Genomic DNA, 57,081 nt, shown 5'->3' with positions numbered 1-57,081 from the left:
CCGATCGGGGATGTCCAGGACGGTGGCGGTGACGAACGTTTCCCCGAAGCTGCCCGCCTCGCCCGGCTCCATCAGGTCCCAGCAGACGCTGCGGTCGAGGTAGGCCACCAGTTCGCTCAGGTCCGCCTCGCGGTGGGCGGCGACCCGGAACGCCCCCAGCAGCAGGGCGGCGTCATTGACCGCGGTCATCCCCTTGCCCCGCACGTCGCCGACGATCAGCCGGGTACCGGAGGTGGTGCGCGCCGCCGCGTACAGGTCCCCGCCGATCTGGGCCTCCGCCTCCGCGGCGAGGTAGAGGGAGGCGGTCCGCAGCGGGCCGATCCGTTCGGGCAGAGGCGGCAGGACCACGCGCTGGGCGGTCTCGGAAACGTACCGGACCTGCGACAGCTCCTTCGCGCGGCGTTCCCGCAGGACGCAGAAGACGACCAGGCTCAGGCCGACCAGCACCAGGGCGATGATCTGCGCCTCGTGGTTGGCCGAGAGCAGCTCGTCCGGGTCGCGGACGACGCCGATCACCGTCTGCGCGACGACCGCCAGCGCGGCGACCAGCCCCACCGTTCCGGGGCCGCCGAGCAGCGGGGTGAACGCGGGGGCGGCGACGAGCAGGGGGCCGAGGTGGATGTGGGGCGGCGCGAGGATGTCGATCACGGTCACCGCGACGATCCAGGCGACCGGGATGGCGACCAGTGCCCACCGGGGGCGAGGCCGTGCGCGGCGCTGGAGCATGGTTCCTCTCTACACCGCTCCCGCCCGCTTCGCACCGGCACGCGCGGCCCGGCCGGGAGGACGGTGCCGCCGGGGCGTGTAGTGCCGGGCTGCCGTGCCGACGCGCCGACTTGCTGTCGGGGCGCGGTGCCGTGTCGTGGTGTCGCCGTGCCGCCGGGGGCTCGGAGTCGTGTCCGCGGTGTCGCGGTGCCGCCGGGGGCTCGGAGTCGTGTCGCCGTCACGGGAGTGCAGGGCCTGGGCGCAGCGCCGTGCCGCCCTCCGGCCGTGCTGCCCGGTCACGCCCCGCCGGTGCGGTCCGTCACCCGGCCGTGCCGCTCGTCGCCGGAGTCCGGGCGCGCCGGACCCTCCGCAGGCCCTTCTGGAGCAGCAGTGTGAGCGTGCCCGCGAGGACGATCCCGGCGAGGTTGGCGAGGAGCTGCCGCCCGGAGCCGGCCGTCTGCTGGTAGTCGGCGTAGCTGAAGGCGACGGCCGCGTTGGCGGCGGCCGGGACCGTCGTCACGGAGATCGCCACGCCGATCAGGGCTCCCGACTTGGCCGAGGTCAGGGAGAGCGTCCCGGCGACGCCCGCCAGGAACGCCACGACGAACGACATCCGGTCCGGGTGCCAGATGAATCCGGTGTTCGGCCGAGGTCTGTCGATCATGTCGTGGGCGAACAGCCCGAACCCGTCCATCAGCCAGGCGAACCCCGCGGTGAGGGCCATCGCCACCGCGAAGCCGCCGATCAGCGCCCACAGTGAGCGGGCGACCAGGCGCGGGGCGCGCTGCACGATGGCCGTGGAGATCCCGGCCAGCGGCCCGAACTCCGGGCCGACCGCCATCGCGCCCACGATCAGCACCGCGTTGTCGAGCATCACGCCGCAGGCGGCGAGCATGGTGGCCAGGGTGAGGAAGGTGACGTAGGTGACGGAGAACGTCGACTCCTCGTGCGTCGCCTCCGTCAGTTCCTCCCACAGCACCGCGTCGGCGCTGTCGCCCGGGGCCGCGCGCTCGGCCCGCTCCGCACGCGAGGAGAGGGTCAGGTCGAGCTTTTCGAGGCTGATCGCCCCGGTCCTGTCGATGCCGAGACGGCGCAGCGCGTCGATCAGCTCGTCGCCGGCCTCCCGCGCCACGTCGCACATCACCACGTCACCGGCGGGGGAGCGGGCGGCGCCCGGCAGGACCACGAGGTGGGCGGTGCCCGCCGTGGACCCCAGCAGGCCGACGACAGCGTCCGTGGTGTCGGCGGGCACGATCAGACGCAGGTGCAGCACGCGGCACGCCCTTCCGGGCCGAGGGTCAGAGCTTGCGCAGGGACAGCTTCTGGACCTTGTGGTCCGGGCCCTTGCGGAGCACCAGAGTGGCACGGCCGCGCGTCGGAGCGACGTTCTCCAGGAGGTTCGGCTTGTTGATGGTCCGCCACATGGTGCGCGCGTAGTCCAGCGCCTCCTCCTCGGAGACCTGGGTGTACTTGCGGAAGTACGAGGACGGGTCCTGGAACGCCGTGGCGCGCAGTTTGCGGAAGCGGTTCAGGTACCAGGTCTCGATGTCCTCGGCGCGCGCGTCCACGTACACGCTGAAGTCGAAGTAGTCGGCGAGCCCGACCCGCGTGCGGCCGTCGCTGCCGGGCAGGGCGGGCTGGAGGACGTTCAGGCCCTCGACGATGAGGATGTCGGGGCGGCGCACGGTCAGCCGCTCGTCGGGGACGATGTCGTAGATCAGGTGCGAGTAGACGGGGGCGGTCACCTCGTCCTTGCCCGCCTTGATGTCCGCGACGAACCGGGTCAGCGCCCGCCGGTCGTACGACTCCGGGAACCCCTTGCGCGAGGTCAGCCCGCGCGCCCGCAGCTCCTTCATCGGCAGCAGGAACCCGTCCGTGGTCACCAGCTCGACGCTCGGGTGCTCGGGCCAGCGGGCCAGGAGCGCCTGGAGGATGCGGGCGCTGGTGGACTTGCCGACGGCGACACTGCCCGCGACCCCTATGACGAACGGGGTCCCCCGCTGCTCCCCGTGGCCGTTCCCGGCGTCCCCCAGGAAGGTGTTCAGCGCGCCGCGCAGCCCGGAGGTGGCCTGGACGTACAGGTTGAGCAGCCGGGACAGCGGCAGGTAGACGTCCCGCACCTCGTCCAGGTCGATGACGTCCCCGAGCCCCCGCAGCCGCTCCACCTCGTCGGCACTCAGCGGCAGCGGCGTCTTGTCCCGCAGGGCGCTCCACTCGTCGCGCGAGAGGTCGACGTACGGGGTCGGCGCGTGCTCGGTGCGGCGCTGGGGGCTCCGTGCGGGCGAAGTGATCACCCTTCATTGTTGCGGCAGTTTCGACGGAGTGGAGGGTGGGGTCGGTCACGTGGGTGGCGGGGCCGCAAGGGCCGTGGGCCCGTCACGGTCGGGGGATCATCTCGATCGCGCCTCCGGCGATCAGCGCCCACGCTCCGACGCCGATCAGCCACCACAGGTCCCCGGCTGCCCCGGCCGCGATGAGAATCACCGCAGCGACAAGCACGGTGTACTCGGTGTGCCGCAGTCGCTGGGTGAAATCGGTTCCCCTCACCCGGTCGGCCTGAGGGTCGACGTGGACCTGCGAGCGGTGCGGACACGAAAACTGCTTGAGGAGCCCATGGCAGAAGCCTGGGCAGGGCGGAGGGCGAGGAGCAGGGCCTGGGAGCGAGAGCGGCGTCAAGGTTGTTTATCGTTTTTCCGTGCGAACAGAAGGAGTGCCTGCCCACAGGGCGGAGGGCCTGAGGTGGTGACGCCGCGGTGGCCGCGTCTTCGCCATCCGGCGCAGGTGGTCGTGGCCGGCTTCGTCGTGGCCGTCGTGGCCGGGACCGGTCTGCTCATGCTGCCGGTGGCCAGGACCGGCCCGGGTGGCGCCGGTGTGCTGGAGTCGTTGTTCACCTCGACTTCCGCTGTGTGTGTGACCGGTCTGGTCGTGGTGGACACACCTGAGTACTGGACCGGGTTCGGGCAGGCGGTGATCCTGGGACTCATCCAGGTGGGCGGCTTCGGCATCATGACCTTCGCCTCCCTGCTGGTTCTGCTGGTGTCCCACCGCTTCGGCCTCAAGGCACGCATGACGGCCGCCGCGGAGACCAAGACCCTGGGACTGGGGGATGTCCGCTCGGTCGTGACCGGTGTGGTCAAGGTCAGCCTGCTGCTGGAGGCGATCACCGCGCTGGTCCTGGCCCTGCGGTTCGCCACCACGTACGACGAGCCGTGGCCCCGGGCACTCTGGCTGGGCGTCTTCCACGCCGTCTCGGCGTTCAACAACGCCGGATTCGCCCTGTACTCCGACAGTCTGATGGGCTTCGTCACCGACCCCTGGATCTGCCTGCCCATCGCCCTGGCCGTCATCGCCGGCGGGCTCGGCTTTCCCGTCCTGTTCGAGCTGCGCCGCCGGTTTCGCAAGCCGCGAGGCTGGTCCCTGCACACCAAGATCGTTCTGTGGGCCACCGGCATCTTCCTGATCGGCGGCAGCGCCTTCATCACCGCACTCGAATGGTCCAACCCCGCCACCCTGGGCCCCCTGGACACCCCCGGCAAACTACTGGCCGGGTTCTTCCAGGGCGTCATGCCACGCACTGCCGGGTTCAACAGCCTCGACACCTCGCAGATGAACCCCGCGAGCTGGCTGGGCACCGACGTGTTGATGTTCATCGGCGGAGCCAGCGCAGGAACCGCCGGAGGTATCAAGGTCACCACCTTCGCGGTGCTGTTCTTCGTCATATACGCCGAGATCCGCGGCGAGGGCGCGGTCAACATCTTCCACCGCCGCCTGCACGGGGACCTCCAGCGCCAGGCCCTGACCGTGGTCCTGCTGTCCGTGGCGGCCGTCGCCGCCACCACCGTGACCTTCATGGTCTTCTCCGATCACAGCCTGGACGAGTCACTCTTCGAGGTCACCTCCGCGTTCGCCACGGTCGGCCTGTCCACCGGTATCACCGCCGATCTCCCCGTCGGGTTGCAGCTGCTGCTGATCGCGTTGATGTTCATCGGCCGGCTCGGCCCCATCACCGTCGCCTCCGCACTCGCCCTGCGCACCCGCGTCCGCCTGTACGACCTTCCCGAGGAGCGACCCGTCATTGGCTAGGAAGACCACCCCCAAGAAGCGCCGCACGGGGGGACCTCAGGGCTCCGTCGTCGTCATCGGACTGGGCCGCTTCGGCCGCGCCCTGGCCCTGGAACTCGTCGACGAGGACACCGAGGTCCTCGGCATCGACGAGAACGCGGAAGTGGTGCAGGCCATATCCGGTTCGCTCACCCACGCCGTGCGGGCCGACTCCACCAAGGAGGACGCCCTGCGTCAGCTGGGCGTCCACGAGTTCGACCGCGCCGTCGTCGCCATCGGCACCGACCTCGAAGCCAGCATCCTCACCGCCTCGCTGCTGATCTCCTTCGGCATCGAGAACGTCTGGGCCAAGGCGGTCAGCAAGGCCCACGGCCGCATCCTCACCCAGCTCGGCGTCCATCACGTCGTCTACCCCGAACACGACATGGGCCAGCGCGTCGCCCACCTCGTACGGGGCCGCATGCTCGACTACATCGAGTTCGAGGACGACTTCGCCATGGTCAAGACCAACCCGCCCGCCGACATCATCGGTCTGCCCCTGGCCAACAGCGCCGTCCGCACCCGCCACGGCATCACCGTCGTCGCCATCAAGCGCCCTGGCGAGGGTTTCACCTACGCCACTCCTGACACCGTCGTGGAGGCGGACGACACGATCATCGTCGCCGGACGCACCCGAGCGACGGAACGCTTCAGCGAACTCCGGTAGACGAAGGCGGCCGGGCCCACAGTGGACTGCGGGCCCGGCTTCGTCTCAACCGTCCTGGGGGTACCAGCGCAGCTCGACCGTGTTGCCGTCCGGGTCGATGACGTAGACGGAGGTGGCCGAACCCCGGGCCCCGAACCGGGAGACCGGGCCCTCCTTCACCGTGAAGACCTCGGAGTCGATGAACTCCTGCCAGTCGAGCTGATCGACGACCAGGCAGATGTGGTCCACATTCGACTCGCCGCGTGGACGGTCCAGCAGGTCGATGATCGTCGTCGGGCTGACCCGGACCGACGGGAACGGGACCTTGCCCGCCCGCCACTCCTCCACCCGGACCGGTTCCAGGCCGAGTGGTCCGCAGTAGAACGCGAGGGCCTTCTCGACATCGCCGACGTTGAGGACGAGGTGGTCGAAGTCCTTGACGCGGACGATCGGCGGTACGGACATGGCTCAGGCCTCCGACGCGTTGGTGACGACGTCCGCCCAGGCGGCCGGGGTGAAGCCGAGGTGGGGGCCGCCGGTGGGGAGTTGCTTGGCGTGGCGTACGTGGACGGTGGTGGCGACCTCGACGCAGTCGGGGCCGTCGTTGGTCCTGTAGCTGCTCCTGAACCACGTCAGCTCGGGGGTGCTCATGTCTCTCCCAGCAGTTTCTCGATGAATTCCCACGACAGCCGGGACGTGAGGGCCTGCGACCGGATGCGGTTGTCGCGCATGTCCAGGATCTGCACCTGCCTCGGATGGCTGATCAGCCCGCTGATGAGCTGAACCTCGTTGTGCCCGACGGTCTTTCCGTCCACGAGCTTAAGGACGCGGTGCGAGCCGCCCGGACCCGCGTGCTCCTCCGCGTTCTTCCGCATCGCCGAGACCTTGCCGTTCCCGCGCAGGACGGCCTGGGCCGAGGTGGCGATCACCGGATCGTGACGGGCGCGATCCGGTGGGCGGGGGAGGCGCCGGGAGTGCGGGTCACCGGGTCGTGGTCCACCGCGACGTGGTGACCCGTGACGTGGTGCCCCACGACGTAAAAGCCTTTCCGTACCTGTCTTTGATCACTGGAGAAATAACCCAACCCACCCCCCCGTGTGGACCTCTGCGGGCCCCGGTCGGCTCGGGGGTCAGCTCGGGCGAGACGCGATCACTCGCATGGGTGAAGTGTGCCAACCGGGCTGCATTTATGACCTGTTGGCGGGCATATGCTCACGCTGACCACCACATCAGACATGAGACGGCCCCCGGCCGGGACTGGCATCCCGACCGAAGGCCTCACCACCAAGGAAGAAGAAGCTTCCCGATGGATACCCAGCAGGTTAGCGCGCCCTCCCGCGCCTCGTCCGCCGGTGTCGTGCACATCAACATCCGGCTCACCGACGGCTACACGGTCATCTCCAACCGGCTCTCCCAGCACCGAGGTCTCTCCCTGCTGGCGATCGGCCTCGGCACCTACATCCAGTCGCTGCCCGACGGGTGGCGCATCGGCGTCAAGGCGCTCGCCGCGCGTTTCCCGGAGAGCGAGGTCCGCATCGCCGCCGCGCTGCGGGAGTTGGAGCAGCACGGATTCCTGCGCCGCACCCGGGAGCGGGTCGGCGGCGGGCGGCTGGCCACGCGCACGGAGTCGTACAACCACCCGGAGGCGGCGGTCCGGGGACGGGGGCGCGGGCGGCCGGCTGCGCCCGTGGTTCCCGCTGCGGCAACGGCTGTTCCCGTGGCTGCCGCTGGGCCTGCAGGCGGACCCGCGCCGGAGCCCGTACGCGTACCGGAGCCGGAGCCTGCTCGCGTACCGGAACCGGAGTCGGAGCCTGCTCGCGTACCGGAGCCGGAGTCTGCTCGCGTACCGGAGTCCGTGCGCGTAGCCGTGCTGGAGTGCGAGCCCGTACGCGCCCCCTTGCCGGAGCCGGAGCCGGAGCCGGAGCCGGAGCCGGAGCCGGAGCCGGAGCCGGAGCCGGAGCCCGTCCCCGTGCCGGTGCCCGCGCCCGCCCTCGTGCCCGCCCCCGCCCCCGGTCCACGTCTCGTGCCGACGCCCACCGCTCCCCGTAAGCCGCGCGTGCCGCTGCCCGCCCCGCAGCGGCCCACCGAGGGCCTGTACGCTGCGGCGGCCGGTCTGCTCGCCGGGCTCCACCGGACCGCGCCCCTGTTCCTCCTCTCCGAGGAGGACGTGCGCGGGCTCGTTCCCGGGGTGGCCGCCTGGCTGGAGCGCGGGGCGCGGCCGGATGCCGTACAGGCGGCGATCACCGATGATCCGCCGGTCCCCCTCCGGCATCCCGCCAAACTGCTGCGGCACCGGCTCGCCACGCTGATCCCGCCGCCTCCGCCCGCCGCTGTGCCCGTCGTCCCGCTCCAGAACTGCGACGACTGCGACCGGGCCTTCCGCTCGTCCGTGCCGGGGCGCTGCCGGGGGTGCCGCGACGCGCGTGCGTGTGCCGACGCGCCCTGTCCCACCGGCTCCTGATCAGCCGGACCGGCGCCTTTCTCCGTGTGTGGGGCGGCTCGGGCGGATTCCGTCGCCCGCCCCCGCGCGGGCACATGACTCCCGGGCTCGCCGGGTACCGGGCGCCGCCCCCGGCACCGTTCAACCCTGCTCGCCGCGATGGTGGTCCACGAGGCGGGTGAGCAGGTCGGTCAGGGTCTGCCGGTCGGCTGCGCCCAGCGGGGCGAGAAAGTCGTCCTGCGCGGCGGCGAGCAGTTCGTCGAGACGGGTGAGCTCCCGGCGGCCCGCCGCGGTGATGCGGATGATGTTGCGGCGGCGGTCCCCCGGGTCGGGTGCCCGGTCGAGGAGTCGCCGCTCGGCCAGGTCGTTGACGGTGGCCACCATGTCGCTGCGGTCGATGCCGGTACGGCGGCCCAGGGCTGCCTGGCTGGACGGGCCGTACTCCTCCGACGCGGCGAGCAGCGCGTAGTGGTAGCGCCGGACTCCGGCCCCGGCGAGCGCGCGGTCCACGATCCGGTTGGCGGCCAGGGCCGCCTGGTTGGTCAGCCTGCTGGGCAGTGCGCGCAGCCGCCGCGGCGGCGTCCCTTCGTCGATGTCCACGGAACGCAATCTAGCAAGTCGTTGGCCCGACCCACGATCCGACGTATGGTGGGTCGTGCCAACGTTGGCGCAACCAACGACATGGAAGGCCCTGACCATGATCAAGCCGTTCCGCATCGACATCCCCCAGGCCGACCTCGACGACCTGAACGACCGGCTCTCGCGCACACGCTGGCCCGACGAGATCGCCGGCGCCGGATGGGACTACGGATTCCCGCTCGCGCGGCTGAGGGGGCTGGCCGAGCACTGGCGCACCGGATACGACTGGCGCGAGCACGAGGCCGAGCTCAACGAACTGGCCCACTTCACCACCGAGATCGACGGCCAGAACGTGCACTTCGTCCATGTGCGCTCTCCGCAGCCGGACGCGCTCGCGCTGATCCTCACCCACGGCTGGCCCGGGTCCTTCCTGGAGTTCCTCGACGTGATCGAGCCGCTGGCGCGCGACTTCCATCTGGTGATCCCGTCCATCCCGGGCTACGGCTTCTCCGGGCCGACCCACGAGCGCGGCTGGGACACCGTCCGGGTCGCGCGGGCCTGGGCGGAGCTGATGCGGCGTCTCGGGTACGAGCGGTACGGCGCGCAGGGCGGTGACTTCGGCTCGGGCATATCGACGGCGCTCGGCGCGGTGGCGCCCGAGCGGGTCGTCGGAGTGCACGTCAACTACCTCCCGACCCGGCCGGATCCGGACGCCGCTGTGGACCTCTCCGCGGATGACGAGGCCCGGCTGGACAAGATCCGGCGGCTGATGGCGGACCGGCCGCCCTACCAGGCGTTGCAGGCCACCACTCCGCAGACCATCGGCTACGCGCTCACCGACTCGCCCGTCGGCCAGCTGGCCTGGATCGCCGAGCGCTTCGACCGGTGGACGGACCCCCGTACGGCGGTCGACGACGAACGCGTGCTCACCGACGTATCGCTGTACTGGCTCACCGCCACCGCGGCCTCCTCGGCGCGGCTGCACCGTGAGTCGGCGCGGCGCGGCGAGCCGTGCCCGGTACCGCTCGGCGTGGCGGTGTTCGCCCACGACATCACGCAGTCGGTCCGGCCGCTGGCCGAGCGGCGGTACGACGTCCGGCACTGGTCGGAGTTCGACCGGGGCGGCCACTTCGCGGCGATGGAGGTGCCGGAGCTGCTCGCCGAGGACGTCCGGGCCTTCTTCCTCGGCCTGACCGGCCGCGTCGCGCGGGGATGACCCGGCGGGCGGGAGCCGGCGGGGCGGCGGAGCCCTTCGCGAAAGAGAACCGGGCGGCGTGTCGATCGGGCCGGGTCCCGTTCGTCGTCATGGTGTAAGCAGCCCGGACGAGGGCTGGGACCACGAGGGACCGGTACCACGCGTCCCGACAGGCGACAGGAGCCGATCATGAAGTACATGCTGCTGATCCACAGCGGGGCCGTCGACGAGCAGGGCGGCGCGCCGCAGTGCACCGTCGAGGACTGGATGGCGTACGACAAGGCCGTCCGCGACGCCGGAATCCACGTCTCCGGGGAGTCCCTGGCCGACCTGGTCACCGCGACCACCGTCCGGGTCTCGCCCACGGGGGAGCGGACCGTCACGGACGGGCCCTTCGCCGAGACCAAGGAGCTGCTGGGCGGGTTCCTCGTGATCGACGTACCCGACCTCGACGCCGCCCTGGACTGGGCCGCGCGCTGTCCCGGCTCGCGCGACGGGGGCGCGGTCGTGGTCCGGCCGGTCGCCGACTTCGGGGCCTGAGAGCCGTGGCGGACGAGGACGCCCCGGCGGGGGACAGCCCCTCGGCGGCCGGTGCGGGCGCCCCGGCGGGGGAGGGCACACCCGCGGGGGACGGCATCCCGGCGGCCGGAGAGGGTGCGTCGGTGGGGGACAGCCCCTCGGCGGCCGGTGCGGGTGCGTCTGTGGGGGACGGCATCCCGGCGGCCGGTGCGGGCGCCTCGGCCGGGGAGGCGGGGAGCGCCGTCGAGGCGGTGTTCCGGGAGGAGCGCGGGCTGCTGCTCGCCTCCCTCGTCCGCCGGTTCGGGGACCTCGACCTGGCCGAGGAGGTGACGTCCGAGGCGATCGAAGCGGCCCTGCGGCACTGGCCCGCCGAGGGCGTCCCCGACCGCCCCGGGGCCTGGCTGCTGACGACCGCACGGCGCAAGGCCGTGGACCGGCTGCGGCGCGACCAGGCGTACGCGGCCCGGCTCGCGGTGCTCCGGGCCGACGCCGAACGGGCCGAGGCCGTCGCGCCCCCGGCGGACGCCGCCGGGGGCGGCGCACTGCCCGACGACCGGCTTCAGCTGTTCTTCACCTGCACCCACCCCGCCCTCGCCGCCGAGGACCGCGCCGCCCTCACCCTGCGCTGTCTCGCCGGGCTCACCACACCGGAGGTGGCCCGCGCCTTCCTCGTGCCGACGGCCACCATGGCCCAGCGCATCGTGCGGGCGAAGAGGAAGATCCGCGAGGCCCGGATCCCCTTCCGGGTGCCCGGGGCCGACGAACTGCCCGAGCGGCTGCCCGGAGTGCTCCAGGTCGTCTACTCGGTGTTCACGGAGGGGTACGCGGCCAGCTCCGGCCCGTGTCTCCAGCGGCCGGCCCTGGCGGAGGAGGCGGTCCGCCTCGCCCGGATACTGCACCGCCTGCTGCCCGCCGAACGGGAGAGCGCCGGGCTCCTCGCGCTGCTGCTCCTCGTCCACGCCCGGCGCGACGCGCGGACGGGCCCCGAGGGCGAGCCGGTGCTCCTGGAGGAGCAGGACCGGGGGCGCTGGGACCGGGCGATGATCGAGGAGGGCCGTGCGCTGGTGGTCCGGGCGCTGACCGGCGGACCGGCCGGGCCCTACGGGGTGCAGGCGGCCATCGCCGCCCTGCACGACGAGGCGGCGGACGTGGAGTCCACGGACTGGGCGCAGATCACGGCCCTGTACGACGTGCTGCTCACCCTCACGCCGTCCCCCGTGGTGGCGGTCAACCGCGCCGTGGCGGTGGCGATGCGGGACGGACCGGGGGCCGGGCTCGCGCTGCTGGACGCGCTGGCGGGGGAGCCGAGGCTGCGGGCGTACGCGCCGTACGCGGTGGCGCGGGGTGATCTGCTGCGCCGGCTGGGGCGGGACGGCGAGGCCGCCGAGGCGTACCGGGAGGCCCTGGAACACGCGGGCACCGGGCCGGAGCGGGCCGCCCTGCGACGGAAGCTGGGCGCGTAGCGGCGGGTGGTGCCCGGCCCTACAGCAGGACGAACGCCACCGTCACCGCGAACGCCACCGTGAGCACCCCGTACAGGCCGGTCTTCCACTTCGGGGCCTCGTACGTCTCACCGGCCCGGGCCGCCGCCTTCATCCTCGGCAGCTCCGGCTTGAGCGCCAGCACCAGCAGCGCCACGGCGAGCATCGAGGCGGAGAACATGACCAGCGCCTCCACCTCCCCGTGGCCGCGCAGGCCGGAGGCGCCCAGGACGGCGACCGCACCGGCGGCGGGCGCGATCAGGGAGAGGAGCGTGGCCTTGCCGTTCCTGAAGGTGAAGTGGACCGCCGCGAGCAGCAACGCGGAGGTCGCCAGTGCCACCAGCCACCACTGCGCCGTCGTCAAGCTCTCTGCCTGCACGCTTCTTCTCCCGTTCGTTCCGTCGTGCGAAGTGCCGCGCGGGTGGGCGGCGCCGGGTCCGGCACCGCCCACCCGCGTCGGCCGGCCCCGGTCAGCTCCAGTTGAGCAGACCGATGGCCGCCGTCGTCGTGTCCTCCAGGAAGCCGGACACCTTCATGCCGACCTCGTCCGCGATGCCCGACAGACTGCTGCCGACCTTCTTGGACACGTGGGCCACGGCTCGGCCCTTCCCGAAGAACAGGGCGCTCACGGCGAACGTGCCCAGATTCTTCTTGAAATCGTCCGTCCCCCAGCTCGCGATGACGTTCACGCCGCCCGCCAGCAGGGAGACTCCTCCCGCGATCAGGGAGACGCCGCCGAGGAACGCGGCCGCGCCCTGGCCGACGACCGGGATCCAGCCGACCGCCAGCGCCGCTCCGCCCGCGACGGCCGAGACCGTACCGGCGATGGTGCTGACCCGGCCGGAGTACTTGATCCACTCGTCCTGGGTCAGGCCGAGGAACTCACCGTCCTCCTCCGCCTTGCTCGTGTCGTTGGCGGCGCTGTCGGCCGGGTTCCTGCCGCTCTCCGCGTCCTCCTTCGCCTTGCGTTCCGCTTCGGCCGCGGCGGCGGCGATCTCCTGCTGCCGCTTCTCGCGGGCGATGCGGTGCGCGTCGGAGGCGACCGCGGCCGCCTCCGAGGCGTCCTTGCCCGCCTGCTCGGCGGAGGCGCGGGCGCTCGCCGCGGACTGCGCGGCGGACGCGGCCGATGCCTGGGCCCGCCCGGCGGAGGCGTAGGCCTGGTTCATGGAGTAGTTCGCGGCCCGTGCGGCGGACCGGGCCACCACGGCGGCGCTCTCGGCGCGCTGGGCGGAGGCGGCGGCGCGCGCCGCGGACGCGTCGGCGGCCTCGGCGTTGGTGCGCGCCTTGGTGGCCGCGTCCTCCGCGGCCTTGGCGTAGCCCTTGGCCTTGTCCGCCCAGTCCGCCGCCTCCTCGGCCGCCTGCCGGGCTTCCGCCGCCGCCTTCGAGGCGCGCGCGGCGTCCTCCAGGGCCCGCTGGGCGATCTGCGCGGCGTGCGCGATGGCGGCCCGGATCGCGGCGACGTGCGTCTCGGCGTCGTGGTCGAGGCGGGCGACGTTGAACTGGTCGTGCGCCACGAAGGACCGCCGCATGAGGGCGGACCCCTCCAGGACGACCTTGGCCGCCGAACGGAGATAGGCCCCGCCCTCGTTGAGGATCTTGAAGACCTCGACGGTGTCGTCTTCCTTGACCGCCTCGACGTACTCCGTGCTCAGGAAGCGGAACAGCGCCTCAGGACTGCCGTCGGCGAGGGCCGCCTCCGCCTTGTCCTTGACCGCGCGGCCGGGGTCCTGGCCGAGGATCGTGAAGATCTTGACGCGGTTCTCGGTGGCGGCCGAATCGGTCATGCCCGCTTCGAGGAACGCGCTCGCCGCGTCGGGCTCCTCGCTCTTCAGCGCCACATGCGCGCCGGCCGCGACATCCGGCGCCGCCATCTCGGCCAGGGCGAGGACCGTCTCGCGGTCGTCCTGCCGCTGGGCCGCCGGGCGGTCGACGTCGATCCAGTTGAGGATCTCGTAGTCGCCCGCCGCGAGCGCGAACTCCGCCGCCTGGCGCGTCCACGTCCCGTGGCTGTCGAGCAGTCTGACCGCGGCCTGGCGGCCCGTGGCCACCGCGCGCGGCTGGTCCCCGGCGGTGAGCGCCTCCTGCGCCTGCGCGACGAGATCGCGGATCTCCTGCGCCATCTGGTCGCTCTGGGTGCGCTGGTGGGCGATCCGGTCCAGGGCCTCCTGCTCCTGGGCGGCCTTGAGGCGGGCCGCGACGATGCCGACCTCGGTGTCCTGCTCGATGCGCTGCGCCTCGGCCTCGCGGGCCGCCGCCTCGACCTCCGTCGCCTCCGTGACGGCGTCGGCCGCGGTGTTGGCGGCCTTCACGGCCTCCTCGGCGAAGATGCGGGAGCGCTTGGCGTACTCGACCGCCTCTCCGGCGTGCGCGGCCGCTTCCTCGGCTGCGTCGGCGGCCTTCTCGGCGTGCGCGGCGGCGGAGTTGGCCGCTTTGTGCGCGGCGGAGGCCGCTGCCGCGGCCTTGCCCGCCAGCTGCCGGGAGAGAGCGGCCGCCCGGGTGGCGCGGGCCGCCTGTGCGTTGGCGTCGGCGGCGGCCTCACGGGCCTTGCGGGCCTCGGCGGTGGCGGCGCCGGCGGCGTTGGCCGCGTCGGCGGAGGCGTTGGCGGCGGCCGCGGCGTTGCCGGCCGCGGAGGCGGCGGCGGCACCGGCAGCCGAGGCCTGCGTGGAGGCGATGGAAGCCTGGTCGGCGGCCTTCGCGGCGGTGCGCGCCTTTGCGGCGGCGTCCCGGGCGCCCTTGGCCGCCGAGAGCGCGGCGGATGCCTTGCTCGCGTCACCGGAGGCGGCGATGGCGGCGTTGTAGGCGCGTGAGGCCGCGCGGCCGGCCACGGCGGCGGCCGCGGCGGCCGCCTGTGCGGCGCTCGCCGCCCGCTGCGATGCGGACTGCGCGGCCCGCGAGGCGCTGATCGCGGTCTGCGCCGCGCGAGCGGCCCCGCGTGCCGCGTCGGACGCCTTGTTGGCGGCCGCCGCCGACTTGCGTACGTCGTTCTGCGCGGCCTGGGCCTCGGCCGCCGCGACGAGCGCGGCCTCCTTGGCCTTGATCGCCGCTTCCTTCGCCTGCTCGGACGCGGCGACGGCCTTGTCCGTCTTGAGCCGCGCCTGCTTGCCCTCGCGTTCGACGATCGACACGAGCTGGTCGATCGTGGCCGCTTCCTCGTCGCGCGCACGGGCGATGTGCTGACCGGTGTTCAGGAACCACTGGATCGCCTTCGCGGACCCGTCCTGCAGCGCGCGCTGCGCGTACTCCTTCACCTGGGGCGAGGCGGTGGCGAGGATCTTGAAGACCTCGACCCGTTCGTCCTCCTCCCGGCCGTCGAAGCGGGTTTCGAGGAGGAACTTCTCCAGTGACTCCTGGGTGTCCGCGTCCAGAGCGGTGTTCGCGCGGCTCTTGACGCCCGTGCCGCCGCTCTCCATGACCCGGAGGACCTCGGCCCGGAGGTCGGTCTTGAGCGGCGCCAGATACCCGTCCTTGAGGTACGCGGCGATCGCCTCGTCGCCGCCGGACAGCGCCCGGCCCGCCGCCGCCTGGACGGACCGGCCCGCCCAGGCGAGGCCCTGGAACACGGCCACCCGGTTGTCCTCGGCCCGTGCCGGGGCGAGTTCGCCCGACAGGAACGCCGCGATCCGGGCGTCGTTGCCGAGCAGCGCGGCGGCGGCGGCCTCCCGTACGGCACGGCCACCGGTCAGGTACGCCCACAGCACCTGGCCGCGGTCGGTGTCCGGGAGGTTGTCGGGCAGATCGGAGACGGTGTCCGCGGCGTACGCCGGGGCCCCGGACAGGACGAGCGAGCCGGGAACGGCGGCGACGGCGGTCATCGCGGAGAGCGTGGTGAGGATGCGGCGTCTGCTCCACATGGTGGGTGGCACGACGGAATTCCTTTCGGTGCGGGAACGCTGGACGCGCCCTCACCGGGGTGAGGGCGCCGGTCGCGCTACGCACGGCGGCATGGCGGCACAGCCCCGGGGCTGTCCGGCGGGACAGCCCCGCGGCCGCCCTGCCGCCGGCGCTCCTTCGAGGTGTGTACCGGTCGTCAGCCCGAGGTGACGATCTCCACGAGCACGTGCTCGCGGCCTTCCGGGTCGGCCGTCTCGCCCACCGGGGCCCAGGAGTTGGCCGCCACGTCGTACTGGTGGTCCTCGCCGTCGACCGTGGTGGACAGCTCGGTCGCGTACTCCGTGGTCCGGACGCCGTAGACGGCGGGCAGCTCCAGGCTCAGATAGCCGGAGGGGCCCGTGGTCCGGAAGCAGAACTTGTCGGTGTTCTCGTGACGTACGTAGATCTCCAGCAGATCCGGAGAGCTGCCGCACTGCGCCAGCACGATGTGTCCGTCGCCCCGCTTCAGCAGGATCCCCTGCTCGGCGAGGATCTTGTCGGCCTGGGGATAGGCGAAGTCCTCCACGGCGTAGCCCGGACCCTCGTCCGCCACCGAACTGAGCCTCAACTTCTCCTCGGACGAATCCGGTTGTCCTGCCACGAGTGCTGTCGCGACCACCCCGGACAGGGCGCCCGCAGCCAGGACGGACGTCAGTACGCGCCTTCTCAAAACCCCTCCTCGCATCACCGGAAGGTGTCCCGAGCCCTCTGCTCGTACCCCGCTGTCACCTTCCAGGTGAGCTCAGCCCAACAGCTGCCGCACCCGAAGGCAAGCAAGTCGCGTACGGCATAAGCGACATGGGAGAAAGGGCGCTGTGATCTTCGACACGCCGACGGAAAGGTTGTATGAAGATCGGCGTCGATCGCGTCACGAAGTTTTCCCGAGGTCCGAAAACTGCGCCCCGGCCCCGGAATGCCGTTGCCTCCGCAATCGCGGGGTATGTCGGCGCGCCGCCCGCCCGCCCGGCCGGGCGGGCGGGATGGCCGGAATGCCTATCTTGACCCGCTCATGACATGCCTCCATTCTGTGCCCGTCGCACAGCTCCACCCCCCACCCCGACGGACTCAGGAGACTGCCGCATGCGACCCGACACCGAACGGACGTCCCGGCCGGGAAACCGGCCGGCCAGGACCCGGCGCAACGCCGTACTCGCCGTCCTCCTCGCCCTCGGCCTCGCGGCCCCCGCGACCGCCGTGGCCACCGCCGAGCCCTCGGCCCCGAACGCGGCCGTCGCCGCCGACGGGCGGGTGCTCCAGTACGAGATCACCGGGCGCACCACCCCCGCCGCCCGCACCGACATCGCCCGCGCGGGCGTCTCGATCGACGAGGTGCACGACCACGGCATCGTCATCACCGCGGACGCCGCCCAGGCCAGGAAGCTCCGGCTTCGCGGCCATGTCCTGGAGGCCCTGCCCGCGCCCGACGCCCCCGCGCACGCGGCGGACGGCGTCGGCGCCCAGGACTTCCCGCCCGCCGACTCCCGGTACCACAACTACGCCGAGATGACGGCCGAGATCGACGCGCGCATCGCCGCGAACCCCTCGATCATGAGCAAGCGCGTGATCGGCAAGACCTACCAGGGCCGCGACATCGTCGCCGTCAAGGTCAGCGACAACGTGGCCACCGACGAGGCCGAACCCGAGGTCCTGTTCACCGCGCACCAGCACGCCCGCGAGCACCTGACCGTCGAGATGTCGCTCTACCTGCTCCGCGAGCTCGCCGCCGGCTACGGCACCGACTCCCGGATCACCCAGGCGGTCAACGGCCGTGAGCTGTGGATCGTGCCGGACATGAACCCGGACGGCGGCGAGTACGACATCGCCTCCGGCTCGTACCGCAGCTGGCGCAAGAACCGGCAGCCCAACTCCGGTTCCAGCGCGGTCGGCACCGACCTGAACCGCAACTGGGCCTACAAGTGGGGCTGCTGCGGCGGCTCGTCCTCCAGCCCGTCCTCGGCGACGTACCGCGGTACGGGCCCCGAGTCCGCGCCCGAGACCAAGGTCGTCGCGGACTTCGTCCGCAGCCGGGTGGTCGGCGGCAAGCAGCAGATCACGGCGGCCATCGACTTCCACACGTACAGCGAACTGGTGCTGTGGCCCTTCGGCTACACGTACAGCGACACGGCCCCCGGCATGACCGCCGACGACCGCAACGCGTTCGCGGCCGTCGGCCGCAAGATGGCGGCGAGCAACGGCTACACCGCCGAGCAGTCCAGTGACCTCTACATCACCGACGGGTCGATCGACGACTGGCTGTGGGGCTCGCAGCGCATCTTCGGCTACACCTTCGAGATGTACCCGAGCTCCTCCTGGGGCGGCGGCTTCTACCCGCCCGACGAGGTCATCGAACGCGAGACCGCCCGCAACCGGGACGCGGTGCTCCAACTGATCGAGAACGCGGACTGCATGTACCGGTCGATCGGCAAGGAGGCGCAGTACTGCTAGGGGTCGTCTTCAAAGGTCAGATCCAGAGCATGATGGAGGCGATGGTGACGGCCGCCTGGTAGGACTCGCGGGTTTTGTCATAGCGGGTGGCCAGTCCGCGCCACTGCTTGAGGCGGTTGAAGCAGCGCTCGACGACGTTGCGGCGGCGGTATATGCACCGGTCGAAACCGGGCGGCCGTCCGCCGCGTGTGCTGCGGTTCAGCCGGCCCAGGATCTGGTCGGCGCGTTCGGGGATCGTGTGGGGGATGCCGCGTCGTCGCAGGTAGGCGCGGATCTTTCGAGAGCTGTAGCCCTTGTCGGCGACCACGTGGTCGGGCCGGGAGCGTGGACGCCCGGACCCGACTCTGGGCACGCTGATCGAGTCCATCACCTTCTCGAGGCGGGTGCAGTCGTTGGCGTTGCCGCCCGACAGGACGAAGCCGAGAGGACGGCCGCGCCCGTCGCAGGCCAGGTGGACCTTCGTGCTCAGTCCACCACGGGATCGGCCGAGGGCGTGATCACCCGCTTCGTCCCTGTCGACCGCCCCCTTTTGCCGCCGGCGGCATGCTGGTGGGCCCGAACTATGGTGGAGTCGACCGACACCAGCCAGTCGATGTCCCCGGCCGCGTCCTTCTCCGCCTGGACGGCCCGCAGCATGCGCGAGAACGTCCCGTCCAGCGCCCACCTGCGAAAACGTGTGTACAAGGTCTGCCAGGAACCATAACGTTCCGGCACATCACGCCAGGCTGATCCGGTCCGCAGCTTCCACACGATGCCGTTCAGTACCAGCCGGTCGTCCGAACGAGGCCGCCCCGCAGTCCCCGAACTCGGCAGCAACCGCGACAGCACAGCCCACTCGGCATCCGAAAGCTCATGACGACGCACCATGACAAGCATGATCCCTCATCACCTGATCACCTTTGAAGACGATCTCTAGGGGACGGGGCTCAGCAGCCCGCAGCCGCGGGCTGCTGAGCCCGGCGCCGCCACGGCCGCAGGCGGTACGCAGGCCTGCGGGCCGCCGGGCGGGCGGCGACTCCGGTCGCTGTCACCGCTCACCCGGCGTTACCGGTGGCCCGGCGTGCCCGTGAGGCGTGCACCTGCGGCCTGATCCCCGGGACGGGACGGCTCACAGTGCGAGCAACAGACGATCGCCCGACGCTGTGCGGCCGCCTCCGCCGGGGACCTGGGCAGGTGGGACGGGGCTCGGTACAGTCGTGCCGGCCTGGTGGGGACCCGGGCCGGCTGCGAGGGGGCGTTCGTGGATGTCTTGGGCATGCCTCTGGTCGCCGCGACGAGGGCGCTGCGACAGGCTGTGGCCAGAAAGAAGCTGGTCAATCTGACGGGTCCGCCGGGCGTGGGGAAGAGCCGCCTGGCAGCGGACCTTCCCCACGCCACCTGGGTGGACCTGGACGCCCCGGACCCGTTCACACTCCTGGCACGGACCCTGTCCGACTCCGCCGTGCGCCTGCTGGTCGTGGACGGCGCGGACGGCCGGGGCCGCAGGGAGACGCTCCACAGGGCGCTCCGCGCGGCAGGCGGTCCGGTGGGGCGCCCTGCCGTCGTCGTGATCAGCCGCATCCCTCTCGTGGCAGACCCGTCGTGGGGGGAACTCGACCCGGAGACCATCGCTCTGGGGCCGGCCTGCGACACCAGGATCGGCCTGAGAGCCACCGCACTGGATCCCGGCGCGCGCGCTCTCGTGATCCGCCTGGCGGGCGGCATCCCGCTCCTGGCCGACGTGGCCTGCCGGGCACTGGAGTCCGGCGCGTGCGACAGCGACCCGGGCGCGGTGGCCGACCACGTGGCGGCCGAGGTCGGTGACCGGCTGACGCGAGAACTGCCCGGCCGGCGATGGCAGCACTCCCTGCGGCAACTGGCCACGGTGGGATCGGGTGACGAGCACCTGTTGCGCGGCGGACCTGACGCGTTCGCGGCGCTGGCGGCGCTGAGCATCGTCCGGCGCACCCGGCTGGGACTGCGGCTCTCCGAGCCCTACCGCGCACTGTTCGAGCTCTCCTTCCAGTGGCGCAAGCCCCAGACCCATCGCGGCACCCGCACCAGGGCACGCGCCTACCGGCTGGCGGGGATGGCTGCCACCGACGATCCCGGCCCCCGCTCCCACCTCGCCGAGCAGGGCTTGTTCCTCAGTGGTGATCCGCTGCTGCGCCGGGAGTTGTTCCCGGCCCGGGACAGCCCCGTCCGCATCCGCGGCGCCGAGGGCGGCGACGCCGCCGCCATCGGGGCGCTGATGCGGCAGTGGGCCGTGCACAGCGGCTTCGACGAACGCCGGTGCGACCGGCTGACCGAGCGCTGGGCCGGAGACGACATCGGCGCATTCCGGGTCGCGACCGACCCCCTCGGCAAGGTCATCGGACTCGCCTGCATGCTGCCCGTCGAGCAGCGGACGGAGGGCAGCCTGGAGCCGCTGCTCCAGCAGCACAGCACGGCGGCGTTACAGGGGGGCGGACTCTTCCTGGGGGCGGCTCACTGCCCGGTCCCGTCCGCCCGTGCCCATGTGCTGCGCTCCATCCTGCGCGACGGCGTGAGAAGCGGGCGCCTCATCGTCTCCACGGCCAACCCCGACTACCAGGCGCTGGTCCGTGGCCTCGGCTTCACCGTCCACGGCGGCATCAGGGACGATTTCTACCGCTGCGGCCGCCCCCCGGAGGTCTCCACCCACGTCTTCGACGCGGACCGCCTGACCGGCTGGCTCGGCCTGCTCGCCCAGGAGCCCTCGCAGCGGCGCTCCGGGCCGCCGCGGCCGGGTCCTCCGCTCGCGCCGAAGGAGAAGCAGGTCCTGCTGGCGTACGCCTCCGGACTGACCCTCAAGGCGACCGCACGGCGAGCGGGCATCACCCAGAACACCGCGAAGGACTATCTCGGCCGGGTCAAGGCCAAGTACCGGGCGGCAGGGCGGCCTGCGTCCACCAAGGTCGAACTGGCCCAGCGGGTGCGTGAGGACGGCCTCGACCGCGGCTGAGCACCGAGCCCCCGGGAAGGCCTGCCGCCCGCCGGGCGGCTTCTCCGCATCCCCCGCCGGGGCGGCCCGGGGCGACGCCGGCGGGGGATGCGGACGAGGGGGCTCCTGTCAGCGGCGGTGTAGCCGCCTCGTGGCCCCTGGTGGGGCTCCGCCGCTTCTAGAAGAAGTTCGTGTAGTCGAAGTAGCGGTCGAACCGGGGCGTCCACAGGTCCGGCCAGGGCTCACCGGTGCTGCCGCACGCGCCCAGCACGACCTGGCTGCGCCGGCCCGTGTCACGCAGGCACTGGCCGGTGAAGGTCTCGACCATCTCCCAGTGGTTGCCGCCCCGGTCCTTCCACCGCAGCGTCAGGCAGTCGCCGCCGGTGGCCTGGACGACCCCGGCGCCGGTGGCCTTGCTCGCGTTCACGGTGCCCAGGCAGGTGGCGCCGCCGTACGTCGCGATCACGAAGTTCTCCCCGCCGACCGGGTAGAAGGAGAAGCGCTGATGGTGCCGGCCCTTGCAGTCGAACGTCTGGATCACGGCCCCGACGTTGGTGGACCCGCCGCGGATGTCCAGGCACTTCCAGCTGTAGGACGCCCTGATCTCGTGAATGGCCGCGTTGTACGGGGTCGAGGTGTAGCGGACGTTCGGGTTGCTGTCGGCGTGTGCCACGGCCGGGACGAGCAGCACGAGAAGCGCGACCAGCGAGGTCACGAACCCCTGTCTGCGCAGTCGGCGGTAGATGCTGCTTCGGGTGTTTCGTTCCACGCTTCCTCCTGTGCCGGGATGCTGTTGACCCGCCCGAAACTAACGAGGCCGGACAGGCACCCCCAGCCGCCCGTTCGGGCGGCTTGCGGACGGGCCGGGGAACGCCCGGACGGTCCGTGCGCGCGCCCGGCCGCGCGCACGGAGGAGGCAAGGCTCCCGAGCCGGAGCCGCGCTGCTCCGCATGGCCGATCCGGCGCACACGCGAGTCCGGCTCCCGCTGCCCGCCGGCGAGCGCTTCACGGGATCGGTGTCGTCGGTATTCCTCCCCGCGAGCCGCTTCCGGCCTTATGGTGCCGCTATGTGCGGAATCGTGGGTTATGTCGGTATGCAGTCGGCGCAGGACGTCGTCGTCGCGGGACTCAAGCGCCTCGAATACCGGGGCTACGACTCGGCGGGCGTCGCCGTGCTCGCGGACGGCGGACTCGCCGCCGCGAAGAAGGCGGGCAAGCTCGTCAATCTGGAGAAGGAGCTGGGGGACCGGCCGCTGCCCGCCGGGCGGACCGGGATCGGGCACACCCGCTGGGCGACGCACGGCGCGCCCACCGACGTCAACGCCCACCCGCACCTCGACAACGCGGGCCGGGTCGCCGTCGTGCACAACGGGATCATCGAGAACTTCGCGGCCCTGCGCCGCGAGCTGACGGGGCGCGGGCACGCCCTGGAGTCGGACACCGACACGGAGGTCGTCGGGCACCTGCTGGCCGAGGCGTTCTCGGCGGGCGGGGACCTCGCGGACGCCATGCGGCAGGTGTGCCGGCGGCTGGAGGGGGCGTTCACCCTCGTGGCCGTCCACGCGGACCAGCCGGACGTCGTCGTCGGTGCGCGGCGCAACTCCCCGCTCGTCGTGGGCGTCGGGCAGGACGAGTGGTTCCTCGCCTCCGACGTCGCCGCCTTCATCGACCACACCCGCTCCGCGATCGAGCTGGGCCAGGACCAGGTCGTCGAGCTGGGCCCCGAGGGCGTCACCGTCACCGGGTTCGACGGGGAGCCCGCCGACGTGCGGGAGTACCACGTCGACTGGGACGCCTCCGCCGCCGAGAAGGGCGGCTACGCCTCCTTCATGCTCAAGGAGATCGCCGACCAGCCCCAGGCCGTCGCCGACACCCTCCTTGGCCGGGTCGACGGCGAGGGCGCGCTCCACCTGGACGAGGTCCGCATCCCGGCCGCCGAGCTGCGCGAGGTCGACAAGGTCGTCATCGTCGCCTGCGGCACCGCGTTCCACGCCGGGATGATCGCCAAGTACGCGATCGAGCACTGGACCCGGCTGCCCTGCGAGACCGAGCTGGCCAGCGAGTTCCGCTACCGCGACCCGATCCTCGACCAGCGCACCCTCGTCGTCGCCATCTCCCAGTCCGGCGAGACCATGGACACCCTGATGGCCCTGCGGCACGCCCGCGAACAGGGCGCGAAGGTGCTGGCCATCTGCAACACCAACGGCTCGACGATCCCCAGGGAATCCGACGCCGTGCTCTACACCCACGCCGGGCCCGAGGTCGCCGTCGCCTCCACGAAGGCCTTCCTCACCCAGCTCGTGGCCTGTTACCTCGTCGCCCTCTACCTCGGCCAGGTCCGCGGCACCAAGTGGGGCGACGAGATCCGCACGGTCGTGCGCCAGCTCTCCGCGATCTCCGACGAGGTGGGGAGCGTCCTGTCGACGATGGAGCCGGTCCGCGATCTGGCCCGCTCCCTCGCCCACCACGACACCGTCCTCTTCGTCGGGCGGCACGTCGGCTACCCGGTCGCCCTCGAAGGCGCGCTCAAGCTCAAGGAGCTCGCCTACATGCACGCCGAGGGGTTCGCGGCCGGAGAGCTCAAGCACGGGCCCATCGCGCTCATCGAGGAGGGCCTGCCCGTCGTCGTCATCGTCCCCTCACCGCGCGGGCGTTCCGTGCTCCACGACAAGATCGTCTCCAACATCCAGGAGATCCGGGCCCGGGGCGCGCTCACGATCGTCGTCGCCGAGGAGGGCGACGAGGCCGTCGTCCCGTACGCCGACCACCTCATCACCGTCCCCGCAACGCCTACGCTTCTTCAGCCGCTGGTCGCCACCGTGCCGCTCCAGGTCTTCGCCTGCGAGCTCGCGACGGCCCGCGGCAACGAAGTGGACCAGCCGCGCAATCTGGCGAAGTCCGTGACCGTGGAGTGAGCGAGTGAGCGAACGAGGGTGGGGGCCGTGATCATTGGGGTCGGCATCGACGTGGCCGAGATCGAGCGTTTCGGCGTCGCGCTGGAGCGCACGCCCCAGCTCGCCCACCGGCTCTTCGTCGGGAGCGAGCTGACGCTGCCGAGCGGCGAACGGCGCGGGATCGCCTCGCTCGCCGCCCGGTTCGCCGCGAAGGAGGCCCTGGCCAAGGCGCTCGGCGCACCGGAGGGGCTGCTCTGGAGCGACGCGGAGGTCTGGGTCGAGGAGAGCGGGCAGCCCCGGCTGCGGGTCAGCGGCACGGTCGCCGCCCGCGCCGCCGAGCTGGGCGTACGCGGCTGGCACGTCTCCCTCAGCCATGACGCGGGGGTGGCGTCGGCGGTGGTCATCGCGGAGGGGTGACCGTGCCCGGGCACGTCCCTCGCGGTGCGCCGCCGCGCCGATCTCTGCCGGCGGTCCCGGGGCGAACGCCCCGGCACCGCCGGGCGGCCCGCCCGGCCCGCCACGCCCCGCGGCACTGGCGTCCGGCCCCGTGATCGCGGAGGGTTGGACCCATGCGACGTGCCTACAGCGTGGAGACCGTACGGGCCGCCGAGGCCGCCCTCATGCAACGCCTGCCCGAGGGGGCCCTGATGCAGCGCGCCGCCGCCGGGCTCGCCGCCGCCTGCGGCGACCTGCTGCGGCGCAACGGGCGGGTGTACGGGTCCCGGGTCCTGCTCCTCGTCGGCAGCGGCGACAACGGCGGCGACGCGCTCCACGCGGGCGCCCGCCTGGCCCGCCGGGGCGCCGGCGTGCGGGCCCTGCTGCTCGCCCCCGACCGGGCCCACCCCGGCGGCCTCGCCGCGTTCCGCGCCGCCGGGGGACAGGTCGTCGACGGGCCGGACGGGCTCGGCGCGCTCGACCTCGTCGTGGACGGCATCACCGGGATCGGCGGGCGCGGCGGGCTGCGCGAGGACGCCACCGAGGTGGTCCACGCGGTGACCCGGGACCGTACGCCGGTGATCTCCGTCGACCTGCCGAGCGGGGTCGAGGCCGACACCGGGGAGGTGCACGGCGAGGCCGTCCGGGCGGACGCCACCGTCACCTTCGGGACGTACAAGCCGGGTCTCCTGGTCGACCCGGCCGCCGAACACGCGGGCGCCCTGCGGCTGGTGGACATCGGGCTCGGCCCGGAGCTGCCCGAGCCGCCGGACCTGGAGGCGCTCCAGTACGCGGACGTGGCCGCGCTGCTGCCGGTGCCGGGCGCGGAGAGCGACAAGTACCGGCGCGGCGTCGTCGGCGTCGTCGCCGGGTCCGAGCGCTACCCGGGCGCCGCCGTCCTCGCCGTCGCGGGCGCGCTGCGCGGCGGGGCCGGGGCCGTACGGTACGTCGGACCGGGCGCGGACGCGGTCATCGCCCGGTTCCCCGAGACCCTGGTGCACGCCGGGCCGCCGTCGAAGGCCGGGCGGGTGCAGGCCTGGGTGGTCGGGCCGGGGCTGGGGGACGGGCGGGCGGCGGAGGCCGCCGTGGCCGACGTGCTCGCCGCCGACGTGCCCGTGCTCGTCGACGCGGACGGGCTGCGGCTGCTGGACGCCGGGACCGTCCGGACCCGGACCGCCCCCACCGTCCTCACCCCGCACGCCGGGGAGGCCGCCGCGCTGCTCGGGACGGCCCGTGAGGAGGTCGAGTCCGGCCGGCTCACCGCCGTGCGCGAACTGGCCGCCCGCTACCGCGCCACCGTGCTCCTGAAGGGCTCCACCACCCTGATCGCGGAAGCCCGCGACACCCCCGTACGGGTCAACCCGACCGGCACGTCCTGGCTCGCCACGGCGGGCAGCGGCGACGTCCTCTCCGGGCTCACCGGATCCCTGCTCGCGGCCGGGCTCGCCCCGCGTGACGCCGCGTCCGTGGGCGCCTACCTGCACGGGCTCGCCGCCCGGCACGGTTCCGGCGGGGCCCCGGTCTCCGCGCAGGACGTCGCCGACGGCATCCCGGCCGCCTGGCGCGACGTGCGGGCGGGGTGAGCCGGGGCGACGGTGGAGAACGTGAGCGAACCCGTACGCGTACGCCGGGTCCACGACCCGGTCGAGGAAGCCGACGGCACCCGTGTGCTGGTCGACCGGCTCTGGCCCCGGGGCGTGTCCAGGGAACGGGCCGCCGTCGACGTCTGGCTCAAGGACGTGACGCCCTCCGGCGCACTGCGCACCTGGTACCACCACGACCGCGCGGACCGGCGCGAGGAGTTCGTCGAGCGCTACCGCGCCGAGCTGGACGACACCGCGCACACCGAGGCGGTCGAGCGGCTGGCGGGCCTCGTGCGGGACGGCGGGCCCGTCACCCTGATCACGGCGGCCAAGGACGTCGGGGACAGCCATGTGCCCGTGCTGGTCGACCACCTCCAGCATGTGATGAAACGTACATAGGACCGGATACCGGCGTGCGCTGCCGGGGAGGCGGCCGACGCCTCTGAGACACTGGGCGCGATGAACGAGACAGCGTCCCTGAGAGCCCGTGCCGAGATCGACCTCGCCGCGCTGCGCGCCAATGTGCGCGTTCTGCGCGAGCGGGCGGCCGGCGCGCAGCTCATGGCCGTCGTGAAGTCCGACGGGTACGGGCACGGCGCGGTGCCCTGCGCGCGAGCCGCGCGGGCGGCCGGGGCGACCTGGCTCGGCACCGCCACCCCGCACGAGGCGCTCGCCCTGCGGGCGGCCGGGCTCGACGGCCGGATCATGTGCTGGCTGTGGACACCCGGCGGGCCCTGGCGCGAGGCGGTCGAGGCCGGCATCGACGTGTCGGCCGGCGCCATGTGGGCGCTGCGCGAGGCCGTCGCCGCCGCCCGGTCCGCGGGCCGCCCGGCCCGTGTCCAGCTCAAGGCCGACACCGGTCTCGGCCGGGGCGGCTGCCAGCCCGCCGACTGGCCCGAACTGGTCGGCGCGGCCCGCGACGCCGAACGGGCCGGACACCTCCGGATCACCGGACTCTGGTCCCACTTCGCCTGCGCCGACGAGCCGGGCCACCCCTCGATCGCCGCCCAGCTCGACGTCTACCGCGACATGGTGGCGTACGCCGAGAAGGAGGGCGTGGAGCCCGAGGTGCGGCACATGGCCAACTCCCCGGCCACCCTCACGATCCCCGAGGCGCACTTCGACCTCGTCCGGACCGGCATCGCGATGTACGGCATCTCGCCCGCTCCCGAGCTGGGCACCTCCGCCGAGCTCGGGCTGCGCCCCGTGATGACGCTCTCCGCGTCCGTCGCCCTGGTCAAGGACGCCCCGGCCGGACACGGCGTCAGCTACGGCCACCACTACACGACCCCCGCCGACACGACCCTCGGCCTGATCCCCGTCGGCTACGCGGACGGCGTCCCGCGCCACGCGTCGGGCAGCGGGCCCGTCCTGGTCGGCGGGAAGGTGCGCACGGTCGCGGGCCGGGTCGCCATGGACCAGTTCGTCGTCGACCTCGGCGGCGACCGCCCCGAGGCGGGCGCGGAGGCGGTCCTGTTCGGGCCGGGCGACCGGGGCGAGCCGACCGCGCAGGACTGGGCGGAGGCCGCGGGCACCATCGCGTACGAGATCGTCACCCGCATCGGCGCCCGGGTGCCCCGGGTGCACGTGAACGAGACGCCCGACGAGACGGCCGGAGGCGTGCCGCGGTGAGCGAGAGCAGCGCGGAGGCCGTGGTGGCCGCCACCGCGAACGCGGCCGGTGCGGCGGGCTGGCGGCGGGCCGGGATCGCCGGGGCCGCGATAGGGGTGCTCGCCGCCGGCGCGGCGGCCGGGGTCGCCGTCGAGCGGCTCACCGTCGGGCGCGGCATGCGCAAGAAGGCCCGCCTGGCGCTGGACGCGACCGGCCCCTACGGCTCGCTGCGCGGCACGCCGGGCCGGGCCGTCGCCGACGACGGCACCGAGCTGTACTACGAGACCGACGAGGTGGAGGCCGCGACGACGGCCGACGAGGGCGCGTCCGGGTCCCGCCGCCGCCGGCTCTTCGGGCGCAGGGCGCCCGCCCCGGTCACCGTCGTCTTCAGCCACGGCTACTGCCTGGGCCAGGACTCCTGGCACTTCCAGCGGGCCGCCCTGCGCGGCCTCGTCCGCGCCGTCTACTGGGACCAGCGCAGCCACGGACGCTCCGAGCGCGGGCGATCGCAGGCGGACGGCGTGCCGCTCGGCATCGACCAGCTCGGCCGCGACCTGAAGGCGGTCATCGACGCGGCGGCCCCCGAGGGCCCGGTGGTGCTGGCCGGGCACTCCATGGGCGGCATGACGATCATGGCGCTGGCCGACCAGTACCCGGCCCTGATCCGGGACCGGGTCGCCGCCGTCGCGCTGATCGGCACCTCCAGCGGCAAGCTCGGCGAGGTCACCTTCGGGCTGCCGGTGGCGGGCGTGAACGCGGTGCGCCGGGTGCTGCCGGGCGTGCTGAGGGCCCTCGGCTCGCAGACGGAGCTGGTGGAGCGGGGGCGGCGGGCCACCGCCGACCTCTTCGCCGGGCTGATCAAGCGGTACTCGTTCGGCTCGAAGGACGTGGACCCGGCGGTCGCCCGGTTCGCGGAGCGACTGATCGAGGCCACCCCGATCGATGTGGTCGCCGAGTTCTACCCGGCGTTCACCGAGCACGACAAGAGCGGCGCGCTGCCCGGGTTCCGGGACGTGCCCGTGCTGATCCTGGCCGGGGACCAGGACCTGGTCACGCCCAGCTCGCACAGCGAGGCGATCGCGGACGTCCTGCCCGACGCCGAGCTGGTGATCGTGCCGGACGCCGGGCACCTGGTGATGCTGGAGCACCCGGAGACCGTCACGGACCGGCTGGCCGACCTGCTCGTCCGCAGCGGCACGGTGCCGGCCGCTAACGTTGGCGGACATGGAAGCACCGCACAGCAGCCCGGCCGCTGAGGCCGTTCCCGAGGCCGTGGGGACGACCGTTCCCGACCCCGCCGGGGCCGCGCCCGAGGCCGTCACCGTGACGCTCACCGTCACCTCCCCCGAACAGATGCAGGATCTGGGCCGCAGACTGGCCCAGGTGCTGGCCCCCGGCGACCTGGTGATGCTCACGGGCGAGCTGGGCGCCGGGAAGACGACCCTGACGCGGGGTCTGGGCGAGGGCCTCGGCGTGCGCGGCGCGGTCACCTCGCCCACCTTCGTCATCGCCCGCGTGCACCCCTCGCTGGTCCAGGGCCCCGCCTTGGTCCACGTCGACGCGTACCGCCTGGGCGGCGGGCTCGACGAGATGGAGGACCTGGACCTGGACGTGTCGCTGCCGGAGTCGGTGGTGGTCGTGGAGTGGGGCGACGGCAAGGTCGAGGAGCTCTCGGAGGACCGGCTGCGGGTCCTCATCGACCGTGCGCGGGGCGAGACCGACGACGAGCGGCGCGAGGTGACCCTGGTGGGCATCGGGGCGCGCTGGGCGGGCCTGCGGGAGCAGCTGGCGTAACGCGCCGGGGGTGGCCTTCCCGACAGGGCGTCGGTAAATTGTTGCGCGGGAGACCGTGGTCATGGTCACATGGGCACGAGGCGTGGTTAGGCTTACCTAACCGCGCCCTCCACCGGAGCCCCCAGGAGGCATCCATGCCGACGCCCGAGCGCGCAGCGCGACCCCAGCCGCGATCGACTCCGTCCGCCCCGTCCGTCCTGTCGATGAGAGACCTGCTGGCCTCGTGCGCCGCGGCCACCGCGGTCTCCACCCCGCCGAGCGACACCACGGACGCGTCGCCCGACACGGTGGGCCGGGACGCGGGCGGCGGCCACGCGGACGCGGTCCGGCGCCGCGCGGCGTAGGGGCCGGTCGCGGAAGCGCCGCGTGCCGTGCGGCGCCCGACGCAAGCGGCGTGCTGCCGGAAGACCCCGCGACGCGCGTCACGGGCCCGTGAGAGGCCGAAGGCCCGGCCGGGCCCGGTGGCGACGGGGCCGGGCCCGATGAGGACGGATCCGCAGGACCACGGGGCTACGGGACGACGACGACCTTCGCGTTGATCGTCGCGAAGGTCCACATCGCGTCGCCGTCCGCGCGCTTCATCCGTACGCCCCCGGTCTTCGACATCGGGTCCGGAGTGGCCATCGAGCCGTCCTGCGCGGCGCTGAAACCGACCGCGACCTGGTCCACGTTCGCGAAGCGGACCACGTGCTCGATCGGGACGCCGTCCGAGCCCCGGACCGTGCCCGAGCGCGAGGTGACCCGGTGGACCCCGGGCGGCGGGCTGACCGGGCTCGGCATGACCGTGAAGGTCCGGATCGACTTGCCGTCCTCGTTGACCAGCCACACCCGGCGGTCCTTCAGCGCGTACACGACGCGCTCGCCCGTGCCGGACGCCGCCGGGACCGCCAGCGGATCGACCGGCTCCGGCTTGGCGGAGGGTTCGGCCGGGGCCGTGGCGGAGGACTTCGGGCCCGGCGAGGAGGCCACCGACTCGGGGGCGTTGGCCGAGGCCTGGTAAGCGAGGAAGGCGACCGCGGCGATCGCCGCGGCGGTGAGCCCGGCCACGATTCCCGAGCTGCTCCTTGCCACCTGAACTCCCCTTTCGGCGGCCGTCTGCCGCATGTCGTACAAGCGTTTACGTCGTACCCGCGGATACCCGGTGACGGTAGCAGCAGCGCGGGCACGGTCCGGGACGCCGTACGGACGCCGTAACGCCGTCGGCGGAGCCGTAGGCTGTTCGCGTGCTCTTGCTCGCCATGGATACCGCCACACCCGCCGTCACCGTCGCCCTGCACGACGGCACGTCCGTCATCGCCTCCTCGGGGCAGGTCGACGCCCGCAGGCACGGGGAGCTGCTCCTGCCCGCCGTCGACCGGGTCCTCGCCGAGGCCGGGACGAGGCTCGACGCCGTGACGGACGTGGTCGTGGGCATCGGCCCCGGCCCGTACACCGGCCTGCGCGTCGGCCTGGTCACCGCCGCCACCTTCGGCTCCGCCCTCGCCGTGCCGGTCCACGGCCTGTGCACCCTGGACGGGATCGCGTACGCCGCGGGGCAGGACGGCCTGGAGGGCCCCTTCGTCGTGGCGACGGACGCCCGCCGCAAGGAGGTGTACTGGGCGCGGTACGAGAACGCCCGCACCCGTACGGGCGAACCCGCGGTCGACCGGCCCGCCGACATCGCCGGAGCCCTCGCCGGGCTCCCGGTCGTCGGAGCGGGCGCGGTGCTCTACCCCGAGTCCTTCCCGGACGCGCGCGGCCCCGAGCACGTCTGTGCGGGGGCGCTCGCCGGGCTCGCCGCCGAGCGGCTGGCCGCCGGGCAGGAGCTGCCGGAGCCGCAGCCGCTCTACCTGCGCCGCCCCGACGCCCAGGTCCCGAAGAACTACAAGGTGGTCACCCCCACGTGAGCGCCACCACCGCCGTACTGCGCGAGATGCGCTGGTGGGACATCGAACCCGTGCTGGAGCTCGAACACGCGCTGTTCCCGGACGACGCCTGGTCGCCCGGCATGTTCTGGTCCGAGCTGGCCCACGCCCGCGGGCCCGGCGCCACCCGCCACTACGTCGTCGCCGAGGAGCCCGCCACCGGGCGTATCGTCGGATACGCGGGGCTCGCCGCCCTCGGGGACCTCTCCGACGTCCAGACCATCGCGGTCAGCCGCGAGGCCTGGGGCACCGGCCTCGGATCGGAGCTGCTCGGCGACCTGCTGAAGGCGGCGACCGCCTTCGAGTGCGCCACCGTGCTGCTGGAGGTCCGGGTCGACAACACCCGCGCGCAGAAGCTGTACGAGCGCTTCGGCTTCGAGCCGATCGGCTTCCGGCGCGGCTACTACCAGCCGGGGAACATCGACGCCCTGGTCATGCGCCTCACCATGCACGAACACGCAGCGGACACCGCACCAGAGACCGGGACTGAATGATGGCTGCCGACGAACCCCTCGTACTCGGCATCGAGACCTCCTGCGACGAGACCGGCGTCGGCATCGTGCGCGGCACGACCCTGCTCGCCGACGCCGTCGCCTCCAGCGTCGACACCCACGCCCGCTTCGGCGGCGTCGTGCCGGAGATCGCCTCCCGCGCCCACCTGGAGGCGATGGTCCCCACGATCGAGCGCGCCCTGAAGGAGGCCGGGGTCAGCGCCCGCGACCTCGACGGGATCGCCGTCACCTCGGGCCCCGGGCTCGCCGGAGCGCTGCTCGTCGGCGTCTCGGCCGCGAAGGCGTACGCCTACGCCCTCGGCAAGCCGCTCTACGGGGTCAACCACCTCGCCTCCCACATCTGCGTCGACCAGCTGGAGCACGGGCCGCTGCCCGAGCCGACGATGGCCCTGCTGGTCAGCGGCGGACACTCCTCCCTGCTGCTGGCCCCCGACATCACCAGCGACGTCCGCCCGCTCGGCGCGACGATCGACGACGCGGCGGGCGAGGCCTTCGACAAGATCGCCCGGGTGCTGGACCTCGGTTTCCCCGGCGGCCCCGTCATCGACCGGCTGGCCCGCGAGGGCGACCCGAAGGCCATCGCGTTCCCGCGCGGTCTGACCGGCCCGCGCGACGCCCCCTACGACTTCTCCTTCTCCGGGCTGAAGACGTCCGTGGCGCGCTGGATCGAGGCGAAGCGCGCGGCGGGCGAGGAGGTGCCCGTCCGGGACGTGGCCGCGTCCTTCCAGGAGGCCGTGGTGGACGTGCTCACCCGCAAGGCCGTCCGGGCCTGCCGGGACGAGGGCGTCGACCACCTGATGATCGGCGGCGGCGTCGCGGCCAACTCCCGGCTGCGCGCGCTGGCCGAGGAACGGTGCGAGCGGGCCGGCATCCGGCTGCGGGTGCCCCGACCGAAGCTCTGCACCGACAACGGCGCGATGGTCGCCGCGCTCGGCGCGGAGATGGTCGCCCGCAACCGGCTCCCCTCCGACCTGGAGCTGTCGGCGGACTCCTCGCTGCCGGTGACGGAGCCGCACGTTCCGGGGGCCGCGCACTCCCATTCCCACTCCCACGACCACGTGCACGAGATCAGCAAGGACAACCTGTACTCATGAGCGGCGCGGCCATCGTCCTGATGTGGGAGGCCCGCGCCGTCGAGGGCCGGGGCGGCGAACTCCTGGAATGGGCGCGCGCCCGCTCCGCCGAGCTGTCCCGCGAACCCGCCCGCCGTGAACTCCTGCGCGCCCCGCAGGACCGGGTGCTCGTGATGACCTGGTGGCCGGACGCCTCGTACGGTGACGACCTCCCCGAACTCCCCGAGCCCGACGCGGCCCTGATCACCCGGGCCGTGCACCGGTGGCGGTTCGAAACGGTGGGGTGAGGCGCGGGGTCCTGCCGCGTGTCCGATGAGTCCGGGCGGCGGGCCCGGTCTACCTTCCACGACGTCCGGGCCGCCCGGCCCGGACGGGTGGACGGCCCGAAGAGGTGAAGGACATGCAGAAGATCACCCCGTGTCTCTGGTTCGACGGTCAGGCCGAGGAAGCGGCCGAGCACTACGTCGCGATCTTCGGCGGTGACTCCCGGATCGGGGACATCACCTACTACGGCGACGAGGCCCCCGGCCGGAAGGGCTCGGTGCTCACCGTCGGCTTCCGGCTCGCCGGGCAGGACTGGACCGGGCTCAACGGCGGACCGCAGTTCCCTTTCACCGAGGCGATCTCGCTCTCCGTCGACTGCGCCGACCAGGCCGAGGTGGACCGGTTCTGGGGCGCGCTCTCGGAGGGCGGCGAGGAGGGCCGGTGCGGCTGGCTCAAGGACAGGTTCGGGGTGTCCTGGCAGATCGTGCCGAGGGAACTGCCGCGTCTGCTCGCCGACCCGGACCCGGCGAAGGCGGCCCGCACCATGAAGGCGATGCTGGGCATGGGCAAGCTGGACCTCCAGGCCCTGCGGGACGCCTGACCGGCGGCGCGTCGCCGCTTCAGGCGTCGCGCCCCCGCCAGGACGGGGCACACGGCCTCCCCGGGGCCGGATCGGTAGTGTTCCGCGCATGCCACGCCGTGCCCCGCTCCCGCCTCCTCCTCCGCCCGTCCGGATCCGGTCCTGGCCCGACCGCGAGGCGATGCTCGCCGACCGGGCGGTGGTCCTGGGCGAGCTGGTGAGGATGCACGTGGGGCTCGGGCGGCTCGGGCTGCTGTGGATGTGGGCGGCGCTCGCCGCGGCCGGCTGGAGCCTGGCGGGCTCGGGGCTCGTCTTCATCGAGCAGGGGGCCGACTTCTTCAGCGGCGTCGCCGGAGTCGTCGGCCTGGTCGTCGGCGCGGCGGCCCTGATTCCGGCCGTCGTCCTCGTCTGCCTGGGCATCTCCCGGGACCGCGAGGTCCGTTCGCTGCTCCACGCGTGGGGCACGCTGGACCGCGACCCGGAGCGCGACCGGCGGCTGCGGATGCCCGGGACGAGCCTCACCTGGCTGCTGCTGTCGTTCCTCCTGGGCGCCGTGGGCCTCGCCCTCTGCGTGATCGGCCCCGCGAGCGCCCGGCCCGGCCGGGAGACGTACGGGCTGGTCGCCCTGGTCATGGGCGTCGGCATGGTCGCCTGGCTGACCGCGCTGGTCGGCGGGGCGACCGCCCTCGCCCACCGCCGCTGGGTGGTGCGCGTGCTGCTGGGCGGCGGCAGCGGTCCGGGCACGGGGGCCGGACCGGTCAGCCCAGCGGGTGCCCGATCAGCATCGTCGGCGCCCCCGCCACCCGGGTCAGGAACACCGTCGCCGCGTGCGGACCGCTCAGCTTCATCCGCCGCCGCAGCTCCTCCGGTTCGACCGCGGAACCCCGCTTCTTGACGGTCAGCACCCCGACCTGACGCTCCCGCAGCAGTGTTTTCAGCCTCTTCATGCTGAACGGCAGTTCGTCGGTGATCTCGTACCCGGCGACGTACGGCGAGGAGTACGGCTCGTCGCTCGTGATGTACGCGATCGTCTCGTCCACCAGCCGCCCGCCGCACCGCTCCACGAGATCCGCGACGAGGCGGGCCCGGATCACCGCGCCGTCCGGCTCGTACAGATAGCGCCCGACCGGGCCCACCGGCGGGGCCGGCAGCGGGGCCGGGGCGCTCAGGGTCGCCCCGTACGGCAGCACCGTGGCCCGGAACGCGCCCGGCGCGAAGCCCTCCCCGTACCAGAGGACCGCCTCCTTCACGTCCCCGCCGTCCGAGATCCACTCGGCCTCCGCCTCCGGGCCGATCGCCTCGTGCGGGATGCCCGGGGCGATCTTCAGGGCCGCCCTCGGGGCCTTCAGCGCGGCGGCCGTGGCCCAGGACAGCGGGGGTGAGTACGCCTCCGGGTCGAAGATCCGCCCGCCCGTCGCCCGGCCGCCCCGGCCGGACCCGCCGCGGGCGCCGCGCCGGGCCGGGTCCACGAAGACCGCGTCGTACGGGGAGGTGTCGACCTCCGTGACGTCGGCGCACCGCACCTCGATCAGGCCGTCCAGGCCGAGCGCCGCCGTGTTGGCGCGGACCACCTCGGCGGTGAGCGGGTCGCGGTCCACGGCGAGCACAAAGATCCCGGCGCGGGCCAGCGCGATCGCGTCGCCGCCGATCCCGCAGCACAGGTCGGCCACGCTGCGCACGCCGAGCCCGGCGAACCGGGCGGCGCGGTGGGCGGCGACCGTGGTGCGGGTGGCCTGCTCGACCCCGTCGGGCGTGAAGTACATCCGGTAGGCGTCCTCGGCCCCGAACTTGGCGACCGCCCGCTGCCGCAACCGGGCCTGGCCCAGGGCCGCCGACACCAGCTCCGCCGGGTGCGTGCGGCGCAGCCGGGTCGCGGTGGCCAGCTCGTCGGCGGGGTCGTGGTCGCGCAGCTCGGCCAGCAGCTGTTCGCCCTCGCGGGAGCGCAGCGCGGCGAAGGCGGCGCGGCCGGGGTCGTCGGACGGGGCGGAGGGGGTCGTTGCGTTCACCCGGTCCATTGTGACCGCTGCGCCGGTGCGGGTCCCTGTGGGCCGCCCGGGGGACCGGGCGGGGCCGCTCGCGGTGTCGGGAGGGCGCACGGGGTGGCGGCTGGCAGGATGCGGCGCCATGCAGCTAGTACGACAAAACGAAAAGTCAGGCGTCAATCGGCTGAGATCGGGCACCGTCGTGCTGGCGGCCCTGCTGGCCGCCGCCGTCGGCTCCGGATGCGCGGCGGAGACGGGCGGCGGCACGGGGGCTCCCGGCGCACCCGCGAAGCCCGCCGCGGACCGGTCGGGCGACGCGTCCCCGCAGGCCGGGCCCGCCCGGCCGCCGGACTCGTACGCCGAGACGGTCCGGAAGAAGCAGGCCGCGCGAGCCGTCGCGGCGAAGAAGTGGCGGCTGGCCAAGACCCCGCTCGCGGCCCCCGAGCCGCCGAGGACCAAGCCGCGCATCACCACCCGCAAGGGCTTCGAGGTCCGGGACGACCAAGGGCTGCCGCCGGTCTTCACGACCGTCCCGACCAAGGAGAAGATCGTCTTCCTGACGATCGACGACGGGGCGGAGAAAGACCCCGAGCTGCTGCGGATGATGAGCGAACTGTCCATCCCCTACAGCGCGTTCGTCAGCGACTACGTCATCAACGACGACTACGGCTACTTCACGAAGATGCAGCGGCGCGGGGTGGCCATCAGCAACCACACCCTCAACCACCGCTATCTGCCCGGCCTCTCCTACGCCGAGCAGAAGCGGGAGATCTGCGGCCAGCAGGAGAAGATCCTCAAGCGCTACGGCAAGCGCCCCACCCTCTTCCGCCCGCCCTACGGCAACTACAACCGCGACACCCTCGTCGTCGCCAAGTCCTGCGGGATCACCGCCGTACCGCTGTGGTCCGCCGAGGCATTCCCCGACCGCATGGAATGGCGCGAGTGGGACCAGGACCTGCACCCCGGCGACATCGTCCTCACCCACTTCCGGGGCAAGGAGGACTGGAAGGGCTCCATGCCCGACATGATCCGCCACGTCATGAAGACCATCACGGACAAGGGGTACGCGGTGGCGAAGCTGGAGGACTACGTCTGATCCGCGCCCTGCCCCGTACCCGCCGGGACGGCACGAGGGTGGTGAATTGGCACTCCGCTTGACCGAGTGCTAATCGCGGTCATAGTCTCGGGTCTGGCACTCCCCCCTGGAGAGTGCCAGCACCACTCTGCGCGACAGGGCAGGTCCGGCACCCGCGACGACGGATCGGTCCGATCGCCACCCACAGACTGTTAAACCCCGTGAGATCTCCGAAGGGGGAGACCGGATCGTGTCGACCACCAGCTCCAAGGTTGCGATCAAGCCGCTCGAGGACCGCATCGTGGTCCAGCCGCTCGACGCCGAGCAGACCACGGCTTCCGGCCTGGTCATTCCGGACACCGCGAAGGAGAAGCCCCAGGAGGGCGTCGTCCTCGCCGTGGGCCCGGGCCGCTTCGAGAACGGCGAGCGGCTTCCGCTCGACGTCAAGACCGGCGACGTCGTCCTGTACAGCAAGTACGGCGGCACCGAGGTGAAGTACAACGGCGAGGAGTACCTCGTCCTTTCGGCCCGCGACGTCCTCGCGATCGTCGAGAAGTAATTCACCCACGTTTGCTTGTGTTCTGCGCCCCTGGCCCCCTGCGAAGTAACTAGCCGGGCGGCGAGGGGCGCAGTTCATTTTGAGAGGGATACAGCCCATGGCGAAGATTCTGAAGTTCGACGAGGACGCCCGTCGCGCCCTTGAGCGCGGCGTCAACAAGCTTGCCGACACGGTCAAGGTGACGATCGGCCCCAAGGGCCGCAACGTCGTCATCGACAAGAAGTTCGGTGCCCCCACCATCACCAACGACGGTGTCACCATCGCGCGCGAGGTCGAGCTCGACGACGCGTACGAGAACCTCGGCGCCCAGCTCGTCAAGGAGGTGGCGACCAAGACCAACGACGTAGCGGGTGACGGCACCACCACCGCGACCGTCCTGGCCCAGGCGCTCGTCCGCGAGGGTCTGCGCAACGTCGCCGCCGGCGCCTCCCCGGCCGCCCTGAAGAAGGGCATCGACGCCGCCGTCAAGGCCGTGTCCGAGGAGCTGCTCGCCACGGCCCGCCCGATCGACGACAAGGCCGACATCGCCGCCGTCGCCGCGCTCTCCGCGCAGGACCCGCAGGTCGGCGAGCTCATCGCGGACGCGATGGACAAGGTCGGCAAGGACGGTGTCATCACCGTCGAGGAGTCCAACACCTTCGGCCTGGACCTGGAGTTCACCGAGGGCATGGCCTTCGACAAGGGCTACCTGTCCCCGTACATGGTGACCGACCAGGAGCGTATGGAGGCCGTCCTCGACGACCCGTACATCCTGATCCACCAGGGCAAGATCGGCGCCATCCAGGAGCTGCTCCCGCTCCTGGAGAAGGTCATCCAGGCCGGTGGCTCCAAGCCGCTCCTGATCATCGCCGAGGACGTCGAGGGCGAGGCGCTCTCCACCCTCGTCGTCAACAAGATCCGCGGCACCTTCAACGCCGTCGCGGTGAAGGCCCCGGGCTTCGGCGACCGCCGCAAGGCCATGCTCGGCGACATCGCCACCCTCACCGGTGCGACCGTCATCGCCGAGGAGGTCGGCCTCAAGCTCGACCAGGCCGGTCTGGACGTGCTCGGCACCGCCCGCCGCGTCACCGTCTCCAAGGACGACACGACCATCGTCGACGGCGGCGGCAACGCCGAGGACGTCAAGGGCCGCGTCAACCAGATCAAGGCCGAGATCGAGGCCACGGACTCCGACTGGGACCGCGAGAAGCTCCAGGAGCGCCTCGCGAAGCTGGCCGGCGGCGTGTGCGTCATCCGCGTCGGCGCCGCCACCGAGGTGGAGCTGAAGGAGAAGAAGCACCGCCTCGAGGACGCCATCTCCGCCACCCGCGCCGCGGTCGAGGAGGGCATCGTCTCCGGCGGTGGCTCCGCCATCGTCCACGCCGTCAAGGTCCTGGAGGGCAACCTCGGCAAGACCGGCGACGAGGCCACCGGTGTCGCGGTCGTCCGCCGCGCCGCCGTCGAGCCGCTGCGCTGGATCGCCGAGAACGCCGGCCTGGAGGGTTACGTCATCACCTCCAAGGTCTCCGAGCTCGACAAGGGCCAGGGCTTCAACGCCGCCACCGGCGAGTACGGCGACCTGGTCAAGGCCGGCGTCATCGACCCGGTCAAGGTCACCCGCTCCGCCCTGGAGAACGCCGCGTCCATCGCCTCGCTGCTGCTCACGACCGAGACCCTGGTCGTCGAGAAGCCGGCCGAGGAGGAGGCCGACGCCGGTCACGGCGGCCACGGCCACTCCCACTAGTACCGCCCGTACCGCTTTCGGTACGCGCTCGTCGGTACACCCGAGGCCCGGTGCCCCCGTCGCGGGGGCACCGGGCCCCGGTGCGTTCCGGGCCGGCCGGTCCGGGCGGATCCCTCAGCCCGGCGGACACGCCCCCAGCAGGATCGGCGGTCCGTCCGTCCCGGCCGCCGCGGCCGCCGTCGGTGCGAGGCGGACGGGCCGCCTACTGCGGACCGTACTTGCGCCCCGTCCGCGAGGTGACCCCGCCGAGCAGCCCCCGCGGCGCGACCTTGACCAGCCCCATCAGCGCCTTGTAGCGCGGGTCCGGGATCGACACCGTCCTTCCCCGCGTCAGATCCGCCAGCGCGGACGCCACCAGCTTGTCCGCGTCGAGCCACATCCAGTTCGGGATGTTGTCCGTGCCCATCCCCGCCCGCTCGTGGAACTCCGTCCGGACGAACCCGGGGCACAGCACCATCATCCGCACCCCCGACCCGGCCAGGTCCCGCGCCGCGCCCTGGGTGAACTGCACGACCCAGGACTTCGACGCCCCGTACGTACCGCGCGGCACGAACGCCGCGACGGACGCCACGTTCACGACCCCGCCCCGGCCCCGCTCCCGCATCCCGGCGACCGCCGCCGAGGTCAGCCGCAGGACGGCCTCGCAGTGCACCTTCAGCATCGTCAGCTCGTCGGCCATGGACACCTCCAGGAAGCGTCCCTTGTTGCCGAACCCGGCGTTGTTGACCAGCAGGTCGACCGGGTGCCTGCGGTCCGCGAGCCGCTTCTCGACCGTCTCGATACCGCCGTCCGTGGACAGGTCGGCGCTCAGCACCTCCGCCTCGATGCCGTGCCGGTCGTGCAGTTCCGTGGCCTGTTCGCGCAGCCGCGCGGTGTCCCGCGCCACCAGCACCAGGTTGTGCCCCTGGGCCGCGAGCCGCCGCGCGAACGCGGCCCCGATACCCGCCGTCGCGCCCGTGATCAGTGCAGTCGTCATACGCGGCACGTTAGTGCCCCCAGGGACCGGGCCCTCACCCGCCCGCCGCCCCTCCTGCACCACCGCGAACCGGCCTGTCACCCCGTCGGCCCCGCTGAGCCGCCGCCACGGGAACGCCCCGGTCCGCACGTCGAACGCGGCGGTCCGGTCCCGGCCGCGCCCGGACGCGTCGCCGGGCGGTCCTGTCCCCCGCCGCCGGCCCGGAATCCGGGGCCGGGTGACGCCCTGTCACCCGGCGGTGCGCCGCCGGTCCCGCGGCGGAGCGCGGCTCGCCTCGTGACGGGCCGCGCCGCCCGGTCCTCAGCCCTGCTGTGCCACGTACTCCCGCGCCTTGCGCAGCGCCTCGGGGTGCAGCGCCTCCCCGGCGGCCAGCAGCGAGGGCAGCAGGGTGCGTTCGGTCGTCGACGCCCGGAACTGCAGGGCGGCGGTGATCTCGTGGTCCGGCCGGTGCACGATCTCGACCGGGTCCCCGGCGCGGACCGCGCCCGGTTCGATCACCCGCAGATACGCACCGGTCACCCCGTGCTGGGTGAACCGCCTGACCCACCCCTGCTCCCCGACGTGCTCGGCGAAGGTCCGGCACGGGATCCGCCCCGAGGTCACCTCCAGCACCAGGTCCGCCCCCACCCGCCAGCGCTCGCCGATCAGCGCACCGCTGACGTCGAGCCCCAGGGTCGTGAGGTTCTCGCCGAACACCCCGTTGGCCAGCTTCCGGCCGCCCAGCTCCCGCTCCCAGGCGTCCAGATCCTCGCGGGCGAAGGCGTACACCGCCTGGTCGCTGCCACCGTGATGGCGCAGATCGCAGACAGCGTCCCCGGACAGCCCGCTGCCACCGACGCCCTTGGGGCCCGGGTCGCGTACCTCCACGAGGCCCTCCACCGGGCGCTTGTCGATCCCGGACAGGCCGGCCGGCCCGTCGGTCCGGGCGTTCGGGCTCGGACGGCCGATGTTCACGGTGAGCAGCTTCATGCGGCTACGCTAACCGCCCTCGACCCAAACAAGTGCATCATTAATTCGCCACTTCCCCAAGAGCTCCTTATGATGGTGGGGTGATCGAAGCTCGCCACCTCCGTGTCCTGCGCGCCGTCTCCACCGCCGGCTCGTTCTCCGCCGCCGCCCGCGCGCTGGGCTGCACCCAGCCCGCCGTCAGCCAGCAGATGAAGGCCCTGGAGTCCTCCGCCGGAACCACGCTGCTGATCCGCACCGGACGCGAGATGCGCCTGACCCAGGCCGGCGAGGCACTGGTACGGCACGCCTCCGGCATCCTCGCGGGGCTGACCGCCGCCGAGGAGGAGGTCGCCGCCATCGCCGGACTGCGGGCCGGGCGGGTCCGGCTGGTCTCCTTCCCCAGCGGCAGCTCCACCCTGGTCCCGGGCGCGCTGGCCGCCCTGCGCGCCGACCACCCCGGCACCCGTGTCTCGCTCGTCGAGGCCGAACCCCCGCGCTCGGTGGACCTGCTGCGCGAGGGCGACTGCGACATCGCGCTGGCGTTCCGTTACGGGGCGGCCGGAGGCGAATGGGACGACCTGGTGGTCCGGCCGCTGCTCACCGACCGCCTGATCGGCCTTCTCCCGGAGGGGCACCGGCTGGCGGACGCGCCGAGCGTGTCCATCGGCGAGCTGGCCGACGAGTCCTGGATCGCGGGCTGCCCGCGCTGCCGCCGCCAGCTGGTCGAGGTCTGCGAGGCGTCCGGATTCGCCCCGCGCATCGACTTCGCCACCGACGACTACCCGGCGGTGATGGGCCTGGTCGGGGCCGGGCTCGGTGTGGCGGTGCTGCCGGAGCTGGCCGTCGAGTCGGTACGCGCCAAGGGGGCCAGGGCCGTGCCGGTCGAGCCCGCGATCGAACGGGAGATCGTCGCGCTGACCCTGCCGGACCTGGCCCGGGTCCCGGCGGTGGCGGCCACCCTGGACCAGCTGGCGCGGACGGCCGCCCGCTGAGGCCGCAGGGGAACGCGGGGCCACATCGACGGCTGCCGGGACCGCTGGGGGGCGCGGGCCCGCTCCGGCGGTGGCTGAGGGCGTGCGGCGTGCGGCGTGTGACGCCCACGCGGGCACCGGCCCCGGCCGCCCGGGGCCGGCAGGCCCCGGCTCTCGGGGAAACGTTTCTGCGTGGCGTGGGGGCGTACGGGTGTCAGGTGGTGCCGGAGGGCCCCGCGGCGGGGGCGCCGGAGGGCGCCGCGCTGATCAGCCGGGTCCTGGCCCGGCCCATCAGCTCCTCGCGCTCGTCCTCCGTCAGGCCGCCCCACACGCCGTAGGGCTCCCGTACGGCCAGGGCGTGCGCCGCGCACTCGGCCCGTACCGGGCAGCGCATGCACACCTCCTTCGCGGAGGTCTCGCGGGCGCTCCGCGCCGCGCCGCGCTCACCCTCCGGGTGGAAGAACAGGGAGCTGTCCACGCCTCGGCAGGCGGCGAGCAGCTGCCAGTCCCACAGGTCTGCGTTGGGTCCGGGAAGGCGGGAGAAATCTGCCATTGCTTGTCCCCTCGGAGCTGTGCTGCGTCGGAAGCGGCATCCTCGACCGTCTGTGATCGACGGCCTGCTGTGTGCGGACCGTCGGTGATCGGTGTGACCGAAGTCTCGACCGTACATCTACGGTGCTAGTAGATGTAAATATGACTGATTGCGAATCTAGCCACAGACACCCTTAAAAGGGAAGAAAAGCTGCCAAATAGGGCACGCCAGGGAGTGAAGATTCGGTTGACGGGTGAATCACCCGCGTCGTCCTCCTCCGTATTCGGGCCTTCACGTAGAGTGCCGAACCCGGTCGCGCGACCCGTAACTCTTTCGAGTGACCGTCGTTAAAGGAACGGATGCGGTTGACGGATATCCGGCTCGGGCACATGTCCGAGGGGGTCGACCGCACAGGTGACGACTTGTATCAGCCTGGAGGCTCAAGGTGACGCGCATCAGCTGCGGAGGACGGTCATGACATCCGTCCTCGTCTGCGACGACTCCCCGCTTGCCCGAGAAGCGCTCCGTCGCGCGGTGGCCACCGTGCCCGGCGTCGAGCGTGTGACGACCGCGGCCAACGGCGAGGAAGTCCTCCGCCGCTGGGGCGCCGATCGTTCGGACCTGATTCTGATGGACGTACGCATGCCCGGTCTGGGAGGTGTGGAGACCGTCCGTCGGCTGCTCTCCGCCGACCCCGGAGCCCGGATCATCATGCTGACCGTCGCCGAGGACCTGGACGGCGTCGCGCTCGCGGTCGCCGCCGGCGCCCGCGGCTATCTCCACAAGGACGCCTCGCGTGCCGAGCTGCGGGCCACCGTCACCCAGGCGCTGGCCGACCCGACGTGGCGGCTCGCCCCGCGCCGGCTGCGGTCCGCCGAGATGGGCGCGGCCCCGACGCTCACCGCGCGGGAGATCCAGGTGCTCGAAGGCATGAGCCACGGCCGCTCGAACGCCGAGATCGGCCGCGAGCTCTTCCTCTCCGAGGACACGGTCAAGACCCACGCCCGCCGCCTGTTCAAGAAGCTCGGGGCCTCGGACCGCGCCCACGCGGTGGCCCTCGGATTCCGCTGGGGCCTGGTCCGCTGAGGACGCGGCCCGGGCCGCGCCCCGTCCGCAGGTCCGCGGACGGGGGCACGGAGCGGGCCACCGGCTCCACATCCTGCATCCGGGCGCCCGCCCAGCGGTGCCATGTGACGCTTCCCGGCCGATGACGCATCCTTGAGTCGTGGAGTTCCTCAGGAACGATTCGGTCGAGCGGAAGGGGAGGGCGCAGGAGATGACATCCGGCGCACCCGCTCATAACGCTTCGGTGCACAACTCCGGGCGCAGTGCAGCGGACCGACTGGCATCAGGGCACCATGGTCCGATGCGCGATGACGAGACCACGGTGATCGGTGCCCTCGTGCACCGCGCCGTCGACGGAGACGCGCAGGCCACCCACGATCTGCTGGCCCACGTCCACCCTCTCGCCCTGCGCTACTGCCGCTCCCGGCTCAACCGCCTCCCCGGTGATGCTCGCCACTTCGTGGAGGACCTCGCGCAGGAGGTCTGCGTCGCGGTGCTGATGGCGCTGCCGCGCTACAAGGACACCGGCAGGCCCTTCGAGGCCTTCGTCTTCGCGATCGCCGGGCACAAGGTCGCCGACCTCCAGCGCGCCGCGATGCGCCACCCGGGGTCGACCGCCGTCCCCTCCGACGAGATGCCGGAACGGCCCGACGACTCCCTCGGCCCGGAGGAGCGCGCCCTGCTCAGCAGCGACGCCGCCTGGGCGAAGAAGCTCCTCGCCAATCTCCCGGAGAGCCAGCGTGAGCTGCTGGTCCTGCGGGTCGCGGTGGGGCTGACAGCCGAGGAGACCGGACGGATGCTCGGGATGTCGCCGGGTGCGGTCCGGGTCGCCCAGCACCGCGCGCTCAGCAGGCTCCGGGCGCTGGCCGAGCAGTAGGCGGCCCCGGGCAGGGAGGGGCCGGGGCGCCTCGCACGGCGCTGTGCGATGCACCCCACCGGGCACCCCGGCCTGTCCGGCCGGACCCCCGGCAGCGCTGCGGGGACCGCCGCCCGACCGCTTCGTGCGATGCTCCAGAACTCCCAAGTGATCTTGATCGTGGAATGAGACACCTTCCGGGGCCGTTAGCATGGACATCCGCACCGATCAAGGCCATTTGGGGAAGGTGTCATGACTGCAAACGTCGACGGAGTGCCCGAGAAATTCGCGACGCTCGGGTTGACCTACGACGACGTGCTGCTGTTGCCCGGCGCGTCCGAGGTCCTGCCCAACGCGGTCGACACCTCGACCCTCATCTCGCGCAACGTACGGGTGAACATCCCCCTGCTGTCGGCCGCCATGGACAAGGTGACCGAGGCGCGCATGGCGATCGCCATGGCCCGTCAGGGCGGCGTCGGCGTGCTGCACCGCAACCTCTCCGTCGAGGACCAGGTGAACCAGGTCGACCTGGTGAAGCGGTCCGAGTCCGGCATGGTCACCGACCCGATCACCGTGCACCCGGACGCCACCCTCGCCGAGGCGGACGCGCTCTGCGCGAAGTTCCGCATCAGCGGTGTGCCGGTCACCGATGCCGCGGGCAAGCTCCTCGGCATCGTCACCAACCGCGACATGGCCTTCGAGTCGGACCGTACGCGCCAGGTGCGCGAGGTCATGACGCCGATGCCGCTCGTCACCGGCAAGGTCGGCATCTCCGGCGTCGAGGCGATGGAGCTGCTGCGCCGCCACAAGATCGAGAAGCTGCCGCTGGTCGACGATGCGGGCCTCCTCAAGGGCCTCATCACGGTCAAGGACTTCAAGAAGGCCGAGCAGTACCCGAACGCCGCCAAGGACGCCGAGGGCCGCCTGCTCGTCGGTGCGGCCGTCGGCGCCAGCCCCGAGGCCCTGGAGCGCGCGCAGGCCCTCGCCTCCGCCGGGGTCGACTTCCTCATCGTCGACACCTCGCACGGCCACAACAGCAACGCCCTCGCCTGGATGGCGAAGATCAAGTCGAGCGTCGGCGTCGACGTGATCGGCGGCAACGTCGCCACCCGCGACGGGGCCCAGGCCCTGATCGACGCGGGGGTCGACGGTGTGAAGGTCGGCGTCGGGCCCGGATCGATCTGCACCACCCGCGTGGTCGCCGGCATCGGCGTCCCGCAGGTCACCGCGATCTACGAAGCCGCACTCGCCGCCCGTGCCGCGGGCGTCCCGGTGATCGGCGACGGCGGCCTCCAGTACAGCGGCGACATCGGCAAGGCGCTCGCCGCGGGCGCGGACAGCGTGATGCTGGGCAGCCTCCTCGCCGGCTGCGAGGAGTCCCCGGGCGAGCTGATGTTCATCAACGGCAAGCAGTTCAAGTCCTACCGCGGCATGGGTTCGCTGGGCGCCATGCAGTCGCGCGGCCAGGGCCGGTCCTACTCCAAGGACCGCTACTTCCAGGCCGAGGTCTCCTCGGACGACAAGCTCGTCCCCGAGGGCATCGAGGGCCAGGTGCCCTACCGCGGCCCGCTGGCCAACGTCCTGCACCAGCTCGTCGGCGGCCTCCGCCAGACCATGGGCTACGTCGGCGCCGCGACCGTCGACCAGATGGAGAGCAAGGGCCGGTTCGTCCGGATCACCTCGGCGGGCCTCAAGGAGAGCCACCCGCACGACATCCAGATGACGGTGGAAGCACCGAACTACAGCAGGAAGTAGCGCGTCACCGCAGGTGAGGGGCGGACCGGAGTTCCCGGTACCGCCCCTCACGGCTGCGTCGGGGATACTGGTCAGCGCAGACGTAGAGGGAAAGGCCACACATCGTGACTGAGATCGAGATCGGGCGCGGCAAGCGCGGCCGCCGGGCTTACGCATTCGACGACATCGCTGTCGTTCCGAGCCGCCGCACCCGGGACCCGAAGGAGGTCTCGATCGCCTGGCAGATCGACGCCTACCGCTTCGAGCTGCCGTTCCTGGCCGCTCCCATGGACTCCGTGGTCTCCCCGCAGACCGCCATCCGCATCGGCGAGATGGGCGGCCTGGGCGTGCTCAACCTGGAAGGGCTGTGGACCCGGCACGCCGACCCCCAGCCGCTGCTGGACGAGATCGCGGAGATGCCCGCCGAGTCCGCGACCCGCCGGCTCCAGGAGATCTACTCCGCGCCGATCCAGGAGGAGCTGATCGGGCAGCGCATCAAGGAGGTGCGCGACTCCGGCGTCGTCACCGCCGCCGCGCTCTCCCCGCAGCGCACCGCCCAGTTCTCCAAGGCGGTCGTCGACGCGGGCGTCGACATCTTCGTCATCCGCGGGACGACGGTCTCCGCCGAGCACGTCTCCGGCGCCGCCGAGCCGCTGAACCTCAAGCAGTTCATCTACGAGCTGGACGTCCCGGTCATCGTCGGCGGCTGCGCCACGTACACCGCCGCCCTGCACCTGATGCGCACCGGCGCCGCCGGTGTCCTCGTCGGCTTCGGCGGTGGCGCCGCGCACACCACGCGCAACGTCTTCGGCATCCAGGTCCCGATGGCCACCGCCGTCGCGGACGTCGCCGGCGCCCGCCGCGACTACATGGACGAGTCCGGCGGCCGGTACGTGCACGTCATCGCGGACGGCGGTGTCGGCTGGTCCGGCGACCTGCCGAAGGCCATCGCCTGCGGTGCGGACGCCGTGATGATGGGCTCCCCGCTGGCCCGCGCCACCGACGCGCCGGGCCGGGGCCGTCACTGGGGCATGGAGGCCGTCCACGAGGACGTGCCGCGCGGCAAGCTGGTCGACCTCGGTTCCGTCGGGACGACGGAGGAGGTCCTCACCGGGCCCTCGCACACCCCGGACGGCTCGATGAACATCTTCGGCGCCCTGCGCCGCGCGATGGCCACCACCGGCTACAGCGACCTCAAGGAGTTCCAGCGCGTCGAGGTGACCGTCGCGGACTCGCAGCACCGCCGCTGACCTCCGCGTCGCCGCTCCGTACACGCAGGGCCCGGACCGTTCCACGGTCCGGGCCCTGCGGCATGCTGCCGTGCGGTGTCATCCGGCCTTCTTCGCACCACCGACGGCGGCGATCGCGCTGAGTCCCAGGAAGAGGTACGTCATGAAGTCGGCCTCCTGCGACCAGGTCCTCGTCACCGTGTCGAAGTGATCGCCCACGACCTCGAAGAACGGAACCTGCGCCCTATCGGCGAGGATCATCGAGATGCCGACGAGCTGACCGAGGTAGACGGCGCCGATGGAGAAGACGGCGGAGGCGGCGACGACCGCCGGGCCGGAGCCGCCGACCTTGCTCGCCGCGAAGCCGACCAGGAAGCCGACGCCGACCGCCGCGTAGCCGACCTCCCGTTCGATGGAGCCCGCGATCACGCCGTAGAGGATGCCCGCGACGAGCGCCGCGCCGAGCGCGACCGCCACACCGAGCAGCATGGTGTTGCGGGCGGGGGGAGCCGGGGCGAAGGGCGCGCCGCCGAACGGGGCGCCTTCGGCGGGCGTGCCGAACGGGGCGCCCTGGCCGGGCTGCTGGTCCCCGAAGGGCGCGCCGGAGGGTGCCGGGGGCTGCTGGCCGTACGGGGTGCCGGCCGGTGCCGGGGGCTGCTGGCCGTACGGGGTGCCGGCCGGTGCCGGGGGCTGCTGGCCGTACGGGGTGCCGGCCGGTGCCGGGGGCTGCTGGCCGTACGGGGTGCCGCTCGGGGCGGGGGGCTGCTGGCCTGAGTGGCCGGCGTAGGGGTTGCCGTCGACGGGCTGTCCGCCGAAGGGCTGCTGGGGCTGGTTCGGAGGCTGCACGGGCTGACTCACGGTGGGGCTCCCCCTGGGACGGCTGCGAACTGTCGCGCTGCATACGTACATGTGTGCGCTCTGTGACGCCGCAGAGTAGCAGCACCATCGAGATTCAGTCACTGGCCATCTTTCGACGGTCCGTCACCTTGCGGGGGCGGACAGGGCCTGCCGTCGCGCGGCAGACGGCACGGTGACGACAGGTCTAGAGCCGGTGGGCGGCCCCCGCCGGAGTGGCGCCCCGGGTGTCCAGAAGCAGCTGGGCCTTGACCGCCAGGCCCTGGAGGTCGTAGGTGCGGTGCTGCTGGAGCAGTACGGTCAGATCGGCCGCGGCCGCCGCCTCGTACAGCGAGTCGGCGCGCGGGACGGGGAGTTCGCCCACCCGCCAGTCCAGGACGTGCGGGTCGTGATAGCCGATCTGCGCCCCCATGTCCATCAGCCGGGTGGCGATCTCCCGTGCGGGCGCGGCCTCCTGGTCCGCGGTGTCCGGTTTGTAGGTGACGCCGAGCAGCAGGACGCGTGCGCCCCGGACGGACTTGCCGTGCTCGTTCAGGAGGGTGGCGCAGCGCTGGATGACGTACCGGGGCATCCGGTCGTTGATCTCCTGCGCGAGGGCGACCATCCGCAGCGGGTGTCCTGCGGTGGGGCCGCCGTGGGGCGCGCAGCCCGGGTCGACCGGGACGCCGTGGCCGCCGACGCCGGGCCCCGGGCGGAAGGGCTGGAAGCCGAACGGCTTGGTCTCGGCGCACCGGATGACGTCCCAGAAGTCCACGCCGAGGTCGTGGCAGAGCACCGCCATCTCGTTGACCAGCGCGATGTTGACGTGCCGGAAGTTGGTCTCCAGGACCTTCGTCATCTCCGCCTCGCGCAGGCCCCGGGCCCGTACGACCTTGTCGGTGAGCCGTCCGTAGAAGGCGGCGGCCGACTCGGTGCAGGCGGGGGTGAGGCCGCCGATGACCTTGGGGGTGGCGGCCAGGGTGCGGGTGCGGCTGCCGGGGTCGAGCCGGTTGGGGGAGCAGGCGAGGTGGAAGTCGCGTCCTGCGGTCAGGCCGGAGCCCTCTTCGAGCAGGGGGCGCAGGAAGGTCTCGGTGGTGCCCGGCGGTACGGCGGACTCCAGCAGCACGGTGGTGTGCGGGCGCAGCCGGGAGGCCAGGGCGCGGGCGGCGTCGCCGAGTGCGGTGAGGTCGACGGTGCGGTCGGGGCCGAGCGGGGTGGGGGAGCAGATCACCGCGGTACGGACCCGGCCCAGCTCGGCGGCGTCGGTGGTGGGGCGGAAGCCGCCCGCGAGCATGCGGCGGACCTCGGAGGCGGTGAGTGCGCCCTCGACGGGGCTCCGGCCCGCTCTCAGCTCCGCGTGCGGGCGGGGATCGGGGTCGTACCCGACGGTGGCGATTCCGGCGGCCACGGCGGCTCGGGCGAGCGGCAGGCCGAGGTGACCGAGTCCGATGACAGCGAGGTCCGCGGGCATACAGGAAGACCCCCTAAGTGCGGAGAGCGAAGATCGCAACTGCTGTGGACAGCGCAATGTCAGACTAGGCGTAAATATGACCTATATGTCGCATTGTGCCGCTCAGGTCACCGGGGTGTTGTCCACAGGCGGTGGCTGAACTCGGGGAGCGCGGACAGAATCGAGAGGTGGACACGGGCGGCCGGCCCCTCGGCCGGGTGGCACTCCCGTGTCCGACCACCCCGATCCACCGGGAGGCAGCAAGTGAGGACAGCGACACTGGGACCCGCCGAGCGCACCCTCGCGCTCGCCGCCATGGCCGAGCGCGAGCTGGACGTGCTGGTCGTGGGGGCGGGCGTGGTCGGCGCGGGCACGGCGCTGGACGCCGCCACCAGAGGCCTGACCACCGGACTGGTCGAGGCGCGCGACTGGGCGTCCGGCACATCGAGCAGGTCGAGCAAGCTCATCCACGGCGGCCTGCGCTATCTGGAGATGCTCGACTTCGCCCTGGTCCGGGAGGCCCTCAAGGAGCGCGGGCTGCTCCTGGAGCGGCTCGCCCCGCATCTGGTCAAGCCCGTGCCCTTCCTCTACCCCTTGCAGCACAAGGGGTGGGAGCGGCTCTACGCCGGCTCCGGCGTCGCCCTGTACGACGCGATGTCGGTCTCCTCCGGCCACGGGCGCGGCCTCCCCGTCCACCGCCACCTCTCCCGCAAGCACGCCCTGCGGGTCGCTCCGGCGCTGAGGAAGGACGCCCTGGTCGGGGCCCTCCAGTACTACGACGCCCAGATGGACGACGCCCGGTTCGTCACCGAGCTGGTGCGCACCGCCGCGTCCTACGGCGCCCACGTGGCCAACCAGGCCCGGGTCGTCGGCTTCCTCCGCGAGGGCGAGCGGGTCGTCGGCGCGCTCGTCCGGGACGTCGAGAGCGGCACGGAGTACGAGGTCCGGGCCAAGCAGGTGGTCAACGCCACCGGCGTGTGGACCGACGACACCCAGGGGCTCATCGGCGAGCGCGGCCAGTTCCACGTCCGGGCCTCCAAGGGCATCCACCTCGTCGTCCCCAAGGACCGCATCCACTCCACCACCGGCCTCATCCTGCGCACCGAGAAGTCCGTCCTCTTCGTCATCCCCTGGGGGCGGCACTGGATCATCGGCACCACGGACACCGACTGGGACCTGGACAAGGCCCACCCCGCCGCCTCCAGTGCCGATATCGACTACCTCCTCCAGCACGTCAACGCCGTCCTGAGCACGCCGCTGACCAGGGACGACGTCCAGGGCGTCTATGCCGGGCTGCGGCCGCTGCTGGCCGGCGAGTCGGACGCCACCAGCAAGCTGTCGCGCGAGCACACGGTGGCCCACCCCGCCCCCGGCCTGGTCGTCGTGGCGGGCGGCAAGTACACGACGTACCGGGTCATGGCCAAGGACGCGGTGGACGAGGCGGTGCACGGCCTCGACCAGCGGGTCGCCGCCTGCGTCACCGAGGACACCCCGCTGCTGGGGGCCGAGGGGTACAAGGCCCTGTGGAACGCGCGCGCCCGGATCGCGGCCCGGACCGGGCTGCACGTCGCCCGGGTGGAGCACCTGCTCAACCGGTACGGCTCAATGACCGAGGAAATTCTGGAACTCGTCCTGGCCGACCCCGCCCTGGGTGAACCGCTGCCCGCCGCCGACGACTATCTGCGCGCCGAGATCGTCTACGCGGCCTCCCACGAGGGCGCCCGCCATCTGGACGACGTGCTGACCCGGCGCACCCGGATCTCCATCGAGACCTTCGACCGGGGCACCCGCAGCGCCCGGCTCTGCGCGGAGTTGATCGCGCCGGTGCTGGGCTGGGACCAGGGCCGGATCGACCGGGAGGTCGAGCACTACGAGAAGCGGGTGGAGGCCGAGCGGGAGTCGCAGCGGCAGCCCGACGACCTCACGGCGGACGCGGCCCGGCTGGGCGCACCGGACATCGTGTCGATCTGAGGAGTGTCCCGCAGCCCCGGACGGCGGCCACCGCCTGTTGCCTCCGGGGCAGTTGGGGCCCGCCTGCCGGGAGGGGCGGCGCGCCGGGCCGGGACCGGCCTGGACGGGAAGGCCCGGTTGGTAGGAGGCTGTGGGGGATTCTCTCCGCGGGCCGTGGCGCGGCGGACCCGGACCCGGCACCAGGACCGGTCCCGGGGTGAGGGACAATGAACGCTCTGCCAGGGCGGGTTGATCGCAGAGGGGACGCATGTCGGAGGCGGAGCAGGCACGGGAGCCCCAACGGGACAAGAACGGTCGTCTCCTCGCGGGGCGCTACCGGCTCGGTGAGGTGCTCGGCCGGGGCGGCATGGGCACGGTCTGGCGCGCCGACGACGAGACGCTCGGCCGCACGGTCGCGGTCAAGGAACTGCGGTTCCCCTCCGCGATCGACGAGGACGAGAAGCGCCGGCTGATCACGCGCACCCTGCGCGAGGCCAAGGCGATCGCACGGATCCGCAACAACAGCGCGGTGACCGTCTACGACGTGGTCGACGAGGACGACCGGCCGTGGATCGTCATGGAGCTGATCGAGGGCAAGTCGCTCGCCGAGGCGATCCGCGAGGACGGCACGCTGACGCCGAAGCGGGCCGCCGAGGTCGGGCTCGCCATCCTCGACGTCCTGCGCTCCGCACACCGCGAGGGCATCCTGCACCGCGACGTGAAGCCGTCCAACGTGCTGATCGCCGAGGACGGCCGCGTCGTGCTCACCGACTTCGGCATCGCTCAGGTCGAGGGCGACCCCTCGGTCACCTCCACCGGCATGCTCGTCGGCGCCCCCTCGTACATCTCGCCGGAGCGCGCCCGAGGACACAAGCCCGGCCCGCCCGCCGACCTGTGGTCGCTCGGCGGACTGCTGTACGCGAGCGTCGAGGGCTGCCCGCCGTACGACAAGGGCTCGGCCATCGCCACGCTCACGGCCGTGATGACCGAACCTCTCGACCCGCCGAAGAACGCCGGCCCGCTCACCGAGGTCATCTACGGGCTGCTCGCCCGCGACCCCGAACAGCGCCTCGACGACGCCGGGGCACGGGCGTTGCTCAACGACGTCATCAAAGCCCCCGACGCCCCCGCGCCCGCTCCCGCGGACTCCACGCAGATCATGGCCATGCCGCCGGCCCCCGCCGCCGACCCCCTCGTCAGGCGGACGCCGAAGCAGCCCAAGGCCCCGAAGCCGCCGAAGCAGTCCGCGGGGACCGGCGAGTCCGGTGAGGGCGCCCGCGACCGGCTGCGCGGAGCCCTGCGCTCCGTCCGCAACGCCAAGGCCCCGGCGGTGGCCGCGGGTGCTGCGGCCGCGTCGTCGGGCTCTTCCGCCGCCGCGGCCACCGGTTCGCCCGCCACCCCGCCCAAGCCGCCGTCCCCGCCCGGGACTTCCACCCCGGCCACGGCGTCCTCAGCGGTGGCGGGGGCCACCCCGGCGAGCGCGAAGGGATCCGTCGCGGCCCCCGACGCACCCGCCCGCGCCCCCGAGTCCGCGGTGACGGCGAACGCTTCCGTGCCCGGACAGCGCCCGCCGTCCTCGGCCGCCTCCCCACGTGCCTCGATCACCGACGTCGTGCCCCGCCGCACGCTCGTGATCATCGCGGCCGTCGTCGCGCTGGCCATCCTCGGCACGGTCCTCGCCCTCGCCCTCGGTGGCGACGACGCGGACACGAGCGGCAAGGGCGACACCGCCGCGTCGGCCGGAGCCGCGGCAGGCGGCGCCGACGACAAGGGCGAGGACACCGGAGGCGGTTCGTCCGGTGCGAAGGGCGACGGCCAGAAGGAAGGCCAGGGCAAGGAGGAGGGCCGGGCGTCCGAGGGCCCGTCCGGGGAGGGCTCCGACGACTCGGAGGCCGACGACCCGGAGGACGACCAGGGCGACGGGGGCGGCAAGCCGGGCGCGGGCGACTCCCTGCCCGCCGGCTACGAGAAGGTCACCGACAGCCGGTTCCACTTCACCATGGCCATGCCCGAGGACTTCCGTCGCACCGCCATCGCGGGCACCAACTCCGGCGGCATCTACAACGCCGGCAAGGGCAGCTTCCCCCGCGTCCAGGTCGACTTCAACAGCTCGCCCAAGGACGACGCCGCGGCCGCCTGGCGCGCGGCCGTCGCCAGCGCCAAGGTCCTCAGCGACGGCTATCAGCACGGCAGCATAAAGAAGGTCGAGTACAACGGCTATCCGACCGTCGCCGACTGGACGTTCGAGCGCAGCCACAGCGGTGTCCGGGTCCGGGTGCTCAACCGCGGCTTCAAGGTGGACGCCCGGCGCGGCTACTCGATCATGATCAGCTGCCCGGTGGACGAGTGGGACGAAGACGCGTGCCGGACGCTGCGCGAAACGGCGTTCGCCACCTTCACGCCGACGGACTGACCACCGGTCACGCCCGATCCGGACCGGTGTGAAACGTTTGTGCGGGCCGGATCGGCACGACCCGGCCCGTCGGCCGGAGTTGCCACGTATCGTAAGAGGCCGGAGACCGTACGCAGCCGGAACGGCGGGTCAATGGCCCGCCGGACGAACGTGACCGACGGAATCGTGCAGCTCTGATGGCCGGGGGAACAGCGCGCTCTGGGGAGGCGTCGTGGACGACTACGCGGGTCGGGTGCTTGCCGACCGCTACCGCCTTCCGCTGCCCCCGTCCGACGGGTACGAACTGGCCGAGACCCGGGCGTTCGACACCTACAGCGGCCAGGAAGTCCTGGTCCGCCAGGTCCCGTTGCCGGAGATCGTGGACGCCGAGGTGCTCGACGCCGACGGGCGGGCCCCGATGTCCGGGCGGCCCGGCGGGCGGGCGGTCCGCCGCAGTACGGACCCCGCGGTCCGGCGGGCGATCGAGGCCGCGCAGGCCGCCGCCCAGGTGCCTGACCACCCTCGTCTCGACCAGGTCTTCGACGTCTTCGCCGAGGCGGATTCGCTCTGGATAGTCAGCGAGCTCGTCGCGGCCCGGCCGCTCGCGGCGCTTCTCGCCGAGCGCCCCCTCACCCCCTACCGGGCCGCCGAGATCGGCTCCGACGTGCTCACCGCCCTGCGGGTGCTGCACGCCCACGGCTGGACCCACCGCAACATCACCGTGCGCACGGTTCTGGTCTGCGACGACGGGCGCGTCATGCTCACCGGCCTCGCGGCGGGCGCCGCCGAGGAGGCCCTCTGCGGGTACGCCCCCGCACCGCGGCCCGACGCCGATCCGGTGGCCGGTCCGACGACGTACGGCATTCCGGCCCCCGAGCCCACCCCGCCGCGAGAGCTCGGCGGCGTCCCCGCGCTCCCGGCGGCCGGGAGCGACGCGGCGGACGTCCGGGAGTCCGCCGGCGGCCAGGAGTACGCGGAACCGGAGGAGTCCGCCGAACCCGACAGCCCGGAGGGCTACGACGGCCGCGAGGGCTACGGCGGCCGAGAGGTCTACGGCGATCGCGAGGTCTACGAAGGCCGCGAGGGCTATGGCCAAGAGGGCGGGGGGAGCCGGGAGTTCTCCGGCAGCCGGGAGCGCCGCATGGACCGGGAGCTGCCGGTTCCGCCGCTGCCGCTGGGGTACGTGCCGCGCCGCGAGGACGACGCGAACGCCCCGTACGACCTGCCGCCCGGCCACGAGGCCGGCCCTGCCCGGGACGCGTGGGCGGACGGTGGCGAGGCAGGCCCCGTCCGGGGCCAGTGGGCCGACGGTGGCGAGACCGGGACTGCCGGGAGGCAGGAGGCGGACAGCGAGGAGACCGGCTCTGTCGGGGGGCCGTGGGCGGACGAGGAGAAGACCGGTCCTGTCCGGGACCCGTGGGCGGACGGCCATGAGACCGGCCCCGTCGGGGGGCCGTGGGCCGACGGTGAGGAGACCGGCCCTGCCCGGGACCCGTGGGCGGACGGTGGCGAGACCGGTCCCGTCCGGGAGCAGCGGGCCGACGGGCAGGAGATCGTCCCGCGACCGGCCGCCCCCGCCGTTCCCTACACCACAGTCCCACCCCCCGCCGAGCCGGGCGCCGCGAGCGCCGCCCAGCTGCGGGCCGCCCGCGCCGGTGCGATCGCCGCCTACCGCGCGGGCGCACGGGCCGCCGCCCGGATCACCGAGGACCGCCGGCAGACCGACCGTGCCCCGGCCGACCTCACGAACCCCCCGCGGGAGGGGGGCGCAACCGCCTCGGCCGACCTCACGAAGCGGCCGCAGGACGGACGTGCAACCGCGCCGGACGCCGGGACCGTGAGCACCGCCGGTCCCGCCGGGGACGCGGACCGTCCCGGAGCCGCCGCCACCGGTTCCGCCCCCGACGCCGCGGGTGCCCCGCATGCCCCCGGGGCCCCCGTCGGCGGCTCCGACGCCCCCGACGCCCGTGCCCTCCCGTTCCAGCGGCCCACCCCCGGCGCTCCCCGGCTGACCGCCCCCTGGGGCAGCCCCGGCGAGGAGCCCTACGACGACGAGGACGACGAGGACGACGGTGAGGCGCCCCGGCCGCCGGGCCGCCGCGTCCACCTCGCCGGGACCTGGGACGACGGGCCCGGCGCCGGACGGCCCGTGTCCGCCGGCGGATCGGGCGCGGACGCCCTGCGCGCCGACTCCCGGCGGCCCGCCGTATCTGGCTCCGCCGGGAAGGAGGCCGCCCGCACCGCGCCGCTCCCGGCCGCGCGGACCACCGCCCGGGCCTGGGAGGACGCCGTCACGGGCGGTGAACCGGCCGTCTACCGCGGTCCGGCCACTCCGCTCGCCGCCGAACGCGCCCGCCAGGCACGGATCGCCGTCGTCGGACCCGTCACCGAGCGCTGGGCCCCCGAGCAGGCGGGCCCGGTGCACGAGAACTGGCAGCTCGCGCCGCCGATCGGACCCTCCACCGATCTGTGGGCGCTCGGCGCGCTCCTCTACCGCGCCGTCCAGGGCCACGCCCCCTACCCCGAGGAGAGCGCGGCCGAGCTCGTCCAGATGGTGTGCGGCGAGCCGCCCGCCTTCGCGGAGGAGTGCGGTCCGCTGCGGCCCGTCGTCGAGTCCCTGCTGCGTCAGGACCCCACCGAGCGACCGGACTTCGAGGAGCTGCGCGGCTGGCTGCGCTCGCTGGTGCGTTCCGCGCCGGAGCCGGAGGCGGGCGCCGACGTCGTGCCGCTGCCCGCGCCCGACGCCGCCCGGCTCCCCGTCGTGCGCCGCCGGGGTGAGCTGGTCCGGCGGCGCTGGGGCCGGTTCGGCGGCTCCGGGGCGGGCAGGCACCGCCAGGAGCCGCCGGCAGCCGCCGACGCGGGACGGTGGCGTGCAGCGGGACCACTCCACGTCGCTGCTGCCGCCCGACCGTTCCGTGCGCGGGCCCGTGGAGAGCTGGGAGGACGAGCGCCCGGCCCGCGCGCCGCGTGCGCCCAAGGGCCCCCGGGCGCTGCGGGAACCCCCGCGCCGGGGCGAGGGGTCGCCGCGCAAGCTGGGCCGGCTGCTGCTCGTCCTGGTCCTGCTGCTGATGGCCGCCGCCATCGCGTACGCCGTGATGTTCATGCCGAAGGCGGAGCCGGGCCGGGACGACGGAGCGCCCGCGCCCACCGGTTCCGCCGCACCGCCCGCCGCCTCGGGGGAGCCCGCGCCCAGCGGCCCGGCGGACGGCTCCGCCGGGCCCGGCTCCCAGAAG

51 protein-coding genes and 1 pseudogene (2 of these 52 running past the window's edge) are annotated in these 57,081 nt (G+C 73.1%); 32 read left to right on the top strand and 20 right to left on the bottom strand.

The window, feature by feature from the left end; genetic code table 11:
* The 4 genes from KME66_RS12285 to KME66_RS12270 form a co-directional block, all read right to left on the bottom strand.
* A protein-coding gene (locus KME66_RS12285; RefSeq protein WP_216321875.1) for a PP2C family protein-serine/threonine phosphatase crosses the window boundary here: on the bottom strand, nt 1–726 show its 5' portion. It extends 378 nt beyond the left edge of the window; 726 of the gene's 1,104 nt are visible here — the first part of the coding sequence; the start codon lies at nt 724–726; its stop codon lies off the left edge, out of view.
* A gap of 298 nt (nt 727–1,024) precedes the next feature.
* The gene (locus KME66_RS12280; RefSeq protein WP_216321873.1) at nt 1,025–1,978 is read right to left on the bottom strand and encodes a DUF389 domain-containing protein; all 954 of its coding nucleotides are present in this window, start codon (nt 1,976–1,978) and stop codon (nt 1,025–1,027) included.
* Nucleotides 1,979–2,003: 25 nt separating this feature from the next.
* On the bottom strand, nt 2,004–2,999 hold the full coding sequence (gene coaA, locus KME66_RS12275; protein WP_073220246.1) for a type I pantothenate kinase: 996 nt from the start codon (nt 2,997–2,999) through the stop codon (nt 2,004–2,006).
* A gap of 82 nt (nt 3,000–3,081) precedes the next feature.
* Nucleotides 3,082–3,252, bottom strand: coding sequence for a hypothetical protein (locus KME66_RS12270; protein WP_178378960.1), 171 nt, complete (start codon nt 3,250–3,252; stop codon nt 3,082–3,084).
* 195 nt (nt 3,253–3,447) lie between these two features.
* Between KME66_RS12270 and KME66_RS12265 the strand changes: the two genes are divergently transcribed.
* Complete coding sequence (locus KME66_RS12265; protein WP_216329281.1) at nt 3,448–4,788, top strand: TrkH family potassium uptake protein; 1,341 nt, start codon at nt 3,448–3,450, stop codon at nt 4,786–4,788.
* Nucleotides 4,781–5,473 (top strand): TrkA family potassium uptake protein, encoded by a 693-nt coding sequence (locus tag KME66_RS12260; protein WP_216321871.1) that lies wholly within the window; start codon nt 4,781–4,783, stop codon nt 5,471–5,473. Before KME66_RS12265 ends, KME66_RS12260 begins: the two co-directional genes overlap by 8 nt.
* Before the next feature lie 45 nt (nt 5,474–5,518).
* Here the strand turns inward: KME66_RS12260 and KME66_RS12255 are convergent, their stop codons facing one another.
* From KME66_RS12255 to KME66_RS12245, 3 genes are read right to left on the bottom strand one after another with little or no spacing between them, the layout of a single operon-like run.
* Complete coding sequence (locus KME66_RS12255; protein ID WP_216321867.1) at nt 5,519–5,917, bottom strand: VOC family protein; 399 nt, start codon at nt 5,915–5,917, stop codon at nt 5,519–5,521.
* Between the two features lie 3 nt (nt 5,918–5,920).
* Entirely contained in the window at nt 5,921–6,103 is a 183-nt protein-coding gene (locus tag KME66_RS12250; RefSeq protein ID WP_216321864.1) for a DUF397 domain-containing protein, read from the bottom strand.
* The gene (locus KME66_RS12245) at nt 6,100–6,381 is read right to left on the bottom strand and encodes a DNA-binding protein (RefSeq protein ID WP_253208313.1); all 282 of its coding nucleotides are present in this window, start codon (nt 6,379–6,381) and stop codon (nt 6,100–6,102) included. Before KME66_RS12245 ends, KME66_RS12250 begins: the two co-directional genes overlap by 4 nt.
* 377 nt (nt 6,382–6,758) lie before the next feature.
* Here KME66_RS12245 and KME66_RS12240 point away from each other — a divergent pair, with 377 nt between their 5' ends.
* The gene (locus tag KME66_RS12240; protein WP_216321861.1) at nt 6,759–7,913 is read left to right on the top strand and encodes a hypothetical protein; all 1,155 of its coding nucleotides are present in this window, start codon (nt 6,759–6,761) and stop codon (nt 7,911–7,913) included.
* Nucleotides 7,914–8,033: 120 nt separating this feature from the next.
* Here KME66_RS12240 and KME66_RS12235 read toward each other — a convergent pair whose 3' ends face one another.
* Nucleotides 8,034–8,492 (bottom strand): MarR family winged helix-turn-helix transcriptional regulator, encoded by a 459-nt coding sequence (locus tag KME66_RS12235; RefSeq protein WP_216321858.1) that lies wholly within the window; start codon nt 8,490–8,492, stop codon nt 8,034–8,036.
* Between the two features lie 97 nt (nt 8,493–8,589).
* Between KME66_RS12235 and KME66_RS12230 the strand changes: the two genes are divergently transcribed.
* The 3 genes from KME66_RS12230 (at nt 8,590) to KME66_RS12220 (ending at nt 11,648) form a co-directional block, all read left to right on the top strand.
* Nucleotides 8,590–9,687, top strand: a complete 1,098-nt coding sequence (locus KME66_RS12230) for an epoxide hydrolase family protein (RefSeq protein ID WP_216321855.1) — start codon at nt 8,590–8,592, stop codon at nt 9,685–9,687.
* A gap of 168 nt (nt 9,688–9,855) precedes the next feature.
* Nucleotides 9,856–10,206 carry a YciI family protein gene (locus KME66_RS12225; protein WP_073220265.1) on the top strand — a complete coding sequence of 117 codons (351 nt, stop codon included), beginning with the start codon at nt 9,856–9,858 and terminating at the stop codon, nt 10,204–10,206.
* Between the two features lie 161 nt (nt 10,207–10,367).
* Nucleotides 10,368–11,648, top strand: coding sequence for a DUF6596 domain-containing protein (locus KME66_RS12220; RefSeq protein WP_073220484.1), 1,281 nt, complete (start codon nt 10,368–10,370; stop codon nt 11,646–11,648).
* A 19-nt stretch (nt 11,649–11,667) separates the two neighbouring features.
* On the opposite strand, the gene KME66_RS12215 is transcribed toward KME66_RS12220, so the two are convergent.
* The 3 genes from KME66_RS12215 to KME66_RS12205 form a co-directional block, all read right to left on the bottom strand.
* Nucleotides 11,668–12,045: a hypothetical protein gene (locus tag KME66_RS12215; protein WP_216321851.1), complete on the bottom strand. Its 378-nt coding sequence runs from the start codon at nt 12,043–12,045 to the stop codon at nt 11,668–11,670.
* A gap of 91 nt (nt 12,046–12,136) precedes the next feature.
* Nucleotides 12,137–15,529, bottom strand: coding sequence for an ALF repeat-containing protein (locus KME66_RS12210; protein ID WP_216321849.1), 3,393 nt, complete (start codon nt 15,527–15,529; stop codon nt 12,137–12,139).
* Nucleotides 15,530–15,693: 164 nt separating this feature from the next.
* Nucleotides 15,694–16,206, bottom strand: coding sequence for a hypothetical protein (locus KME66_RS12205; protein WP_253208312.1), 513 nt, complete (start codon nt 16,204–16,206; stop codon nt 15,694–15,696).
* A gap of 410 nt (nt 16,207–16,616) precedes the next feature.
* Between KME66_RS12205 and KME66_RS12200 the strand changes: the two genes are divergently transcribed.
* Complete coding sequence (locus KME66_RS12200; RefSeq protein WP_216321845.1) at nt 16,617–17,981, top strand: M14 family metallopeptidase; 1,365 nt, start codon at nt 16,617–16,619, stop codon at nt 17,979–17,981.
* A 16-nt stretch (nt 17,982–17,997) separates the two neighbouring features.
* Here the strand turns inward: KME66_RS12200 and KME66_RS12195 are convergent.
* A protein-coding gene (locus tag KME66_RS12195) for an IS5 family transposase (RefSeq protein WP_253208297.1) occupies nt 17,998–18,848 on the bottom strand; the annotation gives its coding sequence in 2 pieces (ribosomal slippage) (nt 17,998–18,482 and nt 18,482–18,848; 852 coding nt in all).
* A 373-nt stretch (nt 18,849–19,221) separates the two neighbouring features.
* On the opposite strand from KME66_RS12195, the gene KME66_RS12190 reads away from it, so the two are divergent.
* Nucleotides 19,222–20,943: a hypothetical protein gene (locus KME66_RS12190; RefSeq protein ID WP_216321843.1), complete on the top strand. Its 1,722-nt coding sequence runs from the start codon at nt 19,222–19,224 to the stop codon at nt 20,941–20,943.
* 157 nt (nt 20,944–21,100) lie between these two features.
* Here KME66_RS12190 and KME66_RS12185 read toward each other — a convergent pair whose 3' ends face one another.
* The gene (locus KME66_RS12185) at nt 21,101–21,691 is read right to left on the bottom strand and encodes an RICIN domain-containing protein (protein ID WP_216321840.1); all 591 of its coding nucleotides are present in this window, start codon (nt 21,689–21,691) and stop codon (nt 21,101–21,103) included.
* A gap of 298 nt (nt 21,692–21,989) precedes the next feature.
* Here KME66_RS12185 and glmS point away from each other — a divergent pair, with 298 nt between their 5' ends.
* The 8 genes from glmS (at nt 21,990) to KME66_RS12145 (ending at nt 29,583) form a co-directional block, all read left to right on the top strand.
* The gene (gene glmS / locus KME66_RS12180) at nt 21,990–23,837 is read left to right on the top strand and encodes a glutamine--fructose-6-phosphate transaminase (isomerizing) (protein WP_073220300.1); all 1,848 of its coding nucleotides are present in this window, start codon (nt 21,990–21,992) and stop codon (nt 23,835–23,837) included.
* A 27-nt stretch (nt 23,838–23,864) separates the two neighbouring features.
* Nucleotides 23,865–24,233 (top strand): holo-ACP synthase, encoded by a 369-nt coding sequence (locus tag KME66_RS12175; protein WP_073220303.1) that lies wholly within the window; start codon nt 23,865–23,867, stop codon nt 24,231–24,233.
* 152 nt (nt 24,234–24,385) lie between these two features.
* Nucleotides 24,386–25,834, top strand: a complete 1,449-nt coding sequence (locus tag KME66_RS12170) for an NAD(P)H-hydrate dehydratase (protein WP_216321838.1) — start codon at nt 24,386–24,388, stop codon at nt 25,832–25,834.
* A gap of 21 nt (nt 25,835–25,855) precedes the next feature.
* Nucleotides 25,856–26,233, top strand: coding sequence for a DUF488 domain-containing protein (locus KME66_RS12165; RefSeq protein ID WP_073220490.1), 378 nt, complete (start codon nt 25,856–25,858; stop codon nt 26,231–26,233).
* A 60-nt stretch (nt 26,234–26,293) separates the two neighbouring features.
* Nucleotides 26,294–27,466, top strand: coding sequence for an alanine racemase (alr, locus tag KME66_RS12160; protein WP_216321834.1), 1,173 nt, complete (start codon nt 26,294–26,296; stop codon nt 27,464–27,466).
* A complete protein-coding gene (locus tag KME66_RS12155) occupies nt 27,463–28,701 on the top strand; it encodes an alpha/beta hydrolase (RefSeq protein WP_216321831.1) in 1,239 nt (412 codons plus the stop codon). The genes alr and KME66_RS12155 overlap by 4 nt, the downstream gene beginning before the upstream one ends.
* Nucleotides 28,670–29,239, top strand: coding sequence for a tRNA (adenosine(37)-N6)-threonylcarbamoyltransferase complex ATPase subunit type 1 TsaE (gene tsaE / locus KME66_RS12150; RefSeq protein ID WP_216321828.1), 570 nt, complete (start codon nt 28,670–28,672; stop codon nt 29,237–29,239). The genes KME66_RS12155 and tsaE overlap by 32 nt, the downstream gene beginning before the upstream one ends.
* Nucleotides 29,240–29,373: 134 nt before the next feature.
* Nucleotides 29,374–29,583, top strand: coding sequence for a hypothetical protein (locus KME66_RS12145; protein WP_216321820.1), 210 nt, complete (start codon nt 29,374–29,376; stop codon nt 29,581–29,583).
* A gap of 166 nt (nt 29,584–29,749) precedes the next feature.
* Here KME66_RS12145 and KME66_RS12140 read toward each other — a convergent pair whose 3' ends face one another.
* A complete protein-coding gene (locus KME66_RS12140) occupies nt 29,750–30,343 on the bottom strand; it encodes a hypothetical protein (protein ID WP_216321818.1) in 594 nt (197 codons plus the stop codon).
* Between the two features lie 134 nt (nt 30,344–30,477).
* Here KME66_RS12140 and tsaB point away from each other — a divergent pair, with 134 nt between their 5' ends.
* From tsaB to KME66_RS12115, 5 genes are all read left to right on the top strand, one after another.
* Nucleotides 30,478–31,125 carry a tRNA (adenosine(37)-N6)-threonylcarbamoyltransferase complex dimerization subunit type 1 TsaB gene (gene tsaB, locus KME66_RS12135; protein ID WP_216329279.1) on the top strand — a complete coding sequence of 216 codons (648 nt, stop codon included), beginning with the start codon at nt 30,478–30,480 and terminating at the stop codon, nt 31,123–31,125.
* Nucleotides 31,122–31,637 carry a ribosomal protein S18-alanine N-acetyltransferase gene (gene rimI, locus KME66_RS12130; protein ID WP_216321816.1) on the top strand — a complete coding sequence of 172 codons (516 nt, stop codon included), beginning with the start codon at nt 31,122–31,124 and terminating at the stop codon, nt 31,635–31,637. The genes tsaB and rimI overlap by 4 nt, the downstream gene beginning before the upstream one ends.
* The gene (tsaD, locus tag KME66_RS12125; protein WP_073220328.1) at nt 31,637–32,749 is read left to right on the top strand and encodes a tRNA (adenosine(37)-N6)-threonylcarbamoyltransferase complex transferase subunit TsaD; all 1,113 of its coding nucleotides are present in this window, start codon (nt 31,637–31,639) and stop codon (nt 32,747–32,749) included. The genes rimI and tsaD overlap by 1 nt, the downstream gene beginning before the upstream one ends.
* Nucleotides 32,746–33,015: a hypothetical protein gene (locus KME66_RS12120; RefSeq protein WP_216321814.1), complete on the top strand. Its 270-nt coding sequence runs from the start codon at nt 32,746–32,748 to the stop codon at nt 33,013–33,015. Before tsaD ends, KME66_RS12120 begins: the two co-directional genes overlap by 4 nt.
* Before the next feature lie 113 nt (nt 33,016–33,128).
* Nucleotides 33,129–33,593, top strand: coding sequence for a VOC family protein (locus KME66_RS12115; RefSeq protein WP_216321811.1), 465 nt, complete (start codon nt 33,129–33,131; stop codon nt 33,591–33,593).
* A 737-nt stretch (nt 33,594–34,330) separates the two neighbouring features.
* On the opposite strand, the gene KME66_RS12105 is transcribed toward KME66_RS12115, so the two are convergent.
* On the bottom strand, nt 34,331–35,587 hold the full coding sequence (locus KME66_RS12105) for a class I SAM-dependent methyltransferase (RefSeq protein ID WP_216321807.1): 1,257 nt from the start codon (nt 35,585–35,587) through the stop codon (nt 34,331–34,333).
* A 109-nt stretch (nt 35,588–35,696) separates the two neighbouring features.
* On the opposite strand from KME66_RS12105, the gene KME66_RS12100 reads away from it, so the two are divergent.
* The 3 genes from KME66_RS12100 to groL all read left to right on the top strand — a co-directional run bounded on the left by KME66_RS12100 (nt 35,697) and on the right by groL (nt 38,911).
* Nucleotides 35,697–36,650 carry a polysaccharide deacetylase family protein gene (locus tag KME66_RS12100; protein WP_073220337.1) on the top strand — a complete coding sequence of 318 codons (954 nt, stop codon included), beginning with the start codon at nt 35,697–35,699 and terminating at the stop codon, nt 36,648–36,650.
* Nucleotides 36,651–36,879: 229 nt separating this feature from the next.
* On the top strand, nt 36,880–37,188 hold the full coding sequence (groES, locus tag KME66_RS12095; protein WP_003966899.1) for a co-chaperone GroES: 309 nt from the start codon (nt 36,880–36,882) through the stop codon (nt 37,186–37,188).
* A 97-nt stretch (nt 37,189–37,285) separates the two neighbouring features.
* Complete coding sequence (gene groL, locus KME66_RS12090; protein ID WP_216321805.1) at nt 37,286–38,911, top strand: chaperonin GroEL; 1,626 nt, start codon at nt 37,286–37,288, stop codon at nt 38,909–38,911.
* 202 nt (nt 38,912–39,113) lie between these two features.
* On the opposite strand, the gene KME66_RS12085 is transcribed toward groL, so the two are convergent.
* Both KME66_RS12085 and KME66_RS12080 read right to left on the bottom strand, forming a co-directional pair.
* Nucleotides 39,114–39,887 (bottom strand): SDR family oxidoreductase, encoded by a 774-nt coding sequence (locus tag KME66_RS12085; RefSeq protein WP_216321803.1) that lies wholly within the window; start codon nt 39,885–39,887, stop codon nt 39,114–39,116.
* 300 nt (nt 39,888–40,187) lie between these two features.
* Nucleotides 40,188–40,856, bottom strand: coding sequence for an MOSC domain-containing protein (locus tag KME66_RS12080; RefSeq protein WP_216321800.1), 669 nt, complete (start codon nt 40,854–40,856; stop codon nt 40,188–40,190).
* A gap of 80 nt (nt 40,857–40,936) precedes the next feature.
* Here KME66_RS12080 and KME66_RS12075 point away from each other — a divergent pair, with 80 nt between their 5' ends.
* Entirely contained in the window at nt 40,937–41,827 is an 891-nt protein-coding gene (locus KME66_RS12075; protein ID WP_216321799.1) for a LysR family transcriptional regulator, read from the top strand.
* A gap of 193 nt (nt 41,828–42,020) precedes the next feature.
* Here KME66_RS12075 and KME66_RS12070 read toward each other — a convergent pair whose 3' ends face one another.
* On the bottom strand, nt 42,021–42,359 hold the full coding sequence (locus tag KME66_RS12070) for a WhiB family transcriptional regulator (RefSeq protein WP_073227749.1): 339 nt from the start codon (nt 42,357–42,359) through the stop codon (nt 42,021–42,023).
* 453 nt (nt 42,360–42,812) lie between these two features.
* On the opposite strand from KME66_RS12070, the gene KME66_RS12065 reads away from it, so the two are divergent.
* The 4 genes from KME66_RS12065 to KME66_RS12050 all read left to right on the top strand — a co-directional run bounded on the left by KME66_RS12065 (nt 42,813) and on the right by KME66_RS12050 (nt 47,243).
* The gene (locus KME66_RS12065) at nt 42,813–43,424 is read left to right on the top strand and encodes a response regulator transcription factor (RefSeq protein WP_003948568.1); all 612 of its coding nucleotides are present in this window, start codon (nt 42,813–42,815) and stop codon (nt 43,422–43,424) included.
* Nucleotides 43,425–43,704: 280 nt separating this feature from the next.
* Nucleotides 43,705–44,280, top strand: a complete 576-nt coding sequence (locus tag KME66_RS12060) for a sigma-70 family RNA polymerase sigma factor (protein ID WP_006126954.1) — start codon at nt 43,705–43,707, stop codon at nt 44,278–44,280.
* Between the two features lie 231 nt (nt 44,281–44,511).
* On the top strand, nt 44,512–46,014 hold the full coding sequence (gene guaB / locus KME66_RS12055; protein ID WP_073227746.1) for an IMP dehydrogenase: 1,503 nt from the start codon (nt 44,512–44,514) through the stop codon (nt 46,012–46,014).
* 104 nt (nt 46,015–46,118) lie between these two features.
* Nucleotides 46,119–47,243 carry a GuaB3 family IMP dehydrogenase-related protein gene (locus KME66_RS12050; protein WP_073227743.1) on the top strand — a complete coding sequence of 375 codons (1,125 nt, stop codon included), beginning with the start codon at nt 46,119–46,121 and terminating at the stop codon, nt 47,241–47,243.
* Between the two features lie 78 nt (nt 47,244–47,321).
* Here the strand turns inward: KME66_RS12050 and KME66_RS12045 are convergent, their stop codons facing one another.
* Together KME66_RS12045 and KME66_RS12040 are read right to left on the bottom strand one after the other, a co-directional pair.
* On the bottom strand, nt 47,322–48,068 hold the full coding sequence (locus tag KME66_RS12045) for a hypothetical protein (RefSeq protein ID WP_253208580.1): 747 nt from the start codon (nt 48,066–48,068) through the stop codon (nt 47,322–47,324).
* A gap of 196 nt (nt 48,069–48,264) precedes the next feature.
* Entirely contained in the window at nt 48,265–49,527 is a 1,263-nt protein-coding gene (locus tag KME66_RS12040) for a nucleotide sugar dehydrogenase (RefSeq protein WP_073227738.1), read from the bottom strand.
* Nucleotides 49,528–49,770: 243 nt separating this feature from the next.
* On the opposite strand from KME66_RS12040, the gene KME66_RS12035 reads away from it, so the two are divergent.
* The 3 genes and pseudogenes from KME66_RS12035 to KME66_RS12025 form a co-directional block, all read left to right on the top strand.
* Nucleotides 49,771–51,477, top strand: coding sequence for a glycerol-3-phosphate dehydrogenase/oxidase (locus KME66_RS12035; RefSeq protein WP_073227735.1), 1,707 nt, complete (start codon nt 49,771–49,773; stop codon nt 51,475–51,477).
* A 247-nt stretch (nt 51,478–51,724) separates the two neighbouring features.
* The gene (locus KME66_RS12030) at nt 51,725–53,869 is read left to right on the top strand and encodes a serine/threonine-protein kinase (protein WP_216321794.1); all 2,145 of its coding nucleotides are present in this window, start codon (nt 51,725–51,727) and stop codon (nt 53,867–53,869) included.
* A gap of 211 nt (nt 53,870–54,080) precedes the next feature.
* A pseudogene (locus KME66_RS12025) lies at nt 54,081–57,081 on the top strand (protein kinase) (it continues 483 nt past the right edge of the window).

Origin of the sequence: Streptomyces sp. YPW6 (assembly GCF_018866325.1) — a bacterium.
In the GTDB taxonomy this organism is placed as follows: Bacteria; Actinomycetota; Actinomycetes; order Streptomycetales; family Streptomycetaceae; genus Streptomyces.
Note: the sequence above shows the minus strand (reverse complement) of the source record. Positions and strands in the feature narration are given on the sequence as shown.

Excerpts from the sequence above, each read along its gene's own strand:
- KME66_RS12145 (WP_216321820.1), top strand. The coding sequence starts at position 29,374 with ATGCCGACGCCCGAGCGCGCAGCGCGACCCCAGCCGCGATCGACTCCG.
- KME66_RS12105 (WP_216321807.1), bottom strand. The coding sequence starts at position 35,587 with ATGGACCGGGTGAACGCAACGACCCCCTCCGCCCCGTCCGACGACCCC.
- KME66_RS12120 (WP_216321814.1), top strand. The coding sequence starts at position 32,746 with ATGAGCGGCGCGGCCATCGTCCTGATGTGGGAGGCCCGCGCCGTCGAG.
- tsaB (WP_216329279.1), top strand. The coding sequence starts at position 30,478 with ATGGATACCGCCACACCCGCCGTCACCGTCGCCCTGCACGACGGCACG.
- KME66_RS12250 (WP_216321864.1), bottom strand. The coding sequence starts at position 6,103 with ATGAGCACCCCCGAGCTGACGTGGTTCAGGAGCAGCTACAGGACCAAC.
- KME66_RS12200 (WP_216321845.1), top strand. The coding sequence starts at position 16,617 with ATGCGACCCGACACCGAACGGACGTCCCGGCCGGGAAACCGGCCGGCC.
- KME66_RS12040 (WP_073227738.1), bottom strand. The coding sequence starts at position 49,527 with ATGCCCGCGGACCTCGCTGTCATCGGACTCGGTCACCTCGGCCTGCCG.
- tsaD (WP_073220328.1), top strand. The coding sequence starts at position 31,637 with ATGGCTGCCGACGAACCCCTCGTACTCGGCATCGAGACCTCCTGCGAC.
- KME66_RS12060 (WP_006126954.1), top strand. The coding sequence starts at position 43,705 with ATGCGCGATGACGAGACCACGGTGATCGGTGCCCTCGTGCACCGCGCC.
- KME66_RS12170 (WP_216321838.1), top strand. The coding sequence starts at position 24,386 with ATGCGACGTGCCTACAGCGTGGAGACCGTACGGGCCGCCGAGGCCGCC.
- KME66_RS12225 (WP_073220265.1), top strand. The coding sequence starts at position 9,856 with ATGAAGTACATGCTGCTGATCCACAGCGGGGCCGTCGACGAGCAGGGC.
- guaB (WP_073227746.1), top strand. The coding sequence starts at position 44,512 with ATGACTGCAAACGTCGACGGAGTGCCCGAGAAATTCGCGACGCTCGGG.
- KME66_RS12070 (WP_073227749.1), bottom strand. The coding sequence starts at position 42,359 with ATGGCAGATTTCTCCCGCCTTCCCGGACCCAACGCAGACCTGTGGGAC.
- KME66_RS12115 (WP_216321811.1), top strand. The coding sequence starts at position 33,129 with ATGCAGAAGATCACCCCGTGTCTCTGGTTCGACGGTCAGGCCGAGGAA.
- KME66_RS12085 (WP_216321803.1), bottom strand. The coding sequence starts at position 39,887 with ATGACGACTGCACTGATCACGGGCGCGACGGCGGGTATCGGGGCCGCG.
- KME66_RS12255 (WP_216321867.1), bottom strand. The coding sequence starts at position 5,917 with ATGTCCGTACCGCCGATCGTCCGCGTCAAGGACTTCGACCACCTCGTC.
- alr (WP_216321834.1), top strand. The coding sequence starts at position 26,294 with ATGAACGAGACAGCGTCCCTGAGAGCCCGTGCCGAGATCGACCTCGCC.
- KME66_RS12065 (WP_003948568.1), top strand. The coding sequence starts at position 42,813 with ATGACATCCGTCCTCGTCTGCGACGACTCCCCGCTTGCCCGAGAAGCG.
- glmS (WP_073220300.1), top strand. The coding sequence starts at position 21,990 with ATGTGCGGAATCGTGGGTTATGTCGGTATGCAGTCGGCGCAGGACGTC.
- groL (WP_216321805.1), top strand. The coding sequence starts at position 37,286 with ATGGCGAAGATTCTGAAGTTCGACGAGGACGCCCGTCGCGCCCTTGAG.
- KME66_RS12100 (WP_073220337.1), top strand. The coding sequence starts at position 35,697 with ATGCAGCTAGTACGACAAAACGAAAAGTCAGGCGTCAATCGGCTGAGA.
- KME66_RS12140 (WP_216321818.1), bottom strand. The coding sequence starts at position 30,343 with ATGCGGCAGACGGCCGCCGAAAGGGGAGTTCAGGTGGCAAGGAGCAGC.
- KME66_RS12230 (WP_216321855.1), top strand. The coding sequence starts at position 8,590 with ATGATCAAGCCGTTCCGCATCGACATCCCCCAGGCCGACCTCGACGAC.
- KME66_RS12080 (WP_216321800.1), bottom strand. The coding sequence starts at position 40,856 with ATGAAGCTGCTCACCGTGAACATCGGCCGTCCGAGCCCGAACGCCCGG.
- KME66_RS12030 (WP_216321794.1), top strand. The coding sequence starts at position 51,725 with ATGTCGGAGGCGGAGCAGGCACGGGAGCCCCAACGGGACAAGAACGGT.
- KME66_RS12240 (WP_216321861.1), top strand. The coding sequence starts at position 6,759 with ATGGATACCCAGCAGGTTAGCGCGCCCTCCCGCGCCTCGTCCGCCGGT.
- tsaE (WP_216321828.1), top strand. The coding sequence starts at position 28,670 with ATGGAAGCACCGCACAGCAGCCCGGCCGCTGAGGCCGTTCCCGAGGCC.